This window comes from Bacillus arachidis (genome assembly GCF_030285945.1).
In the GTDB taxonomy this organism is placed as follows: Bacteria; Bacillota; Bacilli; order Bacillales; family Bacillaceae_G; genus Bacillus_A; species Bacillus_A arachidis.
Map to the genome: position 1 here is coordinate 4,785,855 of NZ_CP127376.1, position 57,671 is coordinate 4,843,525.

The following is a 57,671-nucleotide window of genomic DNA, read 5'->3' on the forward strand; positions in this document are numbered from 1 at the left end:
TATTCTTGTAAGTGTTCGTAATCGTTGTTCCGTCTACCTTTGTTTCGTAACCGTCTACTTTTACTTCACTTACTGTGTACTTGTACTCGTTTCCTTGTTCATCGTACTTCGGAAGATCCGTGAAGCTGAAATTCCAGTTACCAGCTTGATCAGCTTTCACTTCTTGTGTTTTCAACTCTGTTCCATTTTGAAGCAATTGAACTGTAATGCTTTCTGGGCGTTTACCAAACTTATTGTTGTAATCGTCCCATACTTTCTTACCACTAACTTCTGTTGTTTCTGTATTCTTGTAAGTGTTCGTAATCGTTGTTTCGTCTACCTTTGTTTCGTAGCCGTCTACTTTTACTTCACTTACTGTGTACTTGTACTCGTTTCCTTGTTCATCGTACTTCGGAAGATCTTTGAAGTTGAAATTCCAGTTACCAGCTTGATCAGCTTTCACTTCTTGTGTTTTCAACCCTGTTCCATTTTGAAGCAATTGAACCGTGATGCTTTCTGGGCGTTTACCAAACTTATTGTTGTAATCGTCCCATACTTTCTTACCACTAACTTCTGTTGTTTCTGTATTCTTGTAAGTGTTCGTAATCGTTATTCCTTCTACTTTTGTTTCATAGTCTTTAACTTTCACTTCACCTACTGTGTACTTGTACTCGTTTCCTTGTTCATCGTACTTCGGAAGATCTTTGAAATCGAAGTTCCAGTTACCAGCTTGGTCAGCTTTCACTTCTTGTGTTTTCAACTCTGTTCCATTTTGAAGCAATTGAACTGTAATGCTTTCTGGGCGTGTGTTGAACTTGTTGTTGTAGTCATCCCATACTTTTTGCCACTCAGTTCTGTTTTGTCTGTGTTTTTGTAAGTGTTCGTAATCGTTGTTCCTTCTACCTTTGTTTCGTAGCCGTCTACTTTTACTTCACCTACTGTGTACTTGTACTCGTTTCCTTGTTCATCGTACTTCGGAAGATCTTTGAAATCGAAGTTCCAGTTACCAGCTTGGTCAGCTTTCACTTCTTGTGTTTTCAACTCTGTTCCATTTTGAAGCAATTGAACTGTAATGCTTTCTGGGCGTGTGTTGAACTTGTTGTTGTAGTCATCCCATACTTTTTGCCACTCAGTTCTGTTTTGTCTGTGTTTTTGTAAGTGTTCGTAATCGTTGTTCCTTCTACCTTTGTTTCGTAGCCGTCTACTTTTACTTCACCTACTGTGTACTTGTACTCGTTTCCTTGTTCATCGTACTTCGGAAGATCTTTGAAATCGAAGTTCCAGTTACCAGCTTGGTCAGCTTTCACTTCTTGTGTTTTCAACTCTGTTCCATTTTGAAGCAATTGAACCGTGATGCTTTCTGGGCGTTTACCGAACTTATTGTTGTAATCATCCCATACTTTCTTACCACTTAGCTCTGTTGTTTCCGTATTTTTGTAAGTGTTCGTAATTGTTGTTCCTTCTACCTTTGTTTCGTAGCCGTCTACTTTTACTTCACCTACTGTGTACTTGTACTCGTTTCCTTGCTCATCGTACTTTGGTAGATCTTTGAAATCGAAGTTCCAGTTACCAGCTTGATCAGCTTTCACTTCTTGTGTTTTCAACTCTGTTCCATTTTGAAGCAATTGAACTGTGATGCTTTCTGGGCGTTTGCCAAACTTGTTGTTATAATCGTCCCATACTTTCTTACCATTTAGTTCTGTTTTGTCTGTATTTTTGTAAGTGTTCGTAATCGTTGTTCCTTCTACCTTTGTTTCGTAACCGTCTACTTTTACTTCACCTACTGTGTACTTGTACTCGTTTCCTTGTTCATCGTACTTTGGTAGATCTTTGAAATCGAAGTTCCAGTTACCAGCTTGGTCAGCTTTCACTTCTTGTGTTTTCAACTCTGTTCCATTTTGGAGCAATTGAACCGTGATGCTTTCTGGGCGTGTGTTGAACTTGTTGTTGTAGTCGTCCCATACTTTCTTACCATTTAGTTCTGTTTTGTCTGTATTTTTGTAAGTGTTCGTAATCGTTGTTCCTTCTACTTTTGTTTCGTAGTCGTTTACTTTTACTTCACTTACTGTGTACTTGTACTCGTTTCCTTGTTCATCGTACTTTGGTAGATCTTTGAAGTTGAAATTCCAGTTACCAGCTTGATCAGCTTTCACTTCTTGTGTTTTCAACTCTGTTCCATTTTGAAGCAATTGAACCGTGATGCTTTCTGGGCGTTTACCAAACTTGTTGTTGTAGTCGTCCCATACTTTCTTACCATTTAGTTCTGTTTTGTCTGTATTTTTGTAAGTGTTCGTAATCGTTGTTCCTTCTACTTTTGTTTCGTAGTCGTTTACTTTTACTTCACTTACTGTGTACTTGTACTCGTTTCCTTGTTCATCGTACTTTGGTAGATCTGTGAAGTTGAAATTCCAGTTACCAGCTTGGTCGGCTTTTACTTCTTGTGTTTTCAACTCTGTTCCATTTTGAAGCAATTGAACCGTGATGCTTTCTGGGCGTTTGTTGAACTTGTTGTTGTTGTCATTCCATATCTTCGTTCCTGAAACAGATATAGTTTTCACTTTATTTGGAATATCCAGTTCGACTCCATTTTCAGCATCTGATTTTATTTCAAACTCTACTTTTTTCTGAGGATCGAAATCAATATAGTCTGGAGCCGAAACTTCTTGCACATAATATTTGCCTGGTGATAATTTAGGAGTTTCAACTATCCCTTTTTCATTTGTTTTATATTCGCCCCCAACTTGTTCACCAGACTCTTTATACAACTTAAACGAAACATTCGGGATTACTTTTTCTTTATTTCCTTCAATATGTTTAACAATTTTTAGCTTTCCTTTTGGAACCTGGTTACCTTCAGCACCACCACCAGCTGCCATATTTTCGACCGAGTGACTACCTGAATCAGTAACTGGTTCTTTGTCTAGAACTTGGTAATCAATCGTATAATCATTCTTAAAGAATTCTTGCTTCTTTCCGGCTTCCGTTATAGTAGCTGTATAAGCAATCGAAAAGGAGGTAAGATTTGCTTTATCCTTATAAAGCAAAACTTTAAATGTGGTATCACTAGTAAACGTAATCTTTCCATAACCTTGAGATTCAAACTCTTGCAGTGATAAATTTTGACGGCCTAGATCACTATTAATATCTATCCTGAAACTATCCTTATTAAGTGTTTGACCTTCTTGCAAACGATCAGACACAACAATATCACGACTTAGCTTTTCTTTATTTAGGTTTATATTCAAGAACCAACGTACTTCATCGTCCCCTGAGAGCATATCACCAGTTTTATAAAAAAATGGTCCCTCTCCAGGCTCTGTACCACCACCACCTTTTGGGCCGGTAATTGTTACAGCTTGTTTATCTACATTTGTACCGAAATTTGTTTCAATTTCTTTCTTTTCATCAGTTCCTACTTGAGTAGCTTGCACTCTAAAATTTAAATACCCTGTAATATTTTCATATGCATCTACTTTTTCATTAAATGTACATACCACAGTACCTGACGTTACTTTACAAGTACCATAATCACCTAAATTAAACGTTGTACTCATGCCGCTTAATTCTGGAGGCAGCGTTAATGTTAATGTGTCTCCAGGTTTCAGCCTAACTCCATCTTTTTCACTGAAGTTTACAGTTACTTTGGTCAGTTCTCCGCTCTGTAAATCTGTTTTATCAATCTTAAAGCTATCCACAAGTCCTAATGTATTTAACTCTTGTGCATTTGCGATTATAGGCATTAAACTCTGACCTATAGTAAACATCAAAATCATTATAATCGAAAAAATCGAAGTTATTCTTTTTAAATACATACTTTGTGTGATTCCTCCCTATAAAATTGAATGCATATAAATCCTAATACAAACATACTATGACAAAGATTCTATTATTCAATGTCATTAAGCTATTTTCCTTAAATATGTTTGATAGCTATTATCATCTTTTTCTCTTTGTCAACTCTTCTATTACTTAGTGACTTGAAATTTGCTTTTTATATAGGCTCATCTAATTTCTCCAACATGTCCAAACTGTGTTATTTCTGGTCTATATTGTTTACCAAAAATAGATAAAGGAATTCAAATTACCAAAACACATGAACAGGTCATAGGACAACTTCAAAGTCAGGAGAAGACAATTCAACAAGCATTCACGATAAAGCTCATGACCGCCATTCATCTTATTTATTATGCTGTAGAGGTTTCAAAACTTCTCCATATCCATCGCGGAACGATCGCTCAGTACGTAAAAGTTTTCAGTGCGGACAAGTATAAGCAAGCTACTTCATAGTAAATATGCATTTGACCACCTTCCACACTTATCCTCCTGAAAAATAACAAGAAGTACAGCGTACAATCGAATTTAGCACACCGGCCGAAGAAAGTTATGGATGTGAAACGTGCTAGGATACTCGTACTCTAAAGGATGTCATTGAAGATATGTCTTCGTTTTCTGTCATCATGAGTCGAAGTAAAATTAGCCATATGTTAAAACATTTTATGTTTCGTTACACAACTGAACTACACACCGAAACAATCTGACAAGAAAAACAAGAAGCGTTCCAATATAAGCGCTATATGATTAAAAACGCTCCGAACCAAGTATTGTTTACCTATGAAGATAAAAGTCCTATTCTCCAAATCTGAATACAATGGAACGAATTTTGGGGGTAACTAAAAAAGAGTTTTACTGGAAACTAATTACATGTGAATCATGCGGAAATATGAAATTCAGCCTTTTTATTTTTGGAGTCTATAAATGAGTGTCGAGAAAAAGTAATTTGCCTAATAGATCTATGACTATGTCGAAGAATTAAAATGAACTTATACATACATTTCACTTACTCGCTAAGAAGCGTTAGCTTTTCTAAGGTGACATTACATTTTAACATCGAGAAATTTATATATATAAGTGATGATAATATCAAAATTGAGAGATTTATATCCTTTCATTATTTTTATCAAATCATGAAAACTTTAGTTGGACTATATGTACTATTTTAGACATAAAATCCCTAGTTTTTTGACTAGGTTGGAAGTTTTCATGATTAATTACTAATTTGTGTAGATACTTGGTTAGATGCAGTGTTAGTTTAGTGTTTCGCATGGTTGTAACAATGTTATTCACAACGATTACACCATTTCCTGGTAACATTCCATCAACTAATACGACATGTACGGCTTTTTGATGAATTTACCCCCCAACAACCTATTATTCTAGAATCATTCTAAAAAAGCAATAGTTAATTGGTGATTTTCTATTTTCCTTTTATCACCACAACATATTTTTGTCACATACATTAGAGTAAAAAACTGCAACAGAAAAAGAGATAGCTTTGCCATCTCTTTTTCTGTTGCAGCTTCCTGTTATTAAGCCATACGTGAGGTTCTCCCTATATGACTTTTCGGTGTGCTTCTTTCTTTGACGTCTGATCAGTCTATAGACCGATCAGACGTTTTATATCAACTTGTATATCATTTATAAACAAAAATAGGTATCTTTTTTCCTATTACATTTTCTCTGGCGCAGATACACCAACTAATGCTAATGCATTTTGAAGTGTGATGCGTACTGCACGCATTAATTCGTAACGAGCTTTACTTAATTCTAAGTTATCTTGGTTTAATACTTTTTCTGCATTGTAGAAGCTATGAAGCGTAGCTGCTAATTCAAACGCATAGTTTGTAATGCGGTGTGGCAGACGCTTTTGCGCTGCTTCAGCAACTGCCGCTGGGAATTCACCAAGTTTTTTCAGTAAGTCTACTTCTTTTTCAGAAGCAACAAGTTTGTAGTTTACATCTCCGCTTGCAGTTAATCCAAGCTCTTCACCTTGACGAAGGATGCTGCATACACGTGCATGAGCGTATTGTGCATAGTATACAGGGTTTTCGTTAGATTTTGATACCGCTAAGTCCATATCAAAGTCTAAGTGAGAGTCACCGCTGCGCATTGCAAAGAAGTAACGCATTGCGTCCACGCCTACTTCTTCCATTAGCTCACGAAGTGTAACGGCTTTACCTGTACGCTTACTCATTTTTACTTTTTCACCATTTTGGTATAGTTGTACCATTTGGATGATTTCTACTTCTAACGTCTCTTTATCGTAACCAAGCGCTTGAATTGCAGCTTTCATACGAGGAATGTAGCCGTGGTGGTCAGCACCCCAAATGTTGATTAATTTATCAAATCCGCGCTCTAATTTATCACGGTGATACGCGATATCTGGCGTTAAGTATGTGTAAGAACCATCATTTTTAATTAATACACGGTTTTTATCATCACCATAAGTCATAGAACGGAACCAAGTTGCTCCGTCTTCTTCAAATATTTCATCACGCTCTTTTAATACTGCAAGAGCTTGATCAATCTTTCCGTTTTTGTATAGTGATGTTTCAGAGAACCATACATCAAACTTAACACGGAAGCTTTCTAAGTCTTTTTGAAGTTTTGCTAATTCGTATTTCAAACCGTACTCACGGTAGAATTCATAGCTTTCTTTCTCATCAGCTTTTGCATAACGGTCGCCAAACTCTTCAGCTAAGCGTTGTCCGATTCCGATGATATCCCCACCATGGTATCCGTCTTCTGGCATTTCTTTTTCTAAACCTAATGCTTGCATGTAACGAGCTTCAACAGAAAGCGCTAAGTTATGAATTTGGTTACCGGCGTCGTTGATGTAGTATTCACGAGATACATCATATCCTGCTTTAGCTAATACGTTACATAACGTATCACCTACTGCCGCACCACGTGCATGTCCTAAGTGAAGGTCACCTGTTGGGTTTGCAGATACGAACTCAACTTGTACTTTTTCACCTTTACCAGTATCCGTCTCACCATAAGCCTCACCAGCATTAACAATCGCTGAGATTAGATCTGTTAAGTAGCTGTTATCCATGTAGAAGTTAATAAAACCAGGACCAGCAATTTCAATCTTTTCAATAGAAGCTTTTGCTTTATCGAAGTTTGCAATTAATTCTTCTGCAATCATACGAGGAGCTTTTTTTGCTACGCGCGCAAGCTGCATTGCCATGTTTGTAGAGAAATCACCATGTGTTTTATCTTTTGGGGATTCTAATACAACGTTTGGAATTTGTTCTTCTGTTGCTAATTCTGCTTTTAATACGGCAGCTTTAATTTCTTCTTTAATCAATTCTTTTACTTGTTCTAAAGAGTTCATTATTTTGCCTCCTTCAAATTAATCGTAATTGTATATCGGCCAGCTTCTTGTTCACCCAGAAGCAATGCGTACGTTAAAAAGAGTTGTCCTTTTTTCTTCTCGTCCGACCATTTAAAAAGAACGTTATCAGTTTTCGTTTGCAATGCAAACGTACCAAGCTCACTCGTATACGTACCAGTTGTCCATTCACCTTTCACATGCGTCTGACGCATCGAAACAGCACCTGAACGCATAATAAGAACTTGTTCACCTTGAATTTTAATGATTGTCTTTACTTCGCCTTGTTCGTTCGGCTCTTGAAACGTTACATATGTACCTTGACCTTTTACATAGTATTGACCATTTGCCTCAAAAGCAACGGTCTCCTTTCGTGCCCCTTCACGGATTTCTGTTACGAAATGAACGTGTACTGGCAAGCCTGCAAGTTGTTTCTCCACGTCTTGCACACCTTTCAACATGTTATAGATATTAAATAAACTTTATAATAAATCACTTTTTCTATCATATCAAAAAAAACCTCTGTCTGTCTGCTGAAAAATCAGGAAAACCCTGTTTCAAAAAAACAATTTATAAAGATCTATCTCCTATGATAAAATATCTTTCAAATCTAAATTTTCTTTCATTAAAAGGAGATGTGGCAAATGATACCGCCAAAGTTAAAAAAGGGAGATGAAATCCGAGTTATTTCACCGTCTTCTAGTTTAAGTATTGTTTCAGACTATAACCGAAAGCTTGCTATGAAACGACTAGCAGCCATGGAATTTCGCGTTACATTTTCAAAAAACGCGGAAGAAATTGACCGTTTTACTTCCTCCTCTATTTCTTCCCGTATCCATGACCTTCACGAAGCTTTCGCTGATCCAAGCGTAAAAGCAATCTTAACAACACTTGGAGGATATAATTCCAACGGGCTACTGAGCCATATAAATTACGACTTAATTGGCAGCAATCCCAAAATTTTATGTGGTTATTCTGATATTACTGCTTTAGGTAATGCAATTTATGCAAAGACTGGTCTGATTACATATTCGGGTCCCCACTTCTCTTCATTCGGAATGGAGAAAGGGCTTGATTATACAATAGATTACTTTTTAAAATGCATGACTTCTGAAGAGCCGGTAGAAATACAGCCTGCTGAAACGTGGAGCGATGACCCTTGGTATACGGATCAAGAAAAGCGAACTTTCTTCCAAAATGAAGGTTATATCTCCTTGCATGAAGGTGAAGCAGTTGGAAAAATTATTGGTGGTAATATGAGTACCTTTAATTTGTTGCAAGGCACAAAATATATGCCAAGCTTCCGAGATAAAATATTATTTTTAGAAGAAGACTCTTTAACTGGAAAAGCTACAGTTAAGACTTTCGATCGTTACTTACACTCTCTCATCCAACAACCAGATTTTGAGCATGTAAAAGGCATTGTACTTGGAAGACTACAAAAAAATTCTGAAGCTGTCATAGAAGATATTCAAGAAATGATTTATTCAAAACAAGAACTGTCCCATATTCCTGTAATTGCAAATGCTAACTTTGGGCATACAACCCCAATTTTCACTTTCCCAATTGGCGGACGCGCAGAAATTATTTCTAGTCAAACAAACACATCTATTACAGTTTTAACACATTAAAAAAGGAGCGTACAATTCGCCCCTTTTACACTTTCTGTAATTTCTTTAAAGCCCTTTCTGGGATTTCTTCTTTTGAAACTTCAGCCCAGCCTTTCCCCTGCATGCCTTTCGCGTAAATTTTTATAAAATCACCTGAGTGCAATTGATGGTTCACCATCTTTTTAATTGTTTGCTGTTTCCCGTTCTCTGAGTAACCATTTAATGTATATAAATATTCATCGTCTATTTTCTCGGCCTTATTTATAACCGCATAATAATCTTGTATTTCTTTATTTGAAAAGAAGTTATCGACAAACGCCTGAACACCTTCTGTTTTTGTTTGTAAATAATACGCCGTACCACCTAAAATAATGGCAAATACAGCCAACACTTTTATTACCAATTTCATACATGTCCTCCTATTTATATATCCTTCTGATTAATCACATATTGATATCTGTATTATACAGAATAGGACATACTATACACCATTGAAATGTATTACACTTTCCTTACACAATTGTAAGGAAAAATGTTTGTAGTATGTTCTTAATAAAAAAATTTTCCGTTTAAACAATTTTTGTATTATTATTGAATAATACAAATTTTTATAATAAATATCAAAAAGGAGACAGTTTTCAAATGGCTATCTTACAAGGTTTAGCACTACTACTCGTTGTACTTTTTCTTTTCACACTGTTTAGCTACCGCGCTCCTTATGGAATGAAAGCAATGGGTGCTTTAGCCAACGCTGCAATTGCAAGTTTTCTTATTGAAGCATTTCATCGTTATATCGGTGGAGAAATGTTTCATAACAGCTTTCTGCAATCGGTTGGACAAGCATCAGGTAGTATGAGCGGTGTCGCAGCTGCAATTTTAGTGGCACTCGCAATCGGTGTATCTCCTGTATACGCTGTTTTAATCGGTATTGCCACAAGCGGATTTGGTATTTTACCAGGATTTTTTGCTGGGTATGTTTGTGCCTTTGTCGTGAAATTCCTCGAGAAAAAATTGCCAGCTGGCGTAGAGTTCCTTGCAATTTTATTCATTGCAGCACCACTTTCACGCGGAATGGCTATGCTCATGGATCCCGTTGTAAATGCAACACTTGGAAAAATTGGTTCCATTATTTCAATCGCAACTACAGAAAGCCCGGTTATTATGGGGATTATGCTCGGCGGGCTCATCACAGTTATCTCTACATCTCCATTAAGCTCCATGGCTCTAACTGCGATGCTTGGTTTAACAGGTTTACCAATGGCTATTGGTAGTCTTGCAGTAGCAGCCTCTGCTCCAATGAACTTTATTTTCTTTAAACGTTTAAGGATTTGTTCAAAGAAAGATACAATCGCTGTCGCAATTGAACCATTAACACAAGCTGATATTGTCGCAGCGAATCCAATTCCAATTTATACAACAAACTTTGTTGGTGGTGCACTTGCTGGTATTATTACCTCCCTATTCCAACTTGTAAACAATGCACCCGGTACGGCATCACCAATTCCAGGACTCCTTGTTCTCTTTGGATTCAACGATGGAATAAAAGTAGCGATTGCAGCTATATTATGTGGAATTGTTACCACAATTATCGGTTACATCGGAACTATTATTTTCCGTAAGTACCCAATTCGTTCCGCTGATGAAATTCGCGGAATCTCTACAGAAGAAAAAGTTGCATAAAAAAGAGGAGCTAGTCCCACTAAATGGGACTAGCTCCTCTTTTAATACAGATTGTTTGCAGCTGGTTTTCGAATTTTAAAGAACGGTCGATATGTTGTGTCGAATCGTCGATATCGATGCTGCAAATCGGCTAGAATGCTCGGTGGCTTCGCTTCTTCCTACGAGGCAAAAGTCGCCTCTACGTCTGAAGCTCCATCCCCCTCCCATTCTGAACGAGCCGTTTCCGCTTTTATTTTTATCTAGCTACAACGGCTAGAATGCTCGGTGGCTTCGCTTCTTCCTGCGAGGCAAAAGTCGCCTCTGCGTCTGAAGCTCCATCCCCCTCCCATTCTGAACGAGCCGTTTCCGCTTTTATTTTACCCAACCAAGAAGCATTTCCCGCACGAATTTGCTTGCTGCGATTGGTGTTTGATCACTATGATCATAGACTGGAGCTACTTCTACTAAGTCTGCTCCAACTACTTTTATATTTGAATTTGCAATTGCTACGATGGAATCTAATAGTTCTTTCGACGTGATACCACCAGCTTCTAATGTTCCTGTTCCAGGAGCATGCGCTGGATCTAATACGTCGATGTCAATTGTGACATAAACTGGGCGTCCTGCAAGCTTTGGTAATACTTCTTTCAACGGTTCTAACACGTCAAATTTGTATAGGTTCATGCCCACTTCTTTTGCCCATTCGAATTCTTCTTTCATTCCAGAACGAATTCCGAAAGAATATACGTTTTCCGGACCAATTAAATCACACACTTTACGAATTGGTGTAGAGTGAGATAAAGGCTCTCCTTCATATGACTCGCGCAAATCAGTATGAGCATCCATATGAATGATTGCTAAATCCGGATATTTTTTTGCCATTGCCTTAAAAATTGGCCAAGACACTAGGTGCTCACCGCCAAGACCTAGTGGAAACTTACCGGCATCCAATAGTTTTGTTACATATTCTTCAATCATGTCTATACTGCGTTGTGGATTTCCGAATGGTAGCGGAATATCACCAGCATCAAAATATTTTACATCTCCTAGTTCACGATCTAAATATGGACTGTACTCTTCTAGTCCAATTGATACTTCACGAATACGTGCAGGACCAAAACGAGAGCCTGGACGGTAACTTACTGTCCAATCCATTGGCATCCCATAAATTACTGCCTCTGCATCTTCAAAACTTGGATGACTTTTAATAAATACTTTACCTGAATAAGCTTCATCAAAACGCATATTCTTTTCCTCCTTATGTGGAACTTAAGGTATCCCAACCTTTCATTATTTCTCAAATTTGGAGTGCTATACTCCTCTTTCTCGATTTACCTCAATCTTCTTTTAGCGATAGAAGATTATTTTATTATAATAGCGTCAGCAGCTAGCATGTCCGTTCTATCGCACACCTTGAATGAGCTGCTTCCGCTTTTCTATTTGTCCAGCTGCTGCGGCTAGAATACTCGGTGGCTTCGCTTCTTCCTACGAGGCAAAAATCGCCTCTACGTCTGAAGCTTCATCCGCCTCCTATTCTGAACAAGCCGCCTCCGCTTTTCTATTTAAGTAAGTCTCCAACAAATTTCGGTAATACGAATGCTGCTTTATGCAGTTCTTTTGTGTAATATTTCGTTTCAATTTCGTGGAAACGCTCTTCGCTTACTTCTAATGGATCGTGTTCTTTAGATCCAATTGTAAATGTCCACATTCCACTTGGATATGTTGGGATATTCGCTGTGTATAAACGTGTAATTGGGAAGATTTCTTTAACGTCTTTAAACACAGTTGAAATTAATTCTGGTGTAAACCAAGGGTTATCCGTTTGAGCAACGAAAATACCGTCTGCTTTTAACGCTTTAGAGATTCCAGCATAGAATCCTTTTGTAAATAAGTTTACTGCTGGTCCTACTGGCTCTGTAGAGTCAACCATAATTACGTCATATTCATTTTCACTTTCCGCGATGTGTAAGAAGCCGTCTCCTACTTTCACTTCAACACGTTCGTTATCTAGAGCACCCGCAATTGATGGTAAGTACTGTTTAGAGTACTCGATTACTTTACCGTCGATTTCAACAAGTGTTGCTTTCTTTACACTTGGGTGCTTTAATACTTCACGGATTACACCGCCATCGCCACCGCCAACAACTAATACGTTCTCAGGGTTTGGATGTGTAAATAAAGGTACGTGCGCTACCATTTCATGATACACAAACTCGTCCTTCTCTGTTGTCATAACCATACCATCTAAAATAAGCATGTTTCCAAATTCTTCAGTTTCAACCATATCAAGCTTTTGAAATTCTGTTTGCTCCGTATGTAATGTGCGGTTAATACGCGCCGTAATTCCAAAATGTTTTGTTTGTTTTTCAGTGAACCATAGTTCCATCGTACAATCACGCCTTTCATTGCAAATTTATAATAGGGACATCATTAATGTCCCCTAACAAAAATAAAACAAAACATACAAAATGTATAGTTAAAAGTACAAAAATACCGAAAATATATTTTGGTAAAATTACTTTCGTTCATAAATTGCAAAAACACTATATTTAACAATAAAGAAAACCCTTTCTTATGAAAGGGTTTCTGTCTCTGCGTTTATAGTTTCTTTAACAGGAAGTAAAATCATCACACAACCAACTAAAACAACAATTCCTCCAACTAAAAACGGACTTTGCGGTGAAATCGCATGACCGATAATTCCTGATAAAATTGGTGCAATTGCTCCGCCAAGCCAACGAACGAAATTGTATACGCCGGATGTAATAGATCTTTCATAAGGTGAAATATCCATGACATAGCTTGTATATAAAGCGTTATTTAGTCCAGATGCTAATCCTGATAATACAATAAGAACAATTTGTAACCACATAACTTTCACAAAGAATAATGCAATTAACAAAATCGCAAATACAAATAAACTAAAACGTAGCAATGCTTTCGGCTCATATTTACCTTCCAGTTTATGTGCTAATATCGCAGATCCGTATGCTAGCGCTAAACCCCATCCACAAAATACAAAACCAAGCTGAATTGCTGATAAATGCATAATAAGTGGTGAATATGCTAACACAACGAAAAATCCATAATAATATAACATGCCTGAAATAGCACCTTGCATAAACGGTTTATATTTAATCAAGTTAAGTAATTCCCCTACACCAGCTGCTTTACGCTTTACTTTTCGCTCCGGTTCTTTTACAAAAAAGAAAACAAGAATAAATGCTAGTAAAATTAAAAGACTTGTCGCGAAAAATGGATAACGCCAAGAATATCCGCCGAGTAAACCACCTAATAATGGACCACCGGCCATCCCTAAACCGATTGCCGCCTCATATAAACCAACCGCTTCATGTACTTCTTTACTAAGTGCAATTAATAATGTCATCGCTGTTGCGAAGAACATCGCATTACCTAATCCCCATCCTGCACGGAAAAGAGATAACTGTGTAATTGTTTGTGATACACCGCATATAAAAGCGAACACAGTTACAATTGCGAGACCAATCGTCATCATTCTCTTATCACCAAACCGCGCTGCGAATAAACCAGCTGGCAGCATCATAATTGCCATCGTTAAAATATAAGCTGTAAATAACATCTCCACTTGCCAATGTGTTGCCCCTATCTTCTCAGCAATAATGGGCAAAATAGGATCGACTACTCCGATGCCTGAAAAGGCAAGAAAAGTAGCCAACACTGTAATTAATCTTCCGAATTTTTGTTGGCTCTCCATATTCATTACTCTCCTTTTGTTTCATCCAAAAATCTAGTTGCACGCTCTAAACTATTCTCTAATTCTGCTTTCACGCGCTCCATTTGTTTCATTTTTGTATCTAGCGTTTGTACTTGTTTCTCGAGCATATTCTTAATTTCTCGAATCACATCGCGATCACGTGGATTGTCACTATTTCGTCTTTGCTCCATGCGCTCTTTTAACGATAAGAAATGCTGCATTTCTTGAAGTGTGATTCCTAGTACTTCTTTCGCCTCTACAATCTTTTTAATACGGACAATATCCTCATCCGTATAAAGGCGAATGTTTCCTTCACTGCGCTCCGGTGGATGAATTAAACCAATTTCCTCATAATAACGAAGTGTACGTTTTGTTAAACCAACTTGCTTTGTTACTTCATCGATCTTATACATGTATATTCCCCCTTCCATCACATTATTACATTTTACGTTAACGTTAACTTTTATGCAACTGTTATGTTTTTGTAAATGTTTGACATATAGATTGTATTTTATTCACTACAGTTTCATAATGAAAGAAATGAACTTATAAGGAGATTTTCAAATGAAACAACCACTTATTTTTGCCCATCGTGGGGTTAAAGGTACACATCCAGAGAATACAATGATCGCTTTCCAAGAAGCGGAGCGCGTTGGTGCCCACGGCATCGAACTTGATATTCACCTTTCGAAAGATGGTGAGCTTGTTGTAATTCACGATGAAACTGTTGATCGTACAACAAATGGAACTGGATTGGTCTCTGAAAAAACAGTAGCAGAATTACAAGTTCTTGATGCGGGTAGCCATAAAAACCCTTCTTTCCACGAAGCGAAAATCCCAACCTTACGTGAAGTATTCATTTGGTTATCTACGACAAATTTACAGTTAAACATTGAACTAAAAACAGATGTAATTCACTATCCAAATATCGAGGAGAAGGTTGTGGATCTTGTTCGTGAATATCATCTTTCTAATCAAATTATATTCTCATCTTTTAATCATGAATCTGTTTCTTCTCTTGCAGAACTCGCACCTGAAATTCCAAGAGCCATCTTATATGATGAACCAATTGCCGATCCACTTGCTGAAGCGAAGAAAAGAGAAGCAGCCGGATTACACCCTAACTTTCAGCTACTAACAAAAGAATTTGTGCAAACTGCACAGCAGCAAGGCTATGTATTCCGCCCCTATACAATCAATGAATATAAAGATTTACAAACTATGATTGATTACGGCGTAGATGTTATTATTACAGATTGGCCTATGCGTGCTTTTGAGCTCCTTTCTTAAGAAAGGAGCTCTTTTTTGTTTTGTGTTTAAAATACGAAAAAACCCTCAATACTAGTAAAGTGAAACTTTAATCAACGAGGGATTCCTGCCCTTGAATAGCAAGGTAAAAGTATATGATGAGGGGATGAAAAAGATGGGCCAAACTGTAAATCCAAAACTTCAAAAATATAAACGTCTTTTCTTCACCGCACTTTTTTCATGCGTACTTTTTTTCGTTTTTTCTTTTTTTATTATCATCATAGCAGCAAAGATTATGGGGCCGCCCCCCATCGTCGTTCCGCAAACAAGCACCTTTTATGCGAATGATGATACTGTAATGGGACAAAGTAATGGGATACAAAAACGCTATAGCGTATCTCTTGATCAAATTTCTCCTTATATAAGAAAAGCGACACTTTCTATCGAAGACCAACGATTCTATGATCATCATGGCTTCGATATAAAACGAATTATCGGCGCAATCATTGCCGATATAAAAGCAATGGCAAAAGTTCAAGGTGCTAGTACCATTACGCAGCAATACGCCCGTAATCTATATTTAGATCATGATAAGACTTGGAAACGAAAAGCATTAGAAGCAATATATACGATTCGTCTTGAGGTCAATTACAACAAGAATCATATTTTAGAAGGGTATTTAAATACGATTTATTACGGACACGGTGCTTATGGTATTGAAGCCGCTTCTCGTCTTTACTTTAATAAATCTGCTAGTGACTTAACATTAGCAGAGGCAAGTATGTTAGCTGGTATCCCAAAAGGTCCCAGTGTATACTCTCCCTACTTAAAGGAAGAACGGGCAAAAACACGACAATCAATCATTTTAGATGAAATGGTAGAGCAAGGTTATATTACAAAGGGGCAAGCATCCTCTGCAAAAAAAGAGAAGCTTACGTTTGCTTCATTAGAAACAAAAGAAGTAGCACAAATAGCCCCTTATTTCCAAGACACTGTGCAAAACTCGCTTCTTCACGATGTTGGACTAGATGAACAAACATTGCACCGTGGTGGACTTCGTATTTACACCACGCTTGATCAGAAGCTACAAACAATAGCGGAGCAAGCTGTAAAAGATACGATTCCGGAAACGACAAATATACAAACGGCTCTTATTTCAATGAATCCGAAAACAGGAGAAGTAGCAGCTCTTGTGGGCGGAAAAGATTATAAAGAGAGTCAATTTAACCGAGCGACTCAAGCATCTCGTCAACCAGGATCCACCTTTAAGCCGTTTCTATATTACGCTGCACTTGAAAAAGGATTTACACCAGCAACTCGCTTAAAAAGTGAATATACAGTATTTACATTAGGCGACGGTGTTTCTAAATATAAACCAAAAAATTATAAAGACTACTACGCCGATGATTTTGTAACGATGGCGCAAGCTCTTGCAGTATCAGATAACGTATATGCCGTGAAAACACATTTATTTTTAGGAGAAGACTCCCTTGCGAAAACCGCTAAACAATTTGGTATTACAAGTTCACTAAAAGATGTACCATCTCTTGCACTTGGTACTTCCCCTGTAAAACCAATTGAAATGGTAAGTGCGTATAGCATGTTTGCGAACGGCGGGAAGCAAGTTAAACCCACCCTTATTCGCCGCGTTGTCGATAACGAAGGAAACATTTTATATGATGCGCATTTAGAAAGTAAACAGGTGCTCGATAAAAACAATACGTTTGTAATGGAAGAGATGATGACGGGAATGTTCAATAAAAATTTGAGTGGCTATGCCTCCGTTACAGGACAATCCCTTCTTCAAAAACTATCGCGCACATACGCAGGGAAATCTGGATCCACAGAAACGGATAGTTGGATGATTGGCTTTACTCCGCAAATTGTAACCGGTGTTTGGGTCGGGTACGATCAGCCTAAATCCATCTCAAATCCGGCAGAGCAAGGATACGCCAAGAAGATTTGGGCCGATACAATGGAAAATGGGCTAGACGGTCAGCCTAAAAAAGATTTCAAACAACCAAGTGACGTCATTGCTGTAAATATCAATCCCGAAAATGGAAAAATCGCAACGAAAGGCTGTCCTGCTTCTGTGAAAATGTATTTTACAAAAGGAACCGAACCGACTGAATATTGTATGGCTCATGTTGATGACAAAGAAGAATTCGAGAAGGCTAGTAAAGAGAAGAAAAAAGAAAGCTGGTGGAAAAGATATTTTCCATGGTAAAACATAGCAACGTTCCGACAATATACAACATAAAATATTAAAATAAAGGCTACCAGGAATTCCTCTGGTAGCCTTTAACTTTATTCTCCTAATAATGCATGGCGCAATTCTTCACTAGATTCGTTCCAAATTGCTTCATTATGCTCTTTCAAGAATGTTCCAAGCACCTTTTTAGATGGCTCATCCATATGATCAACCATGATGTGACGTTTTAATGATTTATCCATCTTGTTTACGTGCTCTGGAAGTGATTTATAACCACGGCGAATTTCACGGTCAACTGTCATTTCACAAGCTGTTACACCTGCATAATAAGCACCTTTTACTGTTCTCTCAATCGTTACCCACACAAGCCAATATGGTTTGCCGTTTGGAACTTCATCTTTGTTTGTTAAAAACTTAATCCCTTTTTCCACAGTACTACGCGCGTGCATTGCACCAATATCAACAAATGCATTTTGTTCCATTACATCTACAAAAACAGGTGAAATATTTTCTAAGCTCAGCGCTCCAACACCGAAACCACCATGTCCATCTGTCGAATCGTTCTTCACGATATTAAAACCGATTTTTTTCTTCTTCTCTGTCATATGTAAACTCCTCCTCACTCATTTACTATATAAGGCCGAATATAGGCGCAATTATACTTTCTAAAAAACCTAGTACGTGCGGAATTACCACTTGGAAGATCGGCTGAATAGTATAGCGATCAAGCGGTGTAATAACAAGAATCAATAAAGCGATCGCTCCATATCTCTCATATTGCGTCATTTTTGCACGAATATTTGCTGGTGCTAAATCTTCAATCACACGATATCCATCAAGCGGTGGAATCGGTAATAGGTTGAAAACAAGTAGAACAATATTGAGAGTAATAAAAATTTGAAAGAATTGACGTAATGTATCTGCCACCGCAAACGGAATAGCATTTAGCACTCCAAATCTTATCAGGCTGTACCAAATAATTAAGCCTATAGCACTTAAAATAAGGTTACTAATCGGCCCTGCAATCGATACTAAAACACCAGCAAGACGTGGTTTTTTAAAGTTATATGGATTAACAGGTACTGGGCGTGCCCAACCAAATCCAATAATTAATATGGCAATCATCCCAATTGGGTCCAAATGAGACATTGGCGACAACGTTAAACGTCCCTGTCTTTTCGCCGTATCGTCTCCAAACTTGTATGCAACATATGCATGCGCAAATTCATGCACAGACAATGCAATAATAATAGCCATTGCTACCAATGGTATTTGGTGCAGTGGATATACAAAGAAATTCTCCATACTTCATCTCCTCTTCATTATGTCAAAAAAAGAAAATATTTGTTTTTCTGATTGTTCTTCTTCATAATCCGTTATAATAAGATTGTAACTTACATAAAAGGAGCGATTGTACATGCCATACGTAACAGTGAAAATGCTAGAAGGACGCACAGAAGAACAAAAGAAAGCTCTTGCCGAGAAAGTAACAGCAGCAGTAAGCGAAACAACCGGTGCTCCAGAAGAAAACATCGTTGTTTTCATCGAAGAAATGTCTAAAAATCATTATGCAGTTGGCGGAAAACGCTTAAGCGACAAATAAATTCAGGTTTCTTTCATAAGAAGCGGTCCTATGACTGCTTCTTATTTCTTTCCTTCTAATAACTCAATAATTTTTTCTTTATATTTTCCTTTTCTTCCATCTTCATAGATTAAATCATGTGGATAGAAGAGTTTTTGATCTGTTCTCTTCTTACCTGTAATCGCTTCTACAATATCAGATTCACGTGAAAGCTCCCTGAGATCTCCATTCGGCATAAGAAGTAAGATTGGAAGCCGCTCTTCTTCTTCTCCAGCACGGTAAAAGTCATACGGTAAGTCCGATGTTGAATCTACAACTAAATAGTACTCTGGATCGAGCCCAATCTTTTTAAATAAACGGCTTAATTCCATCCAATTATCTAAACCATGATTTTCTGTAAATTCTACATATTTAAAGAGATTTCGGTTCATAAATCGGCGACATAAATCACTTAAAATTTGATCTTCCTCACCTTGCCATACTTGGAAGTAGTAACACATTACATTCTCATCTAGCTTTAAATAATCCTCTACCGTTACTTCTTCTTCAAATAAAGAATAGAAATGCACAGGATGATACTTAAATGTGTAATACTGCTCATGCAATGTTTTTGCACGGTGTAAAATTTTTGTTAAAATCACTTCTGCACTGCGCGTTACTGGATGGAAATATACTTGCCAGTACATTTGATAGCGACTCATAATATAATGCTCAACAGCGTGCATACCACTATTTTTAATCACGACTTGATTTCCGTATGGGCGCATAACACGGAGTATACGTTCCATATCAAAATTCCCGTACTTCACGCCAGTAAAATAGGCATCTCTTAATAAATAATCCATACGATCCGCATCAATTTGGCTAGAGATCATACTAATCGCTAATTTATTATCAGACGTTTTTGCAATGACATCTGCTACTTTTTGCGGAAACTCCTGATCTACACGGCTTAATACATCATTGATTTCCGTATCACCAACAATAATTTTTTGCGTAAACTTCTCATGATCTAATGAAAAAACCTTTTCAAATGAATGAGAAAACGGGCCATGTCCCACATCATGTAAGAGCGCTGCACATAAACATAACAATCTATCTTCTGCATTCCAATTTGGTCTGCCATCAAACACATCATCAATCATACGACGAATAATTTCATATACACCTAATGAATGAGTAAAGCGACTATGTTCCGCACCATGAAATGTAAAAAATGTCGTTCCAAGTTGCTTAATACGGCGCAAACGTTGAAATTCCTTCGTTCCGATTAAATCCCAAATGACGCGATCGCGCACATGTACATATTTATGTACTGGGTCTTTAAACACTTTTGTTTCGCTGAGTTTGTCGTTTAAATATACCAATATCGACACCCTCCTTCCTTACTGCATTCTTACTTTATATTATAAACGAAATAGGAGACAGAAAGAAACGAAAGACTGTGTAAATCATTGAACTCCCTCCACTTCACTTTGTTTAGAGAAGATGATTTTCTCTGTTGAAATGATAAATTTGCTGTTATATAAAGAAAAATCACCTTCGCAAAAGCAAAAGTGATTTTCTTTATATATTATTTTCCTAAAACAAACTCAGCAACTTCGTCTAGGATCATTTCTTTACCAAGTGGGAAGTACCCTTTGTTTAGGTCTTCATTCTTAATTGTGAATACGTGGTTGTTCTTAACAGCATTCATGTTTTTCCAAATTGTTTCTTCTTGGAATTCTTTTAAGCGCTGAGAACCATCGCCAGTTGTGAATACGAATAAGTAGTCTGGATTGTAATCAATTAGCGCTTCTTTTTGTACTTGTACGAGCGGCTTATCAGTTGGTGTACCTTTAACTGCTGGTAATTTTAAATCTTTAAAGAGTACACTACCGTAACCGTAGTCACCGTATACGCGGAATGCATTTGGATATGCAGCCATCTTCATGAATGTCGCATCGCCAGTTTTTGCAACGATTTTGTCGTGTAATTCGCTTGCTTTATCATCATATTTCTTAAACCATGCAGTTGTTTCTTTTTCTTTACCGAAGATTTTACCTAACTCTTCAAACTTTGGACGCCATTGATCTAATGGAGTTTTTAGCATAACTGTTGGTGCAATTTTAGATAATTGATCATAAATTTTTTCTTGACGATCGTTCACAAGAATTAAATCAGGTTTTGCGGCAGCTACTGCTTCGATATTAATTTTATCTCCCCAAGCAGAACCAACTGGTTTTACACCTTTTAATTGATCTGCAATATGTGCATCAATTTTTTCCTGAGATGTATTCGCTGTAATAATAGGTTTCATACCAAAGATTAACAATTCTTCTGTTGAACCACTAAGGTCAGCAATTTTCTTTGGATTTGCAGGAATTTTAATTTCCCCTTTTGCATGTTGTACAGTGCGCTCTTCAACCTTCGCATCTGCTTTCTTTTCTTCTTTCTTATCAGAGGAACAAGCTGCAAATAGTACAGAAGTAACTACTAGTACCATTGCTAGTAATGCCACTTTGAATTTCTTCATATTTCCACTCCTTCTGGATGTATTTCTCTTATAAGTTACATATAACTATAAGAAACCACATACAACTATTAATTAATATATTATTATTAAACGTTGTTTATGACCCGCTCTAACGGGCGTTCAACTTCCCACCTTGAATGAGAAGCTCAACGTCCATTAGAATCCCTCCCCTCTATTAAAATAAGAGGGGAAGATTCCGTCTATGCTTTCTTACGTAACTGATTATTAACCATCATTAAGTCGTATGTTAAACAAATCGGCTTACAGTTTACAGGACATGGGACGATTTGCGCTTCAATTTCAAACACATTACGAAGTGTCTCACCTGTCATTACTTCATCTGGCGTTCCTTGTTTCATTAACTTACCAGCCTTGAGTGCAATCATATGATCTGAAAAACGAGATGCATGATTTAAATCATGAATAACCATAACAATCGTTCTGCCTTCTTCTTGATTTAATTTTTTCAATAGATTTAGTACTTCAAGTTGGTGAGCCATATCCAAGTATGTTGTTGGTTCGTCTAGTACGAGTAAATCCGTACCTTGCGCAAGAGCCATTGCAATCCAAACGCGTTGACGTTGACCACCTGATAAAGCTTCTGCTGGACGATTCGCAAATTCTGTCATTCCTGTCACTTCAAGCGCCCAGTGAATGTAACGGTAATCCTCTTCCTTCAATGTGCCAAATCCCTTTTGATGAGGAAAGCGGCCGTAAGAAACAAGTTCAAACACAGTAAGACCAGTTGGCACTTCTGCAGTTTGTGGCAAAATCGCCATTTTCTTTGCGATTTCTTTTGTTGGCTGTTTTTCGATTGCTTTTCCATCTAGGTAAACAGTACCTCGCTTTGCTTTCAAAATACGAGAAGCTGTTTTTAACAATGTGGATTTCCCGCACCCATTTGGTCCAATAATTGTTGTAATTTTCCCTTCTGGAATTTCCACTGATAATCCATCAATAATTAATCCTTCATTATAGCCAACAGATACCGAATCAACCGCTAAAGTTGCCATACAAAAAGCCTCCCTTTATTTTGTTCTCATAAGTAAATAAATGAAATATGGTGCACCAATTACAGAAATAACAAGACCGACTGGTATTTCTGATGTTGTTAATACGCTTCGTGAAATGAGATCTGCAAATAACAACAGGAATGTTCCAATTAATGCCGCTGTCGGCAACATAATTTGGTGCTTTCCACCAACGAGGCGCCTTGCTAAATGCGGTGCCATTAAACCGATAAAACCAATTCCACCCGCAACAGCAACAGATGCCCCGGCTAAACAAACAGCGATAAATAATAATTTACGTCTTTCTTTCTCGACATCTACACCAAGCCCAACCGCCGCTGCATCTCCTAGGTTCATTACATTTAATACGTGTGCTTTACGAATCGCAATTGGTAAAAAGATAAGCATCCATGGAAGTACGCTTAATACGAATTTCCAGTCTGTTCCCCATAAGCTTCCCGCTAACCAAATCGTTGCAAAACGGAAATCATTCGATGTCATTTTCATTGAAAAAATTAAGCTAACTGCACTAAAACCAGCTGCTACTGCGATACCAACAAGTATTAAACGGGTTGATGAAACGCCGTCCTTCCATGCTAATACATAAATAATGACTGCCGCTACTATTGCACCCACTAATGCGAAAAATGGCAGAATGAATACAGACAACAGAGTACCGGTCCCTACTTTTCCAAAAAAGAAATATACGAAAACGACAACTGTCAATCCCGCTCCGGCATTAATACCGATAATTCCAGGATCAGCAAGTGGATTTCGTGATAATCCTTGCATAATTGCACCTGACATAGCTAATGCTGAACCAACTAATATAGCAATAACCATACGCGGCATACGAAACTCGAATAAAATGACTGACTGATCTTCCGCACCAAGTCCAACCAATGATTTTAATACATCTATTGGTGGAATTTTAAACGTTCCTGTATTTAAACTAAAAAGAAATACTGAAATAATTAAACAAGATAAAATTGTTAAAACTGAAATGTTCTTTTTTGTTAAGACGGTTGCCTTCACATTTTTCCTCTCCCTTCATTACGCGCTAAGTAGAGGAAGAATGGCACCCCAATTAGTGCTGTAATCGCCCCAATTGGTGTTTCAAACGGCGGATTAATAATACGAGATAACATATCCGCACATTCAATTAACAATCCGCCTAATACAGCAGAACATGGAATAACCCATCTATAATCTGAACCGACAAGAAAACGTGTCATATGAGGGATTACAAGCCCAACAAATCCAACAGATCCCGCCATAGATACCGCTGAACCCGTTAACACAAGAACAAGCACAGTTCCGATAAATTTAATTAATGTTGTATTTTGTCCAAGCCCAATCGCAATTTCTTCACCGAAACTTAAGATTGTAATATATCTCGACATCATAATCGCGATAACGAAACAAACAAGTCCAATTGGCAGTAGCATATCGATACTCTGCCATTTCACACCAGCAACGCCGCCTGCATTCCACATGCTTACTTCTTGAGCAAGATTGAAATACAACGCAATTCCAGATGAAATAGCCCCAAGTAATGCACTAATCGCCGCACCGGCTAACGCTAACTTAACAGGTGTTAGTCCACCTGGTGAAGAAGCGCCAATTCCGTATACAATGCTTGCACCAAATGCCGCTCCAACAAAAGAAGCGATAACAAACATTAAATACGGTGAATTAGGAAAAAATGCATACATAATTGCAATTCCAAATACCGCTCCATCAGTAATCCCCATTAATGATGGAGATGCGAGTGGATTTCGTGTCATTCCTTGCATAATTGCACCTGATACAGCTAAAAAGGCACCAGCAACAACACCACCAATTGCTCTAGGCATGCGCAGCTCCCAGATTACATTATGATGCGTCAAAGAACCATCAAACTGAAAGACAGCTTGCCATACAGTTTTCAAACTAATATCCGCTGCACCAAATGAAATTGAGGTTGCCATGCTTAAAGCTAACAAAATTGTTCCTGCTATTAAAATAATAGAAGCAATAAGCGGTCTGCTCTTAATCTCTTTCACATTTGCTTCTTGTTGCTCAAAATTCCTCGCGCTTGCTTCCATCCCTCAACCATCCTAACCAACAACATATATTTAAGAAAATGAAATTCATTCTCAAGAAACAACAAAAAAAAGAAAATCGGGTTTACCTACCTATTCTGATAATGATTCTCATAATCACACTTTCTATTCTACCTACCGTTATAAAAAGCTGTCAACCATTATTTTGCAATATAAAACTAATGTAATTAATATCAAACCAATACCATACTATGAAATTTATTCATTCATACATGTTTATTTCATTTCGTTATCCCAAAATAATTTTTAATTTTAACAATAAAAAAAGAAGAGTAAAATATTCACTCTTCTTCTTACTTATTTAATTTCGCCTCAATTTTCTTAATCAATTCATCTTCATTTGGTGCTGCAACTGGACGATTATTCACAAAAGCGAATGATTTTTTACGACCTGGTCCACAATAAGATTGACATCCAACCTCAATATTGGCACATGAATCTACTTTTTTGAGCTTTGGTATCAAGGTCTTAATGTTCGTCGCCTGACAATCATCACACACACGAAATTCGTTTCCCATTTGATATAACACTTCCTCTATTTTAAACTTTTCACAAGTACATTTAACAATAAACACTAAATGGTATTTTACCGTTCTTTGGGGCTTGATGCAAGTTTTCTCCTATGATTTCCCACAATAGGAAGCCTCACTTCCCCCTTCATTTTTCCCTTTATGAACGCCCTTCATTCGTACACCCATTTCTTACTTCCATCGAAATCTACCATATTTTTAAAAGCTTTGTATAAAAGCATTTTCTTTTGTCCATTATAAAAATAGGAAGTTTATAAAAAGAAAGGGAGTTGAATCTATGAAAGTAAGACAAGATGCTTGGACAGACGAAGATGATTTATTACTTGCTGAAACCGTACTGCGTCATGTTCGAGAAGGAAGCACACAATTAAATGCCTTTGAAGAAGTTGGAGATCAGCTAAATCGCACCTCAGCTGCTTGTGGTTTTCGTTGGAATGCAGTTGTTCGTTATAGCTATGAACAAGCTCTGCAACTAGCAAAAAGACATCGAAAAGATAAAATGCGTGCTGCTAGTGGTGAACAGGCCAAAAAACGCCTTCTTTATACACCACCAGCTTCAGCAGCCATTCCTACCCATGATGAGGAACCTGTTATACAAACGGCTACTCCATATCCAGAGCAAACTGTTTCTAAAACTTCTATTACAATGCAAGATGTCATTTACTTTTTACAAACAGTTGGGTCTTCAAACATGAAAGTAACAGCGCTTGAAAACGAGAATACGAGATTAAAACAAGAAATAAAAGCACAAATACTTCGCAATGAAGAATTAGAAAAGAAACTAGAAAAACTAGAGCAACAATCTAATACAGTACAAGAAGATTACGAAACGCTTATGAACATTATGAACCGTGCTCGTAAATTAGCATTAATGGACGATGAAGAGCCCACACCAACCTCGTTTCGCATGGATCGAAACGGCAATTTAGAAAAAATTGCAGAATAAAAAGGATGCGCTAACCGCATCCTTTTTATTTTGTTATAATAAAGATTGTCATTTTATAAATAAGGGGTTAGTTATATGGGCAATTCCCGTTCGATTTTATCTCAACCAGAGTGGCGTATTGTGGATCAGTCTAGTTTAGGACCTACCTTCCATGCACTTCAATCATTCGCTATGGACGATACATTGTGCACAGCAATTGGAAATGGTACATCTGCTTCGACAATGCGCTCTTGGGTTCATCACAATACAATTGTTCTTGGTATTCAAGATTCTCGGCTTCCTCATTTACAGGAAGGAATCTCTTTTTTAAAACAGAAGGATTTCAATGTCATTGTTCGTAATTCAGGTGGTCTTGCAGTCGTACTTGATGGAGGGGTTTTAAATGTATCGCTTCTATTTCAAGAAACGGAAAAAGGAATTGATATCGACCTTGGATACGATACAATGTGGCATTTAATTAAAGAAATGTTAAAAGATTACGATGTTGATATCGAGGCAAAAGAAATTGTTGGCTCTTATTGTCCCGGCAGCTATGATTTAAGCATTCGTGATCAAAAATTCGCAGGTATTTCACAGCGCCGCATTCGTGGAGGTGTAGCTGTACAAATTTACTTATGCGCTACAGGAAGCGGTTCTGAACGTGCGGCACTTGTTCGCGATTTTTACAACTTAGCAATTCAAGGAGAAGAAACAAGATTCACGTATCCTGAAATTGTACCGAGTACAATGGCTTCTTTATCTGAACTACTTGGTGAAACAATTACAGTTCAAGATTTAATGATGCGTTTATTAAAAACATTGCAACATTTCGCACCCAAATTAACACCATCGCAATTAACAGTAGATGAAATTCCTTTATACGAAATGAATTTACAACGTATCATTGATCGTAACAATAAAGCACTTGGTCTTGAAAAGTAAGAAAAGCCCCGCTATGATAGCGGGGCTTTTCAATTATAGTGCTTGAGCTGCTGTAATTAGAGCTAGCTTGTACACTTCTTCTTCGTTACATCCGCGAGATAAATCGTTTACCGGCATGTTTAAGCCTTGTAAGATTGGTCCCACTGCTTCGAAGTTACCTAAGCGTTGTGCAATTTTGTAACCGATATTACCAGCTTCTAAGCTTGGGAATACGAATACGTTAGCATCACCTTTAATAACAGAACCCGGTGCTTTTTTCTCAGCTACAGATGGTACGAACGCAGCGTCAAATTGGAACTCACCGTCTAATGTTAATTCAGGAGCCATTTCTTTTGCAATACGAGTTGCTTCTACAACTTTTTCTGTTTCTGGAGATTTCGCAGAACCTTTTGTAGAGAAGCTTAACATTGCAACACGTGGATCGATGCCAAATAACTCAGCAGTTTTCGCACTTTCAATACCAATTTCAGCTAAATCTTGGCTGTTTGGTGCAATGTTGATTGCGCAATCAGCGAATACATACTTCTCATCTTCACGTACCATGATGAATACGCCTGAAGTTTTTGTAACGCCTGGTTTTGTTTTAATAATTTGAAGTGCTGGACGAACTGTGTCAGCTGTAGAGTGAGCTGCACCACTTACTAAACCGTGTGCTTTGCCCATGTATACAAGCATTGTACCAAAGTAGTTTTCGTCTTTTAAGATTTCACGAGCAGCTTCTTCTGTTGCTTTACCTTTACGGCGTTCCACGAAAGATGCCACCATTGCATCCATTTCTTCGTATGTAGCTGGGTCGTAAATATCAACGCCTGCTAATGTTAAGTTCATACTAGCAGCTTTTGCGCTAATTTCTTCTTTATTACCAACCAAGATTGGTTTTACTAATTCTTCTTTTGCTAAACGCTCTGCAGCGCCTAAAATTCTTTCATCAGTTCCTTCAGGAAGTACGATCGAAATGCCTTTTCCTTGAACTTTTTCTTTTACTGTTGTAAATAAATTGCTCACGAATAAACCCTCCTACAAATGTTAAAAAACTCTATCTTTAAGAATACTTCTTTTCATCTATATTTTAAACTTATAGCGCCTAAAAAATAGGGAAAATAAAAATGATTATATTTTCGTAAAATTCAGCCTCGTCAAATTTCTATTTTGACGGAAAACCTTCCTTTTTAGATGGAACAGAGCATCCGTCTATGCATAGCAGCAATCAGGACTTTTTACCCTATGCCAAGTGAAAACAAATGGATTTATATACTCCGCTAGCTAGCATTATTAATTGTGACAATTTTATGCATCAAAGCTTTACATGGGTGACTTTAAAACTATATATGCTATAGTTAACGTGTAAAATATCATTAACTGAGGTGAAAGAAATGAGTGAAGCAGCAAAAACGTTAGATGGTTGGTATTGTTTACATGATTTACGCTCTATCGACTGGGCAGCATGGAAAACATTATCTAGTGATGAACGTGGACAAGCAATGTTTGAATTTTTAAACGTCATTGAGAAATGGAACAAAGTTGCGTCTGCAAAGCAAGGCAGCCATGCAATGTATACAGTTGTTGGTCAAAAAGCTGATATTATGTTTATGATTTTACGTCCAACAATGGAAGAGTTAAATGAAATTGAAACAGAATTAAATAAAACAACATTAGCTGAATATATGATTCCTGCATACTCTTACGTATCTGTTGTTGAACTAAGTAATTACCTTCCAGCTGATGAAGATCCATACCAAAACCCGCAAATCCTAGCACGCTTATACCCTGAATTACCAAAAGCAAATCATATTTGCTTCTATCCAATGGACAAGCGTCGTCAAGGTGATGATAACTGGTACATGCTTCCGATGGAAGAACGTAAAAAACTAATGTACAGCCACGGAAAAATTGGTCGTCAATATGCAGGAAAAGTGCGCCAAGTCATTACTGGTTCTGTTGGCTTCGATGATTACGAGTGGGGTGTAACACTATTTGCTGATGACATTCTTCAATTCAAAAAGCTTGTATATGAAATGCGCTTTGATGAAGTGAGTGCTCGCTATGGTGAATTCGGAACATTCTTCGTTGGTAACATCTTACCAAGTGAAAAAGTAGCAAAATTTTTATACGTATAATAAGAAAAAGGAACGAATTCCGTTCCTTTTTCTTATTCTCCAACAAAAACTCTTCAAAAACCCCTATTTTCGCTAAATTTGCACAATATCAGACAAAAATCCTTCAAATTTCCCATTCAATCATAACATTGTTATATTAAAAATTATGCTAAAATAATACGGGCTATATGCCAATAACGATGCGAAGGTGATAATGTATATGAGGAAAATTTTATCTATTTTACTAGTGTTTCTATTGTCATTTTCTTCCTTAGGAGTAACAACCTCCCATGCCGAAGAGAAAATACACATAGAAGCTGCCGCTGCTATTCTTTTTGATGCAGATACAGGCAAAATACTGCACGAACAAAACCCCGATGAATTACTAGCTGTTGCTAGCATGTCAAAACTTATGGTTATTTACTCCGTTTTAGAAGCTATTAAAGAAGGAAAAATCACTTGGGATACAAAAGTAAACATCTCTGATTACGCTTATGAAATTTCCCGTAATAATGATTTCTCCAACGTTCCTTTCGAAAAAGGCCGACAATATACAGTTAAAGAATTGTATCATTCTATTGTTATCTTCTCTGCAAATGGATCTAGCATTGCGCTAGCTGAACTGCTTGCAGGAAGTGAAAAAAACTTCTTAAATCTTGCAAATGAACATGCAAAAAAACTAGGGTTAAAGAAATATAAATTTGTAAATGCTACTGGATTAAATAATGCTGATTTAAAAGGAAAACATCCCGAAGGAACAGATCCGAATGGAGAGAATTCCTTATCAGCTCGTGACATGGGTATTCTATCAAAAACAATTATTACAAAGTATCCAGAAATGTTAGAAGATACAAAACAAAGATTTAGAAACTTCCCGGATAACCATCCAAAACCAATTCGCATGGAAAACTGGAACTGGATGCTACCAGGTGCCGCTTTTGCTTACGAAGGAACAGATGGTTTAAAGACAGGAAGTTCAGATACAGCTGGGTATGGGTTTACAATTACTGCAAAACGCGGTGACTTACGTCTTATCTCCGTTATTATTAAAACAAAATCAATGGATGAACGTTTTACAGAATCTCGTGCGTTAATTGATTATGGTTTTAATAACTTTGAAAAACAGAAATTAAAAATAGATAAAAACAATACAATTTCTGTTATAAAAGGAAAAGAAGATAATGTAACTGTGACACCTGAAAAAGAGATAACGGTAATCACAAAAAAAGGAAGTAAACCACCTTATCAAATTTCTACTAAGGCAGATAAGTCACTTGCCGAAGATGGAAAATTAGTTGCACCAATCAAAAAAGGTGAAAAAGTAGGTTCACTCATTTTAGAATCAACTGATCAACATGGATTTTTAGACGGAAACAAGAAAATGAAAATCACTGCAAAAACAACAGAGGAAGTAGAAAAAGCAAATTGGTTCGTTTTAACAATACGATCAATCGGTGACTTCTTCTCAAATATGTGGTCAAAATTATTTTGATAATAAAAAGCTAGCATTGCTAGCTTTTTTTATTGCATTTCTCCCTCTAACACTAAAATTACTCCCCCTAAAACTTTGTTTGGTTGTCATATCTGAGCCCTTTTCCTCATACGTATGAACTAGTAATTGTTCCACACTTCATCTAGAAATAAACCTCTTTCTCAAGTGCATTTCAAAAAGAGAGGTGAAACATAATGGGCGTTATCAACTATACAGAAGAACATGTAAAATTATTAGCTAGACTCATGCGTGCCGAAGCCGAAGGAGAAGGTCAACAAGGCATGTTGATGGTTGGAAACGTTGGTGTAAACCGCGTTCGAGGGAATTGTTTAGACTTTAAAAACATACGTAATTTACAACAAATGGTTTTTCAAAGTCCTGGTGGTTTTGAAGCAACTCAGAAAGGTTATTTTTATCAACGAGCACGTGAACAGGACATTGCCCTTGCAAGGCGTACAATTCAAGGACAACGTTTTTGGCCTGCAAATTTTGCTTTATGGTTCTTTAGGCCCGAAGGTGCTTGTCCACCAACTTGGTACAATCAACAAAATTCTGGACGATTTAAAAAACATTGCTTCTTCCAACCATCCGGTGAGGACTGTCCAGGGGTATATTGAGGAATGAAAATAAGGAGGGATTTTTGAATGGCACAGCAACAAAATCCATACTATGGAACAGGTTTCTATCAACCTTCAGGGGGATATATGCAACCTCAACAACAAATGACGCCGCAACAGCAAGCGGCGCAACAACAGGCAATGCAACAACAGACCGCACAAGCACAACTTGCAGCATCCCAAGGTATGCTCCCACTAGAGCAATCGTATATTGAAAACATCCTCCGCTTAAACAAAGGAAAACCTGCAACTATTGTTATGACATATGAGCGCGGTAGTTCACTTGGCACGCAATCTTATACAGGGATTATTGAAGCAGCTGGACGTGATCACATTGTCATCAGTGACCCGAAATCTGGAAAACGATACTTACTCCTTATGATTTACTTAGATTATGTAGAATTCCCTGGAGAAATTACGTATTTACCTAGCCAACCTGCAACTTATGCTCCAAGATAAAAACAAAAGCTGGCAAATGCCAGCTTTTGTTTTGTTTTATAAACCCTTTACAACTGCAGTTCCTACTAAAATCCAACCGATAATAAAGGCTACCCCACCAAGAGGGGTAATCGGACCAAAAAACTTAATGCCTGTCGTACTTAATGCATACAAGCTTCCTGAGAACATAATAATTCCAGCCACCATAAACCAACCTGCTGTACTTAATAGGGAAGATTGGATCTTATCCATTAATAATGCAACAACGAATAAGCCCCCAGCATGAAACATTTGATATGTAACACCTGTTTTCCAAACCTCTAGCATTTTTGCGGAAATCTTATTTTCTAAAAAATGTGCCCCGAGAGCGCCTAATGCTACAGATAGTCCAGCTGCAATACAACCTAATAAGAAGAAAATTTTCATTGGAATTCCCCTTTTTATCTTTATGATAAGAAATTTTCACATATAAGCCAACAATTTAGCCTTTAAAAATCAAATAAAGAATTACCGTTTGCATCAGCTTCTTTCATATATACAGGTTCTCCCGAAGAAATAGGTGCAATCTGCTGCTGAGCCATCGTCATCGGATGCGATGTTATAACTTGTGATTGTAGTTTTGGCTCCACATATGCAGAAGTTTCAACCTGTTCATCTAATAATAAATCACATAAAGCACGAACAACTAAAAGATGTTCTTTCGATTTCTGTCCTTCACTACTTTTTGCTTTCGCAATTTCATTTGCCATTTTATTTAAAATCTTATCGCTAGATACTTGCATTCCTTGTCACCTCGTACTTTGTAGTTCTTTCTCAAATTGTCCCAGCTTCTCTACTGGACCAAATACTATTATCATATCATGTTCTTGTAGTTTTTCCTGCCCTGTTGGATTATGAATAATATTTCCACCCCGTAAAATCGCTAAAATTGTAACATCAAATTGCTTTCTTACATTGCTTTCTATCAACATTTTTCCAATTAAAAGAGACTTCTCACCAATTTCAACTTCTTCTATTGCAAAAGCCTGTTCAGTTCCATAAAGCACCGTATCAATGTAATGAACCGTTAACGGATTTGCGATTCCTTTTGCAATATGGATTCCAGCCATACTAGATGGATTAATCACTTTACTAGCACCAGCACGCCGTAATTTCCCTTCCGTTTCTGGTTTTTCAGCTCTAGCCACAATTTTAATCGTACTATTTAGCCCTCTCGCTGTTAATGTAATGAATACATTTTCAGCATCATTCGCAACAATTGCCACTAAACCAGCCGCTCTCGTAATCCCTGCCTGATGTAACACCTGTTCTTCAGTCGCATCACCATGCACATATAAAAGCTTTTCTTTCTCTAGTACAGATTCCTCTTTATCAACAACAACAAATGGGATCTTCTTTCCCTGTAATTCGCGTACAACTTGAAGTCCTACTCTACCACAACCACATACGATAATATGATCTTGTAACTCCGCTATTTGTTTGTCCATTTTCTTCCTCCGCACTGCATGAAATAAATTCCCCTCAATAATCATTGCTGCTACTACCCCAATTGCATATGTAACAATCCCTACCCCAACAGGAATAATAAGAAGCGCAAAGATCTTCCCTGCCTGTGTCAATGGAACTGCATCTCCATATCCAACCGTCAGTACTGTAATCATTGTCATCCAAAAAGCTTGGAATAAACTAATCTCTTCTATTATCATAAATCCAATTGTCCCAAGGATTACAACAAAACACATACATATAACTGCAATCCATAGTTGTCTTCTTGCATTCATATTCTTCTTCAACTCTTTTCTCTATCTACAACCTTTGCCATAGGAAACAAAATACATATATACTAGAAACGGAATCTGTGAAAGAGGTTGATAAAATGAAAACATTTTTTTCTGCCCTGCAGTGGGCTTTATTTATCTTAGCTGGGAGCCTTATTGTACCAATTAGTGTCGCTGCCAGTTATGGACTTGAAGGTGCTGAGGCTATTGCTTTTGTACAGCGAACGTTATTTGTTCTTGGATTTGCTGGCCTCCTACAATCCATATTTGGTCATAGACTACCTATTCAGGAAGGACCCGCTGGTCTTTGGTGGGGAATTTTCTCACTTTATGCGAGTTTAGGTGTCGTATTATTTGGATCAAATAATGAAACACTCCGCGTCTTGCAATATGCATTTTTGTTAAGTGGTATTATCTGTATTATCCTTAGTGTTTTTGGACTTATCGATAAGCTTGTTCGTTATTTTACACCAACAGTTATTGGGACATATTTATTCCTTCTTGTTGCTCAGCTGAGTGGCTCCTTCTTAAAAGGAATGTTCGGTCTTGATGGACAACATACTGAAGTACAAGCAAACGTATTTATTCTTTCACTCATTGTTATTTTACTATCTTTTTTCATTATGAAGCTACCTATTATTGGACAATACTCCGTTCTTTTCAGCATTATCCTTGGTTGGACCTTATTTGCATGTTTCGGTTTATCCAACCCAATTACACCCGTGACGGATATCATTCATCTGCCATCTCTATTCGTTTTTGGACCACCTCGCATTGAATGGAATATGGCAATTACCGTTGTCTTTGTAACACTTTTACTTTTAACAAACATGTTAGCAAGCATTCGTGTTGTACAAAAGGTTGTCTCTAAATATGAAGAAGGTGCAATTCAAAATCGATTTAAGCATGCCGGTATCATAACAGGAATAAATCAATTGCTAGGTGGTCTTTTCTCAGCAATTGGACCGGTCGCTATTTCAGGTTCAGCTGGGTTTATTGCAACGACGAATATTTATAAACGGCTACCTTTCATTTTAGGATCAAGTTTTATTATCATAATTAGCATATTTCCAAAGATTACTGCATTCTTTGCAGCTATTCCTGTCGTTGTTGGTTATGCTGCCATTTATCCTGTATTTGCAAGCATGATTGGTCTTGCCTTCCGGGAATATGACACTGTACAAAATAAAGAGCGATTATTCCGCGTCGCTGGGCTTTCACTCTTTACGGGCATTGGCGTTATGTTTGTCCCACCGCAAGCATTTTCGAGTCTCCCGCCATTTCTAGCATCCTTCTTAAGCAACGGTCTTGTACTTGGTTCTGTCATGGCTATTTTACTTGAAGTTTTATTTTCCCGTTCAAAGGAAGAACAACCATCGTAAATTGGAAAACTTCCATTATTGCACTCTACTTTCAGAGTTGTTACGATAGAATAGAATTATCATGGGCAATATGCCCATGATAATATATATTAACAATATGGTAATCCACTTCACCACCTTTAAAGAGGTTCGATGTCTTACTATTTTTCCTCATCATGTTACTAGAACTGATTTCTAGTAATACTTCAATAAAGAAAGGAATTTTCTATATGTCTTATAAAATGATTGTTTTAGATTTAGATGATACTTTATTACGTGATGACCATACGATTTCAGAACGTACAAAACAGGCCTTAATGACCGCTCAAGAACAAGGGGTAAAAGTTGTACTTGCTTCTGGCCGTCCGACATTTGGTATGCGCCATATTGCCAAGGAACTTCGTTTAGAAGAATACGGTAGCTTCATCCTATCATTTAATGGCGCAAAAATTATTAATTGCGAAACGGATGAAGAATTGTTCAGCAGTACACTATCTCCTGAAATCGTTCACAACTTATATGAGATTAGTAAAGAAGAAGATGTTTGGATTCATACGTACATGGGTGATGATATTGTAACGGAAGAAAATAATCCATATACAGAAATTGAAGGAAACCTTACAGGCATGCCAATTATTGAAGTAGACAGTTTTATCACTGCTGTACAAGAACCTGTTGTAAAAGTATTAATGAACAAAGAGGCTGAACGTCTTGTAGAAGTAGAGAAGAAACTTCAAAAACAATTAGAAGGAAAACTAAGCGTAATGCGATCAAAACCATACTTCTTAGAATTCACAGAAGCTGGTGTAACAAAAGGCACAAGCCTAAATCAATTAATTCAAAAGCTTGGTATTAAGCGTGAAGAGGTAATCGCAATGGGTGATAGCTACAACGATCAAGCAATGATTGAGTTCGCTGGCCTTGGTGTTGCGATGGGAAATGCTCCAGATGATATTAAAGAAATTGCAAACTACGTAACAGACACAAACATGAATGACGGCGTTGCTAAAGTTGTAGAGAAATTTGTACTAAAAACAGAAGTTCTTGTTTAATATACATCCATTCACAAAACCCATTTGAAGTCAAATACTTCAAATGGGTTTTTATTAAAATATAAGTAGCTTTGTGAAGATATTTCGAACTTTGCAACATTACCGTAGTGTAAACTTTGTTTTCAGATATAATGGAACAAAATAGGTGATTTTATTTTGAAAAAGAATATAAATTTACTATATACAAGCACATATTTTTAAGGAGGCGATTTCATGTTATCTACACCAATCGGAAGATTAAGAGCAATTGGATTAGTCGAGGGGATTTCCTTTCTACTACTATTATTCGTAGCAATGCCGTTAAAATATTTCGCGGGGTTTGCAGCGGCCGTTAAAATCACAGGTATGGCTCACGGCGTTCTATTTATATTATTCATCTTTGCAGTGATTCAAGTAACAATTATACATCGTAAGTCTATCTCATGGGCTCTAGGTGCTTTGGTTGCATCTGTTATCCCATTTGGTACATTCGTACTAGATGCAAAATTAAAAAACGAACAACAATAAAAAAAGTAGCTAACAGCTGAGATGTTAGCTACTTTTCTTTTTACAGATCCGGAATTTGCCAATCAATCCCCTTTTCGCCCATGCTAGATAAAAAGTTATTTACTTTTGAGAACGGCTTACTACCAAAGAAACCTCTTCTTGCTGATAAAGGACTTGGATGTACAGATTCAATAATATGATGATTTGAGCTTGTAATCAGTTTTTTCTTCGCTTGTGCATGTCGTCCCCATAATATAAAAATCACCGGTTTTTCACGTTCATTTAAAAGTTCAATAACACGATCTGTGAAATGCTCCCATCCTTTTCCTTTATGTGAGTTCGCTTCTCCTTGTCTGACAGTTAACACTGCGTTAAGTAACAACACACCTTGCTCTGCCCATTTCACTAAATAACCGTTATTCGGAATATCGCAACCAAGGTCTGCATGCAATTCTTTGTACATATTTTGCAATGATGGCGGTGTTCTTACACCTGGTTGTACAGAAAAGCTTAACCCATGCGCCTGATTTGGTCCATGATATGGATCTTGTCCTAAAATGACAACCTTCGTATCCGCATAACTTGTATAGTGCAATGCATTAAAAATATCATTAGTATTCGGATATATTACATGGGTACTATACTCTTCTTTTAGAAACTGTCTTAGTTTTTGATAATATGGTTTCTCAAATTCTGGTGCAAGTAACGACTCCCAATCATTCTTTAAAATATGTTCCATCTCTTCACTTCCTATTCACTTAATTGATCATATCTTGCTTCGTAAATACAACAAATGAAATAATCAGAGAAGCTACAGCCCAAACCGTTAAATTCATTAATGAAAAGCTCATCGATAGACCTTGCAATGCTGGTAACTTCCCTGATAAGTAATCTGTCAGTGATAAATTCACGCTAAAAATGTACTTTGCGCCTTCCCAAGACGTTGCAAATGAATTTAAGATACCACCTGCAATTAATGCTGCCAGCATGACCCCCATACCAGCTGGTGTATTACGAATTAATACAGAAACCATAAAAGATATTGTTCCCACAACAATTGCAACGAACCACGCTAATCCATATGCCATTAAAATATACTGCCACTGCGGAATAAGATGGACAAAATTTGTATTCAATGTTTCTTTATCAATACCAAATCCTGTCAAGATCGGTAAACTCCACCCGGCATATCCGAAAACAATACCTGATAATGCATAAGAAAAAATCCCCACCAAGAGCAATATAAGCGAGATAAATAATAACATCGTCACATATTTACTGAGAAGGATTTTAAAGCGTCGGATCGGACGCGTTAGAAGCATTTTCATTGTTCCTTCACTTCGTTCTCCCGATACAATGTCAATTGCAACAATCATTACAAGCAGCGGAATAAACAATGTAATTCCTTGTTCAATGAATGCCCGTACAAACGTTGGTGCTCCTGGTGCGGTCGGATTAATATCATGATCTAGATAATATTGTTGCTGCTCTACCCTTACCTTCAGCCAATCCCGCCATTCTTCTGGTAATCTAGAATTATTTAAACGATTTTGCGAATCAACAATTTGCTGCTGAAGTGCTACTTTCCAATCACTCGTACCAAGGCGCTTTTGCGTTGTCTGCACTTCACGGTACTGTGCATAAACAAACAAAGGAATTAAGATCGCCAATATAAGCACGACAACAAAAATACGTTTCTTTCGATAAATTTTTTCTGATTCATTTAAAACAAGGTTCGCAAATTCACGCATGTTGCTCACTCCTTGTGAGTTCAATAAATAAATCTTCTAGTGTAAATACAAGCTCCTTCACGCTATGTACATCTATTCCGCTTTCTACAAAGCGTTTATTCCAAACACTAATTGTTGCAATATCCATTCGGCATAATAAACGATCGTTATCTACACTAATTTCACTTACTTCCTTTGCTCCCTCTAATATGCTCTTCGCCTTTGAAATCGGAGTGACAATCCATTCCACACGATCGCTCGCAGTTTTAATCAACTCTTCAATAGGTGCAACTGTAATCACTTTTCCTTTATGAATAATAGCAACACGATCACATATCATTTGTACCTCACTTAGTAAGTGGCTCGAAATGAAAACACTCATATTTTCTTCTTTCACAAGCGTATGTATAAACTCTCTCAGTTCTCTTATACCAGCTGGATCTAGGCCATTCGTCGGTTCATCTAATATGAGGAGTCTCGGATTTCCAAGAAGGGCCTGAGCGATTCCAAGGCGTTGCTTCATACCAAGAGAATACGTTTTCACTTTATCGTGAATACGTTCGTCTAAATGAACCATCTTCGCAATTTCTAAAATACGTTTATCCGATATACCACCCAGCATACGTGCAAATTGCTTTAAATTTTCCCATCCAGTTAAGTATGTATAAAGTTCTGGATTTTCAACGATACTCCCAATTTGTCGCATTGCTTCTCGAAAATTCTCTTTAATATTATACCCACCAATAGTAATCGTACCTTCAGTCGCTTTAATAAGACCAACTAACATCCGAATTGTTGTTGTTTTCCCTGCCCCATTTGGACCTAAAAATCCAAACACTTCTCCTTGGTTCACATCAAACGATATGTTCTCTACAAGAGTCTTTTTCCCAATTACCTTTTTTACATCCCGCACGGAAAGTATTATCGTCATTTCGCCTCTCCTCCATCTAACTGCAGCTTATTTACAACATTTTGTAGTAAACGAGTTGCCATGTATGAGTATCCTGTTTCGTTTGGATGGAAATGATCTGAGTATAATAATTCTTTCCCTCGGTTTTGAAACAGATCAAACGTTGGCGTTATATATACATTTTTATTATCTATTGCTAATTTCTCTAAAGATGCATTCCAATCTACAACAATGGATGAAGAACCTTTTAAATCCTCTACATCCTCAAAAGGATTGTATAAACCGAGCCAGAAAATCGGGCTATCTGAATTTAGTTTTCGAATTTCGGCTAAAATTTGCTTCGCCTGATTTTGAAACGTTTGCGTATCAGGACGGTATGTCTCTATGTCTATCTTCTCAAGTGATTCCCAGCCTGGAAATAAATCATTTCCTCCAATAGTTAAAACAATTAAATCTGCCTGTTTAATGGAATACTGAGCACCGCTGCTTTCTATTTGTTTCAACAAATCCGGCATTTTTGCGCCACTAACAGCTAAATTCGTTAACGCAACTTTTTGTTTGTAATCCTTCTGCAAACTTTCTTTCACTCGGCCCACATAGCCAATTCCTTCTTTATCTCCAACGCCGCGTGTTAAAGAATCGCCTAAACTGACAACTTGTAATGTTCCAGGATGTTTTTTCCCCTCTACTTGTTTTTGCTCTGTCTTCATAGTTAAATTTGAAGCTTTCGGATTTAATACATCATTAACCCCCGAAATAAAGCCATATGCAAATAAACAAAAAGATGCAATTGTAATGAGTAAAATTCCTTTTACTAATTTGGATCTCATGTCAAAACCCCTTTTAGCCTCGTAGATTGTCCATATTATACCAAACGCCCATTTGAAAAGCGATTTTCATCTCTTCTACATATATCCCTATTGATTTTCCGACATATAATTTGTGGCCATGAAAACAAAAGGAGATCTGCACTCATTTTCTCTTTTTGTTTTCACTTGGCATGGGCTAAAAAAAAGCACTGACCACTTCTATGCATGATCGTATACTCTCTTCTTCCTAAAAAATTTCATGTCGTTTTTATTCTGTATCCATGTATATTATGTGGTTTCACGAAGAGTTAATTGCGGCAAAAGTTCAATGTTCTTCACATCTATTTTTTCATCCTCTATCTTCTCATATAACATTTCAAAAGCTTTCGTACCAACTGCTTTACTTGAGTGCGCAATTGTTGTAATTCCTAATATATCAGCCACCTCTTGATCATCGCATCCAATAATCGAAAGATCTTCAGGAATATGAATTCCATATTTTTTCGCTTCCGTTACCATCCCTGCTGCGATTGGATTACAAGAAACGAGAAATGCAGTTGGTTTCACAGACATGTCGATCCACGCTCTTATCACTTCACGGCCATCCTCTACTGTAAAACGCTCTGAAAACTCCCATTCCTCTCGAGGTTTCATAGAAATCTTCTGTAATGCTTCACAATATGCTTGCTTTCGCTTTTGACTGTTTACACTATTACTTCTGCCAATACAATATCCAATACGAGTATGTCCATTTCCTATTACGTATTTCATTCCTTGTGAAAACACCTTATATTGATCGATGTGTACACTAGAAATAGACTGTGATTCTATTTCTTCGCAAGTCACAATCGGCCCAAACTTTGTATATTCTTCTATCGTTTTACAATCATTCATTCTCGAACATATAATTACACCATCAAGTTTCTTCATTTTTAACATATGTAAAGTTTCCAGTTCTTTTTTGGCACTATAGTTCGTCTGGCAGAGCATCATATTATAATTTTTTTTAGCCGTTTCTTTAGAAATCCCCTCAATAATTGCACTGTAATATTGATCATTTACATGCGGCAAAATAACCCCTATCACATTCGTCTTTCCTTTTACTAAATGAATCGCATTTACATTTTGAGTGTAATTTAGCTCTTCAATGATTGCTAAAATTTCCTGCCTCTTTTTATCACTTACATACGGATGATTATTTAATACGCGTGAAACCGTTGATACTGACACACCAGCAATTTCAGCAATCTTTTTTATATTTGTCATCTTATTTTCTTCCCCTTCTCTCATTATCAATAAATCTTATTTAAAAATTTTCTATTGACCTGGTAAGCTTTCCACAATATATCCTTTCTTAGCAAACACGTTTAGAAAGGATTTGGAACATATGATACGCTTTAAACTAGACTATATATTTTTTATTGGTGGCTTACTCATTCTTTCTCTCGGAATCAATATGATGACAACCATCACTTCTTTTGGCCTTAGTCCTTATGATTCATTCTTTATTGCACTATATCAAAACTTCGGAATAAGTATTGGCTTTTGGATTTTTATGATTAACTTTGCTTTTACACTTATTGTGCTCTTTCTAAATAAAAAACATATTACAATTGGAACAATTGTTACTATGGTTCTTATTTCTGTTTTTGTTGATTGGATTGGTTCTATTACTTTCATTATGGATTCAATTCGCTCTCTTCCAAAATATATAACACTTATATGCGGAAATCTATTTGTTGGCGCTGGAATTGGGATTTATGTATCGACACAGCTTTGTGCTGCACCACAGGAAGCATTCGTCTTAACCATGTCTGAAAAGAAAAAGTGGACATTTCGCAGAACAGAAATTTCATTAGCCTTAGTATTTTTGACACTCAGTTTCTTGTTAGATGGACCTATTTACTTTGGAACAATTATTCTTTCCTTTACAACAGGCTGGATTATTCAAGCGTTTATTCAAATTGGAACAAAAATTCTCCATATACAAAAAGCCTATTGAGCGAATAACGCTACAATAGGCTTTTTTCATCTATTTCACTGAAAGACCGCTCCTTGAATATAATCAAAGACAACTCTCTCATCATTTGGTAACACAACGGGCTGAATTTTCTCCGTATCAAGAGCAATATTAGGATCTTTCAAACCGTTACCTGTTAATATGGCTACAATTTGACTTTCCTTTGCAATTTCCCCGCTTTTTACTTGTTTATAAATACCGGCAAGAGAAGCGCATGAAGCAGGCTCAGCAAAGATTCCTTCATATTTCGCTAAACATTTATATGCTTCAAGAATTTCTGCATCTGTTACTTCATCAATTTTACCTTGAGAATGTTCCGCAGCGAGTGCGGCTTGCTTCCAACTTGCTGGATTTCCAATTCGAATCGCTGTTGCGATTGTTTCTGGCTCTTCAATCTTATGCCCACGCACAATCGCTGCTGCTCCTTCCGCTTCAAAACCGTGCATCTTTGGCAAACCCGTACCTAGTCTTTCATGATACTCTTTGAAACCTTTCCAATACGCTGTAATATTGCCTGCATTACCGACTGGAATTGCTAGAATATCCGGCGCTTTTCCAAGAACATCACAAATCTCAAACGCGGCTGTTTTTTGCCCTTCAATTCGATATGGGTTAACAGAATTCACAAGTGTAATTGGCGATGAACCACTAAGCTTACGTACAATTTGCAAAGCATGATCGAAATTCCCATCAATGCTTATAATTTCTGCTCCGTACATGACGGCTTGCGCTAACTTTCCGTATGCAATCTTACCATTTGGAATGATAACAATGCAGGATAGCCCAGCCCTAGCTGCATATGCTGCTGCAGATGCAGACGTATTACCTGTAGAAGCACAAATGATCGCTCCGCTTCCCGCCTCTTTTGCCTTTGCTACCGCCATTACCATGCCGCGATCTTTAAAAGATCCGGTCGGATTTGCTCCTTCTATTTTCCCGTAAATTGTTACACCCCACCGCTTGGAAAGGTTTTCTAGTAAAACAAGTGGTGTATTGCCTTCATGCAACGTTAAGGATGGTGTCTTTTCCGTAATAGGTAAAAACTCCTTATACTCAGCAAGCAGACCTTTCCACATTACTTAGCATCTCCTTCGATTCGATAGTTTGCTTTCACACAATCTACTTCTTCGTATGACCTAAGTGTATGTAAGATATATTCATAGTCTGCAAGTGATGCACGGTGCGTTACAATAACAATCTCAGCTTTCCCCTTCTCTCCAAGTGGCATTTGAATAATTTTTTCAAAGCTAACACCTCGTTCAGAGAATAGGGATGTAATTTTTGCAAACACACCAATTTCATCTTTTACATGTAGACGTAAAAACTTTTTCACAAAAATTTCATCAAACGCCTTTAATACCTTCTCGTACTGCGGAGAAACTGCGCTATTTCCAGTTACACCAAGGCGTACATTTTGCATTACTGCAACTAGGTCGGAAACAACCGCTGTCGCTGTCGGTAAACTTCCTGCGCCAGGTCCATAAAACATTGTTTCTCCTACCGCTTCACCATACACATATACTGCGTTATATTCATTTTGAACAGCTGCAAGAGGGTGTGTATTAGGAAGTAATGTTGGCTCAACCGTTACCTCTAACTTTTCACCATCACGCTTCGCGAGTCCGATTAATTTAATTGTATATCCTAGGCTTTTACTATATGCAATATCTTCCGCCGTAATAGAAGTAATCCCTTTCACCTTTACATCTCCAAGCTCTACATTTGTAGAAAAACCAAGAGTAGCTAAAATCGTCATTTTCCTTGCTGCATCTAAACCTTCTACGTCTGATGTTGGATCTGCCTCTGCAAATCCAAGCTGTTGCGCTTCTTTTAACACGTCGTCATATGCTCTCCCTTCGTCAGACATTTTTGTCAGAATAAAGTTTGTTGTTCCGTTCACGATTCCCATCACTTTCGTAATAAGATCCGAGGAAAGCCCTTCTACAATGCTACGCAGAATTGGAATCCCTCCAGCTACGCTTGCCTCGTAAAATAAATCTGCTTGATTTGCCTTTGCTACTGTCAAAAGTTCAGCCCCATGCAATGCCATTAAATCTTTATTAGCAGTAACAACATGTTTACCATTTTTTAGGGCTTGTAAAATATATGCTTTCGCTTCCTCGATGCCGCCCATCACTTCAATGACAACATCAATATCAGGATTATCTATAATTTCATTTGCATTTTTCGTTAATAGGGTAGAGGGTACTTGGACCTCTCTCTCTTTTTCAATATTTTGTACTAATACTTTTGTTATTTTCACTGGGCAACCTACTTGGTGTATAAGACGATCTTGATGATCCGTAATAATACGAACCACACCGCTGCCAACTGTTCCAAGGCCTAATAAACCCACTTGAATTTCATTCATAATACTGTCCACCCCTCTAAAAAATTGTATTTAGATGCCATTATATAAGTTAAAATTCTGAAAAACAATGTATTTTGAACATTTAGAAAAATATAAAATGATTCCTACTAGGAAAGCGTTGCCACGTGTTATATAATGATCATCTCATAAAATATAAGGGGTTTCCTGATACACATAATAATTTAACCAATTTGAAAATAATAAGTTTCCATGACTCCGCCATCTTATGAGTGGCTTTTCAGATGGATTATTATGTTTAAAATAGTTTTTCGGAATCTTAATATCTAACCCCCTTTGTTTATCGCGTTCATATTCTTTTTTTAAGGTATCGCAGCTATATTCGCTATGACCAAGAACAAAAATATGCTTTCCATCTTGCCCCATAACAAGGTGGACACCTGCTTCTTCTGATGTTGCTAGTAACGTCAACTCTCGTACTTTTTCAATATCAGATGCGCGTACTTCCGTATGACGTGAATGTGGTGCAAAGAAGATCTCATCGAATCCTTGTAACAATTTCACGTGCTGCTTTTGCACTTCATGTTCAAATACACCAAACATCTTTTCTTCAAGCGGATATTTCGGAATTCCATAGTGATAATACAGGCCTGCTTGTGCGCCCCAACAAATATGCAATGTAGATGTTACATTTGTTTTTGAATATTCCATAATACGCCCAAGTTCTTCCCAATAATCTACATCTTCAAAAGAAAGTGTTTCAACTGGAGCTCCTGTAATAATGAGACCATCAAACTTTTCTCCCTCAATATCACGAAATGTTTTATAAAAACTTGTTAAATGATCTTGCGCTACATTACGAGATATATGAGACTCCATATGGAGCAAATGCAGATCTAATTGAAGTGGTGTATTACCAAGTAACCTGAGCAATTGCGCTTCTGTTTCCTGCTTTGTTGGCATTAGGTTTAAAATTGCAATTTTTAAAGCACGTATATCTTGCGTTTCAGCTCGTTCTTTTGTCATCACAAAAATATTTTCTTTTTGCAATACTTTACGAGCCGGTAAATCCTTATCAACAATGATCGGCATGTGCTTTGCCTCCAACTAACGCTTCCTCTAAATCCGCAATAATATCAGAAACATCTTCTATACCGACTGATAAGCGAATTAAATCAGATGTAACACCTGCTAAACGCTGTTCTTCTTCAGTTAACTGTCTGTGCGTTGTACTAGCAGGATGAATCACACATGTTCTTGCATCTGCTATGTGCGTCACAAGCGTTGCCAGTTTCACATTTGCAATGAACTCTTTCGCAGATTCTAATCCTCCTTTAATGCCGAATGTTAAAACGCCACTCGCTCCTTTTGCTAAGTACTTTTGTACTAGCTGATAATTCTCATTACTTTCTAAACCCGGATAATTTACCCATTCAATACGTTCATGGCTAGCAAGCCACTTCGCAACTGCAAGAGCACTTTCACTATGACGCTCCATTCGTAAATGCAAAGTTTCTAAACCGATGTTGCTAATATACGCATTGAATGGGCTCATACAGTTTCCATAGTCTCTTAATAATTGAACACGAGCTTTCACAATATATGCTGCCTTCCCAAATTTCTGCACATAACTTACACCATGATAACTTGGATCCGGTTCGACAAACTCAGGGTATTTTCCATTTGCCCAATCAAAGTTTCCTCCGTCAATGACAATCCCGCCTAATGAGCTTGCGTGACCATCAATATATTTTGTTGTAGAATGCACTACAATATTTGCTCCATGTTCAAACGCTTGGCATAAATACGGTGTTGCTAATGTGTTATCAACAATAAATGGTACTTCTAACTGTTTCGCAGCAGCTGAAAACTCTTTAAAATCCAGAACATTCATCGCTGGATTCCCCAGTGACTCTGCATAAATAAGCTTTGTTTTATGATTGGCAAGTGCCACAATTTCATCAGAAGATAAGCTTGGATTAAAGAATGTAACCTCAATCCCTAATTTACGTAGACTTACCCCAAATAAGTTAAATGTTCCCCCATAAACGGTTGAAGAACAAAGTAAATGGTCACCACTGCTACAAATATTTAGAACAGCAAGCATAATAGCTGCTTGACCAGAAGCTGTTGCAACAGCTCCAACACCACCTTCTAACTCTGTTAATTTTTGTTCAAATGCTGCTAGTGTCGGATTCCCAATACGCGTATAAATATAGCCTTCTGCTTCTAAATTAAAGAGTGCCGCTAAATCATCGGACGTATCGTATTTGTACGTCGTACTTTGATAGAGCGGTAAAACACGCGGTTCACCGTTCTCCGGTGTATAGCCACCTTGCACACAAATGGTTCCTTTTCCCCATGATTCTCCCATCTCTCATTCTCCTTTCTTTTATAGAAAATAAAAAAACTGCTTCTTTCCCTAACAAGAAAGAAGCAGTTTAAAAACACGCTCTAAAGTCTCTTTCTTATCTCTCAGGGCTTATTACCTGCAGGATTTGGCACAATTCCGCTATGCGGCTGTTGCCAAGGTTTCATAGGGCCTGTCCCTCCACCTTTTCTTGATAAGACTATGTAATTACCGTTGATTTTATAGCAATAATTTCCTGATGTCAATTATTTTTCTGAATATTTCTAAAAGATTGTATTGCTACTTTAATTGTTCATTCTCAAAATTTAAATTTAAGAAATTGAAGAAAATACTTCTATTTAAAGAAAAATAATACCTTTTAAAAACTCTACTCACTATGTAAAATTATAGAGCTATATTTAATCGTAACAAGCAACATAATATTTTTAACCATGTTACACTTTATATACAGGTCATCAAGATATTTACAAAAATATGATTACATTTACGAATGTTTCAGAACCCCATAAAATAATACTGCTGATTTTTGTAATATATTTTGAATAAGTAATTCTCTTAAAAAGATAATATGCATATTCAATTCATTACTTAATTATCTTCGTATCAGAATCTCTAACTTTTCATAATAACGTATAAATAGAGGAGGCATAACAATTGACTATTAGGAGAAATCTGCACTATTTACTCATCGTGTACGGTATGTTTCTAGGTGCTATCGTTGGTGCTACAGTCTGGTTATTTTTAGTTGTCACAAATGCTGGAATTCAGTTTATTTGGGGATATTTACCTAAGGAATTGGGATTACCACCTTATTACACACTTTGTGTAACAATAATCGGCGGTGTTCTTGTTGGACTGTCACAGAAGTACTTCGGCACATACCCACGTTTAATGCCAGAAGTAATGGGTGAATATAAGAAGACAGGTAGAATTGAGTACCAATTTGTACATAAAGCTACGTTAACAGCCATTATTGTTTTAGTATTTGGCGCAAGCTTAGGACCAGAAGCAGCACTTGTTGGGATTATAGGTGGACTTTGTACATGGGTTGGTGATCGCTTTAAATTTACTTTAAAAGGAATGCACGAACTAACGGAAATTGGGATTGGCGCTGCCTTAAGTGTTATTTTTAATGCACCGCTATTCGGTTATTTAGCTCCAAGCGAGCATGAGGATACACAACTTGCTGAAACTTTTAAAGAGAAAAAGACTATTGTATATCTCGCTACTACTTTTGCTGGTTTTTCTGTATATTTATTGCTTAGTCAGTTTGATAATCGAGGATCTTTTATTGTTAATTTTGGAGAAGGATCTTTTACACTCCGCGAATGGGTGGCCTTTCTTCCCCTTATTTGTATAGGTGCCGGTGCAGGCTATTTTTATTTCAAAATAGAACATATATTAGAAAAAATAGTACATCCTTTTCAAAAGTATAAACTAACATTAGCGATTATAGGCGGTATTCTTCTAGGAATTGCAGGCACTTTACTTCCGTATACACTGTTTTCAGGAGAACACCAATTAAAAGAATTAGTAACTGAATGGGCAGAGTTATCATTTTGGATCCTGTTTCTTTCAGGAATTTTAAAATTATGTATAACGGCAGTTTGTTTAAATACAGGTTGGCGTGGTGGACATATTTTTCCGATTATATTTGCTGGTGCAAGTATTGGATATGCTGTAGCTACTGTCATACCGTTAGATCCAGTTGCTTCTGTAGCTATTATAACGACAGCCATTTCAAGCTATGCAATACGAAAGCCAATCGCTATTACATTATTATTACTTATGTTCTTCCCAATTAATTTATTGTTACCAATGATTGGAGCTGCAATGATTGGTAATGTTTTTCCACTTCCTAACCATAGTGAGAAGAAACAGGAAGCTGGTGCAAATATCGAATAGTAAAATGAACAAATAAAAGGCAGTACCATCACAATAAAAGTGTTGGTACTGCCTTTTGAGTAAAGAATGTTTACTTTTACAAATAAAATTGCCACTACAAATGGACTATTACAAAATAATATTTAAGACCTCAAAAAAACTAACATTTTAAAATCCCATACAGCTCATCAAAAGTTTGAATTTCATAAGTTGGAACTATCCCGCTATCGTTTAACTTCTTTTCAGGATTAAACCAACATGTGTCTAATCCAGCTAGCTGCCCACCCTTAATATCTGCACTTAAAGAATCCCCGATAATTAATCCTTTCTCTACAGAAAAATTAGAAATTCGTGCAAAAACATAATCGAAGTATTCCTTCATTGGTTTTTGGTAACCAGTATCTTCTGAAACAAAAATACCCTTAAAGAATGAATGTAATCCTGAATTGCGTAGGCGCTTGTCTTGCGTTTTGGAAACACCGTTTGTAACAATATATAAATCGTATTCGCTTTGGAAACCTTGTATTAATTCAAAAGCCCCATGAATGAGCTGATTCCCTTCTTCTAAATAACTACGATAATTCTTTTCAAACAATGATCCATCGACTTCTTGGCCATATTCCCTGAATAAAATTGAAAATCGCGTATTCACTACCTCATCTCTGGCTATTTTCCCTTCTTCAAAGGATTCCCACAGATCTTGGTTTATTTTTTTATAATGTGCCTCAATTTCATTAGTTAAAGGGATTTTTTGTTCCTCAAAAAGCAAATGTAATGCTTTTCTTTCAGCTGCTTTAAAATCTAATAATGTATCGTCGACATCAAATAGTAATGTTTGATATTTCTTCATGTTGCTTCTCTTCCTTTCTTCTATAAAAACACGCTGTTTCTTTTGTCATTAAATAAATCGTATCACTTCCGCTTGTAAAAAGAATAGGAGATATCTCATACTAAATGAGAGGTGAAAAAATGAAAATCAAAAAAGATTCAGATGAGATTCATAATTATGTAAAGCAATTCAATTTTCAAACATTCTTTTCGTTTGACATTTTGCCGTATATAGAAATTCATTCGTTTCAAAAGAAAGAAACCATTTGTAATGAAGGAGAGGAGTTTCCCTATCTCTATTACTTAATTTCCGGAAAAGTAAAAATATATATGAGCCATCAGAATGGAAGGATTTCCTTAATTAATTTTGTAAAAGCGCCATCAATCATGGGAGAATTAGGATTAATTGGAGTAGAGACGTTAACAAAAGGGATCGAAGCCATGGAACCATGTATCTGTTTAGCTCTTCCCTTGAAAAATTGTCGCCATCTCTTATTACAAGACGCCCATTTTTTACAGCAGTTGTGCAAATTCATTGGAGAAAAAACAATTACTCGAACTGAACAATATGCAAAAAGTCATAACTACGCTTTAGAAAACCGATTAGCGGCGTTCATTCTGTTAACCGAGCAAAATAATTGTTACCTTGAAAAGCATACAGAAGCCTCTGAATACTTAAACGTTAGTTATCGCCATCTTTTATTTGTATTAAAGCAGTTTTGTCAGCAAAATTGGTTAAAAAAAGAAGGGAGAATGTATTTCATACAGGACAAAGAGCAATTACAAAAGTTAGCAGATGAACTCATTCGGCAATAACAGAACAAAGCCCCGTAAGTTCTTCTGCTAGACTATTTATTAAAAAACAAAAAAGCAGCACCAACACCATAAAGGTACTGATACTGCATATTGAGCGACGATTATTGTATTAATTAGAATGTGCTTGCTACTTTAACAGCTTTCTCAAGGCCTTCTGCAATAATCTCTTCCGCTTTATCTGGGAATTGGTTATGACCTTCAACAATAACTGTCTCCATATCTTTTGCACCGAAGAATCCCATCATGCTTGCTACATATTTAACAGCCATTTCTACTTCTGCTGCTGGTCCTTCAGAATATACACCACCGCGTGCGTTTAATAGCGCAATTTTCTTATCTCCAATAAGGCCTACTGGTCCTTCTGGTGTATATTTAAATGTTTTACCAGCACGGTTTAAGTAATCGATATATGTGTGCAGTACAGCTGGAATTGTTAAGTTCCATAACGGGAAACCAAATACTACTTTATCAGCTGCAAGGAATTGATCTAAATATTTATCAGCAACAGCCACTGCTTTTGCTTCTTCTGCTGTTAAATCAAATCCTCTACTTGTTTTAAATGTACCGTTAATCATATCTACTCCTACATATGGTAATTCTTCATTGTATAAATCAAGTTCTACCACTGTATCATTTGGATGTGCTTCTTTATAACTTGCTAAAAACGCTTCATATAATTTTACGCTAACTGCTTGGTCTGCTGGACGGTTGTTAGCTTTTACAAACAAAACTGTTGTCATGCCTTTTTTTCCTCCTATTGCTTACTCTTACGTTGTTTATTATCTACTCGCTAAAAAGGGATAATCCCTTGTAATTATTGTTGTTTACAAATACATTTTATCCTCTCATCCTAACAATTTCTTCCTCACATAGACGTATCTTTTCATAAAAAAAGTCCGCCTCCTAAAGGCGAACTAAGTCCTACGACTTTTGTCTTATACGATCCCACTTTTCACTGCATATAAAGCTGCTTGTGTACGATCAGATAAATTTAATTTGCCTAAAATACTACTTACATGAGCTTTTACTGTTTTTTCTGTAATCACTAACACGGATGCAATTTCCTTATTACTCATCCCTTTTGCCAAGAGCTGCAACACTTCATTCTCCCTTGCTGTTAGTACATCTACATGAATATTTGATGACTCCTGTTTCTCTTCTTGCGGCAAAGTTTGAGACAGAAGCGCGCTTGCTATATCAGGGTGAAGCTGAATATTTCCTTTATATGCGCTACGAATCGCTTCGACAAGTTGATCAGGCTCAACATCTTTTAGAATATATCCGCTTGCCCCAGCTTTTAAAGCCGGCAAAACATGCGCTTGATCAGAAAAACTAGTTAATACGAGCACTTTCACATTTGGATATTCCTTTTTGATGCATGCTGTCGCTTCAATCCCATCCATCTCTGGCATATACAGGTCCATCAAAACTATATCTGGCCGCACTTCTTGAACCTTCACCAAAGCTTCTTTCCCATTATTCGCCTCTCCAACCAATTCAAGATCTTCTTGTGTGCTTAAAAAAAAGGCTAATCCTTTTAAAACAACTGTATGATCGTCAACTAATAATACTCTTATCTTCACAAGTTTCCCTCATTTTCACATCGCATTATAATGGTACGATAACTTTTATACTTGTTCGCTTTTTCTCACTTACAATCGTAATCCATCCGCCAATTAACTCTGCGCGTTCACGCATTGTTGTCATACCGAGCGATTTCTTCTCTTTTATATCTTTTTCTATAAAACCGAGGCCATAATCAACTACCTCTAAGGACACTTCTTTCTCTGTTACTTTCAAATAAATTGTCGCCTCTGTTACCCCCGCATGTTTACTCACATTATTTAAAGCCTCTTGTCCAATTCGCCATAATGTTTCTTCCACTACACGTGGTAACTCACGCACACCTTTAACTTGCTCACGAATGTTCAGCTCTAAGTTCTCTCCATATTGCTTTAAAGCGGGTAGCAACCCTTTTTCTAATCCTGCTGGACGAAGTTGCCAAATAAGTGCTCGCATTTCTTTTAAAGCACCTTGTGCTAATTCCCTTATCTCATGAAGGGATTGATCTACCGTTTCATTTTGTCCCTTTAAAACAGCTTCTGTCCCCTTCGTCATAAACGTTAATGAAAATAACTTTTGTGAAACTGAATCATGCAGATCCCGTGCCAAACGGTTTCGTTCTTCCATCCGAGCAAGTTCACGTCGCTGTTCATTTAACCGTAAATTTTCAATCATTAATGAAATATGATTCGTTAACGCTTGCACGATATCTACGGTATTCTCATCAAATCCTCCATGCTTCGAACTCACGCATAAAACACCAAACACTTGATTTCGAATTTGTATTAGAGCAACAATGATAGAGCCATTAGACCGTCTTTTCAACAAAACAGGCTGATTTTTTTCTATCGCTTCTTTTGCAGTACTCTCTAACTCCCTATCTCTTTCCGTTACATATTTCTTATAACAAGCCCGCATAGATAAGTTCTTTTCTTCCTTTATAAAAAACGCAACTTTCTCCCACTGAAATACATCCTCCACTTGTTTTACAACTTCTTCTGGTAATGTATTTAACTTATGGATTTTTCTTAGCTCTTGAATGAAACGTTCTAATTTCACATAATAATGAGCACGTCTTTTTTCACTTTCATATAATTTTGTCCGTTTTAAAGCTGTTCCAATTTGCAAAGCAACCGATTGCAGCAGCATAAGTTCTTCTTCAGAAAAATGTGTTTTTCCTGGGCTTGCTACATTTAGCACACCGAATTCTTCACCGCCAGCTTTTAGGGGAACTGTTGCATGATGAAGAATTCCTTCTGTATCGCCCCAATTATGTTCAATTGCATTATTAATTCTCTTACATTCAATAATATTAACTGCTCGCTCTAATTTCCCTTCTACAAAGCGACGCAGACACCAGCATTCTCCTTCACACATCGGTCGTTTATTTTGAAACGCGAGCGCTGCTGGTAAATGGTAATCAATTAATTTCGTATATCTACCATTTTCATCGGCCAGAAAAATCCATCCTGTTGTTAATCCTGTTACATGCAATAATTTTTCTAATACCGCTTGCAACATGTGATATGTATCATTAGATGTATTTAACGTTTCTGCAATTTCTTTTAATATAGCTAATTCGCTTATACGATTCCCTTGAAACATAAATTGTCTCCTACATACGATATTTTCATTTCTTATTGTAACAAATTCATTATCTTTTCAACCAAGCTAACCACTTTTTCACTTTGTACTTATTCATAACATTGATATAATGGATAAAAATGTAGTTTTCATTATATCACCTAAGGGGGCTTTCTCAATGACATTAAACAAAGCACTTACAATCGCTGGTTCTGACACAAGCGGTGGCGCTGGCATACAAGCAGATTTAAAAACGTTCCAAGAACTTGGTGTATACGGAATGACATCTCTTACAACAATTGTAACGATGGACCCACATAACGGTTGGGCACATAACGTGTTCCCTATCCCTGCTTCTACACTAAAACCACAATTAGAAACAACAATTGAAGGCGTTGGTGTTGATGCTTTAAAAACTGGTATGCTTGGGTCTGTTGAAATCATTGAAATGGTTGCTGAAACAATTGAAAAGCATAATCTACAAAATGTAGTAGTAGATCCAGTGATGGTTTGCAAAGGGGCAGATGAAGCATTGCATCCTGAAACAAATGACTGCTTACGCGATGTACTTGTTCCAAAAGCATTAGTTGTGACACCAAATTTATTTGAAGCATATCAACTAAGTGGTGTGAAAATTAATTCCCTTGAGGACATGAAAGAAGCCGCAAAAAAAATCCATGCTTTAGGTGCAAAATATGTACTAATTAAAGGTGGTAGCAAACTAGGTACGGAAACTGCAATCGATGTATTATATGATGGGGAAACATTCGATCTTTTAGAATCAGAGAAAGTTAATACAACAAATACACACGGTGCAGGTTGTACATACTCTGCAGCAATTACGGCAGAACTTGCAAAAGGTAAATCTGTAAAAGATGCTGTAATAATCGCAAAAGAATTCATCACAGCAGCGATTCGTCACTCTTTCAAATTAAACGAATACATCGGGCCAACACATCATGGTGCATATCGTAAATTTACAACTGGAAAAGAACTTGTATAAGAAATAAAAAAACAGGCTATCTATAGATAGCCCGTTTTTTTATGATGCTAAACTTAGCTTATTTCTAACATTTCCATACTATTAAAAACTACAAACTTAAAATCTTGTTGTTCCACGTGAAACAACAACAAAGTAAAAAAAGAGCGACGAATCGCTCTTTTTTTTCAGCAACACCTTGATATTTTTCCACCTTTCGCATTGAATCTAGCTTCTTGCGCCTCTGCAAAAAACTGTTTTCGACATAGAATCGTTTCTTCTGGATGGTGCTGTTTCATATGAGTAACGTACGTTTCATAACTTGGTACTCCAACAAGCAAACTAATAAATTGCTTTCTTGTTCTCCACACCTTCCCCAATTTTTTAAGCATAATTTCTCGACTCACTTTCATCTCTTGGAATATAGGGTGCTTCTTTTAATGGTGTTGCTTTATTTTGCAGCACCTTAATCCATATACGAATAGCTGAAATAAGGACCGCTATTACAACTAACATGAAAATTCCACAAAGTGCAGCATCGATATAATCATTGAAAATAATTTGCTTCATTTGTCCCACATTTTTGGCCGCTGCTAGTATTTTCCCTTCATCTAGGGCATTTTGAAATACTTTTGCATGGGATAAAAATCCAATTTTCGGGTTATCATGGAATAATTTTTGGTAGCCGGCTGTCATCGTCACAATCAGCAGGCCGACAGTTGGAATAAGTGTAACCCAAACATACGCCTTTTTCCCCATTTTGAACAATATCGTTGTTCCGAGTAATAACGCAATACCCGCTAACATTTGATTCGCAATTCCAAAGAGTGGCCATAGTGTATTAATCCCACCGAGTGGATCAACTACACCTTGGTATAAGAAATACCCCCACCCTAACACGCATAGCGTTGTTGCAATAACATTAGCTAGTGTAGAATCCGTTTTCGCAAATGGTTTATATATGTGTCCTAAAATATCTTGAATCATAAATCGTCCTACACGTGTACCAGCATCAATTGTAGTTAGAATAAATAGTGCTTCAAATAAAATAGCAAAATGATACCAAAACGCCATCATCGCAGTTCCACCGATTACTTGTGAGAAGATGTAGGCCATTCCAATTGCTAATGTTGGTGCTCCTCCTGTGCGAGATAAAATTGTTTGTTCACCAACATTTACAGCCAGGTCCTTTAACTCGTTTGGTGTAATCGCAAATCCCCAAGAAGAAATAACTTGAGCTGCTTGCGATACATCTGTCCCGATAAGAGCTGCTGGACTGTTAATTGCAAAGTATGTTCCTGGTGTTAATACACAAGCTGCAATCATTGCCATCGCTGCAACGAACGATTCCATTAACATCGCTCCGTAGCCAATTGGCTGAGCATGACCTTCTCTTTCAATCATTTTCGGAGTAGTACCAGAGGAAACTAAAGCATGGAATCCTGATACTGCCCCGCAAGCAATTGTAATAAATAAAAACGGAAATAGGTTCCCAGAAAACACAGGACCTGTTCCATCAATAAACTTAGACACAGCCGGCATTTGTAGGTTTGGCGCTACGATTAAAATACCAATTGCTAGCCCAACAATCGTACCGATCTTTAAAAATGTACTTAAATAATCACGTGGAGCAAGAAGCATCCACACTGGTAATGCCGACGCAATAAAACCGTATACAATAAGCATAATTGCAATTGTTTCACCACTAAAAGTAAACATGCTTGCAAGGGTAGGATTCTCAGCTACATACTGTCCTCCCACAAGAGCTAAAAGGAGTAAAATAATACCGATAACCGATCCTTCTCCAATGCGTCCTGGGCGAATGTAACGCATATAAACACCCATTAAAATAGCGATTGGAATTGTCGCTGCGATCGTAAACATTCCCCAAGGACTACCAACAAGCGCTTTCACAACTACTAGAGCTAAGACTGCTAATAAAATGATCATGATACCTAAAATACCAATCATCGCAATCAATCCTGTTACAGGACCGATCTCATCTTTAATCATTTCACCTAATGATTTTCCATTACGTCTCATTGAAGCAAATAAAATAACAAAATCTTGTACTGCCCCAGCAATTACAACCCCAACAATAATCCAAATTGTTCCTGGCAGATATCCCATCTGAGCTGCTAAAATAGGTCCTACTAGTGGACCCGCTCCAGCAATTGCCGCAAAGTGATGTCCAAATAATACCCATTTATTTGTTGGAACATAATCCTTTCCATCATTTAGCGTCTCAGCAGGTGTTCGCCGATTATTATCTAATTCAAATACTTTCCTAGCAATAAATCTACTATAGAAACGATAAGCAACAGCATATACAGAAACAGCTGCCACTAATAGCCATACAGCATTAATCGTTTCACCTTGTGATAAGGCAATTATACCAAATCCGGTTGCTCCTAAAGCTGCGATTACACCCCAAAGTAAAATTGACTTAAGCGCCTTCACATACAATCCCCCCTATACTACTTCTTAGTGGAAATTGTACTAAATTTTCTGAATATTTAATTTAAATCCTCCTTATTATGAAGGATTCTTATGTTAACATGTTGAAATTCACTTACAACTTGTCATAGTTCAATTTTATTTCGCAATCGTTTTACATAGTTTCGACTAACGGGAATTGCCTGCTCATCATACCTTTCCAAATAAAGATTATAGGTTCCATTATAATAAGGCTTTAGTTCTTGAACATACATAACATTTATTAAATAACTTTTATGAACACGCAAAAAATCATATGCTGTTAATTTATTTTCTAGTTCTTGAAGTGTATACGTTGAAATATACTGATTATTTGTTGTATAAATCGAAACTGTTTTATTCTCCTTATTCTTACTTACATATATAATATCCTCTGGAAAAATATATGTAATTCCCTCATGACTTTCAATCGGAAGTTTGCGCAAATGGCTTTTTATTTTCTTTCCCTTTTCTTGCTCTATTCTATGCAAAAGAAACTGTAAATCTTCCTCACGAAAAGGTCTTATTAAGTAATAAAATGCTTGGAATCGAAAAGCTGTTATCGCCTCTTCTATATCCCTACCTACAAAAATAAATTTTGCACTACAACTTAGCTGTTGTAATAAGCTAGAGAATTCAAATCCTGTGCCATCTTTTAACTTTGTATCTAAAAAAACGAAATCAGGAGTATGTTTTTTTGCTATCTGTAAAGATTCCATTCCTGTTCCTGCTTCAAAGCATTCTACATTTCTCATATTTTCTGTAAATGTCTCAATTAATTGATTTCTACACTCCGAATCTTCCATAATAAGTAAAATCCTCATCT

At 37.0% G+C, this 57,671-nt stretch carries 56 protein-coding genes and 1 riboswitch (1 of these 57 only partly in view); of the genes, 18 read left to right on the forward strand and 38 right to left on the reverse strand.

What is annotated here, in order from left to right; translation table 11 throughout:
* From QRY57_RS26315 to QRY57_RS26335, 5 genes are all read right to left on the reverse strand, one after another.
* Positions 1-772, reverse strand: partial view of a Cna B-type domain-containing protein gene (locus QRY57_RS26315; protein ID WP_286017939.1) — the 5' portion only. Its footprint begins 833 nt before the window's first position; the window shows 772 of its 1,605 coding nt (coding positions 1-772); it begins with the start codon at positions 770-772; its stop codon lies off the left edge, out of view.
* Entirely contained in the window at positions 736-1,053 is a 318-nt protein-coding gene (locus QRY57_RS26320; protein ID WP_286017940.1) for a Cna B-type domain-containing protein, read from the reverse strand. Before QRY57_RS26320 ends, QRY57_RS26315 begins: the two co-directional genes overlap by 37 nt.
* The gene (locus QRY57_RS26325; protein WP_286016510.1) at positions 1,017-3,719 is read right to left on the reverse strand and encodes a Cna B-type domain-containing protein; all 2,703 of its coding nucleotides are present in this window, start codon (positions 3,717-3,719) and stop codon (positions 1,017-1,019) included. The genes QRY57_RS26320 and QRY57_RS26325 overlap by 37 nt, the downstream gene beginning before the upstream one ends.
* Before the next feature lie 1,766 nt (positions 3,720-5,485).
* The gene (gene argS, locus QRY57_RS26330; RefSeq protein ID WP_286016511.1) at positions 5,486-7,156 is read right to left on the reverse strand and encodes an arginine--tRNA ligase; all 1,671 of its coding nucleotides are present in this window, start codon (positions 7,154-7,156) and stop codon (positions 5,486-5,488) included.
* Entirely contained in the window at positions 7,156-7,593 is a 438-nt protein-coding gene (locus tag QRY57_RS26335; protein ID WP_090692665.1) for a YwiB family protein, read from the reverse strand. Before QRY57_RS26335 ends, argS begins: the two co-directional genes overlap by 1 nt.
* A 204-nt stretch (positions 7,594-7,797) precedes the next feature.
* On the opposite strand from QRY57_RS26335, the gene QRY57_RS26340 reads away from it, so the two are divergent.
* Entirely contained in the window at positions 7,798-8,784 is a 987-nt protein-coding gene (locus QRY57_RS26340; RefSeq protein WP_286016512.1) for a S66 family peptidase, read from the forward strand.
* A 25-nt stretch (positions 8,785-8,809) separates the two neighbouring features.
* Here the strand turns inward: QRY57_RS26340 and QRY57_RS26345 are convergent, their stop codons facing one another.
* Entirely contained in the window at positions 8,810-9,172 is a 363-nt protein-coding gene (locus QRY57_RS26345) for a YxeA family protein (RefSeq protein WP_286016513.1), read from the reverse strand.
* Between the two features lie 233 nt (positions 9,173-9,405).
* Between QRY57_RS26345 and QRY57_RS26350 the strand changes: the two genes are divergently transcribed.
* Positions 9,406-10,443, forward strand: coding sequence for a PTS sugar transporter subunit IIC (locus QRY57_RS26350; RefSeq protein ID WP_286016514.1), 1,038 nt, complete (start codon positions 9,406-9,408; stop codon positions 10,441-10,443).
* A gap of 351 nt (positions 10,444-10,794) precedes the next feature.
* Here QRY57_RS26350 and speB read toward each other — a convergent pair whose 3' ends face one another.
* The 4 genes from speB to QRY57_RS26370 all read right to left on the reverse strand — a co-directional run bounded on the left by speB (position 10,795) and on the right by QRY57_RS26370 (position 14,571).
* A complete protein-coding gene (gene speB, locus QRY57_RS26355; RefSeq protein WP_286016515.1) occupies positions 10,795-11,667 on the reverse strand; it encodes an agmatinase in 873 nt (290 codons plus the stop codon).
* A gap of 313 nt (positions 11,668-11,980) precedes the next feature.
* On the reverse strand, positions 11,981-12,808 hold the full coding sequence (gene speE / locus QRY57_RS26360) for a polyamine aminopropyltransferase (protein WP_026592065.1): 828 nt from the start codon (positions 12,806-12,808) through the stop codon (positions 11,981-11,983).
* Between the two features lie 186 nt (positions 12,809-12,994).
* The gene (locus QRY57_RS26365) at positions 12,995-14,158 is read right to left on the reverse strand and encodes an MFS transporter (RefSeq protein ID WP_026592066.1); all 1,164 of its coding nucleotides are present in this window, start codon (positions 14,156-14,158) and stop codon (positions 12,995-12,997) included.
* Positions 14,159-14,163: 5 nt separating this feature from the next.
* On the reverse strand, positions 14,164-14,571 hold the full coding sequence (locus tag QRY57_RS26370) for a MerR family transcriptional regulator (RefSeq protein WP_026592067.1): 408 nt from the start codon (positions 14,569-14,571) through the stop codon (positions 14,164-14,166).
* 151 nt (positions 14,572-14,722) lie between these two features.
* Between QRY57_RS26370 and QRY57_RS26375 the strand changes: the two genes are divergently transcribed.
* Together QRY57_RS26375 and QRY57_RS26380 are read left to right on the forward strand one after the other, a co-directional pair.
* Positions 14,723-15,448 carry a glycerophosphodiester phosphodiesterase gene (locus tag QRY57_RS26375; protein ID WP_026592068.1) on the forward strand — a complete coding sequence of 242 codons (726 nt, stop codon included), beginning with the start codon at positions 14,723-14,725 and terminating at the stop codon, positions 15,446-15,448.
* 133 nt (positions 15,449-15,581) lie between these two features.
* Entirely contained in the window at positions 15,582-17,633 is a 2,052-nt protein-coding gene (locus tag QRY57_RS26380; protein ID WP_286016516.1) for a transglycosylase domain-containing protein, read from the forward strand.
* A gap of 80 nt (positions 17,634-17,713) precedes the next feature.
* On the opposite strand, the gene QRY57_RS26385 is transcribed toward QRY57_RS26380, so the two are convergent.
* Both QRY57_RS26385 and QRY57_RS26390 read right to left on the reverse strand, forming a co-directional pair.
* Complete coding sequence (locus QRY57_RS26385) at positions 17,714-18,223, reverse strand: YwhD family protein (protein WP_026592070.1); 510 nt, start codon at positions 18,221-18,223, stop codon at positions 17,714-17,716.
* A 25-nt stretch (positions 18,224-18,248) separates the two neighbouring features.
* Positions 18,249-18,923, reverse strand: coding sequence for a site-2 protease family protein (locus tag QRY57_RS26390; protein ID WP_286016517.1), 675 nt, complete (start codon positions 18,921-18,923; stop codon positions 18,249-18,251).
* 112 nt (positions 18,924-19,035) lie between these two features.
* Here QRY57_RS26390 and thmT point away from each other — a divergent pair, with 112 nt between their 5' ends.
* Positions 19,036-19,221: a 2-hydroxymuconate tautomerase gene (gene thmT, locus QRY57_RS26395; RefSeq protein ID WP_001147171.1), complete on the forward strand. Its 186-nt coding sequence runs from the start codon at positions 19,036-19,038 to the stop codon at positions 19,219-19,221.
* Between the two features lie 41 nt (positions 19,222-19,262).
* On the opposite strand, the gene QRY57_RS26400 is transcribed toward thmT, so the two are convergent.
* The 6 genes from QRY57_RS26400 to QRY57_RS26425 all read right to left on the reverse strand — a co-directional run bounded on the left by QRY57_RS26400 (position 19,263) and on the right by QRY57_RS26425 (position 25,348).
* The gene (locus QRY57_RS26400; protein WP_286016518.1) at positions 19,263-20,567 is read right to left on the reverse strand and encodes an HD domain-containing protein; all 1,305 of its coding nucleotides are present in this window, start codon (positions 20,565-20,567) and stop codon (positions 19,263-19,265) included.
* A gap of 206 nt (positions 20,568-20,773) precedes the next feature.
* Complete coding sequence (locus QRY57_RS26405) at positions 20,774-21,715, reverse strand: ABC transporter substrate-binding protein (protein WP_208016639.1); 942 nt, start codon at positions 21,713-21,715, stop codon at positions 20,774-20,776.
* A gap of 200 nt (positions 21,716-21,915) precedes the next feature.
* Positions 21,916-22,728: an ABC transporter ATP-binding protein gene (locus QRY57_RS26410; RefSeq protein WP_286016519.1), complete on the reverse strand. Its 813-nt coding sequence runs from the start codon at positions 22,726-22,728 to the stop codon at positions 21,916-21,918.
* A gap of 15 nt (positions 22,729-22,743) precedes the next feature.
* Positions 22,744-23,760 carry a FecCD family ABC transporter permease gene (locus QRY57_RS26415; RefSeq protein ID WP_286016520.1) on the reverse strand — a complete coding sequence of 339 codons (1,017 nt, stop codon included), beginning with the start codon at positions 23,758-23,760 and terminating at the stop codon, positions 22,744-22,746.
* On the reverse strand, positions 23,757-24,812 hold the full coding sequence (locus tag QRY57_RS26420) for a FecCD family ABC transporter permease (protein WP_286016521.1): 1,056 nt from the start codon (positions 24,810-24,812) through the stop codon (positions 23,757-23,759). Before QRY57_RS26420 ends, QRY57_RS26415 begins: the two co-directional genes overlap by 4 nt.
* 311 nt (positions 24,813-25,123) lie before the next feature.
* Positions 25,124-25,348 (reverse strand): YuzB family protein, encoded by a 225-nt coding sequence (locus tag QRY57_RS26425; RefSeq protein WP_017153617.1) that lies wholly within the window; start codon positions 25,346-25,348, stop codon positions 25,124-25,126.
* Positions 25,349-25,637: 289 nt separating this feature from the next.
* On the opposite strand from QRY57_RS26425, the gene QRY57_RS26430 reads away from it, so the two are divergent.
* Complete coding sequence (locus QRY57_RS26430; protein WP_208016642.1) at positions 25,638-26,306, forward strand: RsfA family transcriptional regulator; 669 nt, start codon at positions 25,638-25,640, stop codon at positions 26,304-26,306.
* A 75-nt stretch (positions 26,307-26,381) separates the two neighbouring features.
* Positions 26,382-27,227, forward strand: coding sequence for an octanoyl-[GcvH]:protein N-octanoyltransferase (gene lipL / locus QRY57_RS26435; protein ID WP_286016522.1), 846 nt, complete (start codon positions 26,382-26,384; stop codon positions 27,225-27,227).
* A gap of 33 nt (positions 27,228-27,260) precedes the next feature.
* Here lipL and pta read toward each other — a convergent pair whose 3' ends face one another.
* Positions 27,261-28,232, reverse strand: a complete 972-nt coding sequence (pta, locus tag QRY57_RS26440; protein ID WP_026592079.1) for a phosphate acetyltransferase — start codon at positions 28,230-28,232, stop codon at positions 27,261-27,263.
* A gap of 368 nt (positions 28,233-28,600) precedes the next feature.
* Between pta and hemQ the strand changes: the two genes are divergently transcribed.
* The 4 genes from hemQ (at position 28,601) to gerQ (ending at position 31,891) form a co-directional block, all read left to right on the forward strand.
* Positions 28,601-29,344 carry a hydrogen peroxide-dependent heme synthase gene (gene hemQ / locus QRY57_RS26445; RefSeq protein ID WP_026592080.1) on the forward strand — a complete coding sequence of 248 codons (744 nt, stop codon included), beginning with the start codon at positions 28,601-28,603 and terminating at the stop codon, positions 29,342-29,344.
* Between the two features lie 193 nt (positions 29,345-29,537).
* Complete coding sequence (locus QRY57_RS26450; RefSeq protein ID WP_286016523.1) at positions 29,538-30,815, forward strand: serine hydrolase; 1,278 nt, start codon at positions 29,538-29,540, stop codon at positions 30,813-30,815.
* Positions 30,816-31,009: 194 nt separating this feature from the next.
* A complete protein-coding gene (locus tag QRY57_RS26455) occupies positions 31,010-31,432 on the forward strand; it encodes a cell wall hydrolase (protein WP_208016645.1) in 423 nt (140 codons plus the stop codon).
* A gap of 27 nt (positions 31,433-31,459) precedes the next feature.
* Positions 31,460-31,891, forward strand: a complete 432-nt coding sequence (gene gerQ / locus QRY57_RS26460; RefSeq protein ID WP_286016524.1) for a spore coat protein GerQ — start codon at positions 31,460-31,462, stop codon at positions 31,889-31,891.
* A 36-nt stretch (positions 31,892-31,927) separates the two neighbouring features.
* Here the strand turns inward: gerQ and QRY57_RS26465 are convergent, their stop codons facing one another.
* The 3 genes from QRY57_RS26465 to QRY57_RS26475 all read right to left on the reverse strand — a co-directional run bounded on the left by QRY57_RS26465 (position 31,928) and on the right by QRY57_RS26475 (position 33,651).
* A complete protein-coding gene (locus QRY57_RS26465; protein WP_208016647.1) occupies positions 31,928-32,296 on the reverse strand; it encodes a DUF423 domain-containing protein in 369 nt (122 codons plus the stop codon).
* Positions 32,297-32,358: 62 nt separating this feature from the next.
* Complete coding sequence (locus tag QRY57_RS26470) at positions 32,359-32,652, reverse strand: YwdI family protein (protein ID WP_286016525.1); 294 nt, start codon at positions 32,650-32,652, stop codon at positions 32,359-32,361.
* A 6-nt stretch (positions 32,653-32,658) separates the two neighbouring features.
* The gene (locus tag QRY57_RS26475; RefSeq protein WP_286017941.1) at positions 32,659-33,651 is read right to left on the reverse strand and encodes a potassium channel family protein; all 993 of its coding nucleotides are present in this window, start codon (positions 33,649-33,651) and stop codon (positions 32,659-32,661) included.
* Between the two features lie 95 nt (positions 33,652-33,746).
* Here QRY57_RS26475 and QRY57_RS26480 point away from each other — a divergent pair, with 95 nt between their 5' ends.
* The 3 genes from QRY57_RS26480 (at position 33,747) to QRY57_RS26490 (ending at position 36,568) form a co-directional block, all read left to right on the forward strand.
* Positions 33,747-35,030, forward strand: a complete 1,284-nt coding sequence (locus QRY57_RS26480; protein WP_286016526.1) for a purine/pyrimidine permease — start codon at positions 33,747-33,749, stop codon at positions 35,028-35,030.
* Positions 35,031-35,239: 209 nt separating this feature from the next.
* Positions 35,240-36,061 (forward strand): Cof-type HAD-IIB family hydrolase, encoded by an 822-nt coding sequence (locus QRY57_RS26485; protein WP_090692839.1) that lies wholly within the window; start codon positions 35,240-35,242, stop codon positions 36,059-36,061.
* 213 nt (positions 36,062-36,274) lie between these two features.
* The gene (locus tag QRY57_RS26490; RefSeq protein WP_026592089.1) at positions 36,275-36,568 is read left to right on the forward strand and encodes a DUF3817 domain-containing protein; all 294 of its coding nucleotides are present in this window, start codon (positions 36,275-36,277) and stop codon (positions 36,566-36,568) included.
* 40 nt (positions 36,569-36,608) lie between these two features.
* Here QRY57_RS26490 and QRY57_RS26495 read toward each other — a convergent pair whose 3' ends face one another.
* From QRY57_RS26495 to QRY57_RS26515, 5 genes are all read right to left on the reverse strand, one after another.
* Positions 36,609-37,286, reverse strand: a complete 678-nt coding sequence (locus QRY57_RS26495; protein WP_286016527.1) for a uracil-DNA glycosylase — start codon at positions 37,284-37,286, stop codon at positions 36,609-36,611.
* Positions 37,287-37,305: 19 nt separating this feature from the next.
* Positions 37,306-38,298 (reverse strand): DUF2705 family protein, encoded by a 993-nt coding sequence (locus QRY57_RS26500; RefSeq protein ID WP_090692705.1) that lies wholly within the window; start codon positions 38,296-38,298, stop codon positions 37,306-37,308.
* The gene (locus QRY57_RS26505) at positions 38,291-39,208 is read right to left on the reverse strand and encodes an ABC transporter ATP-binding protein (RefSeq protein WP_026592092.1); all 918 of its coding nucleotides are present in this window, start codon (positions 39,206-39,208) and stop codon (positions 38,291-38,293) included. The genes QRY57_RS26500 and QRY57_RS26505 overlap by 8 nt, the downstream gene beginning before the upstream one ends.
* Positions 39,205-40,017 carry an SGNH/GDSL hydrolase family protein gene (locus tag QRY57_RS26510; protein ID WP_208016653.1) on the reverse strand — a complete coding sequence of 271 codons (813 nt, stop codon included), beginning with the start codon at positions 40,015-40,017 and terminating at the stop codon, positions 39,205-39,207. Before QRY57_RS26510 ends, QRY57_RS26505 begins: the two co-directional genes overlap by 4 nt.
* A gap of 267 nt (positions 40,018-40,284) precedes the next feature.
* Complete coding sequence (locus tag QRY57_RS26515; RefSeq protein WP_286016528.1) at positions 40,285-41,262, reverse strand: LacI family DNA-binding transcriptional regulator; 978 nt, start codon at positions 41,260-41,262, stop codon at positions 40,285-40,287.
* Between the two features lie 121 nt (positions 41,263-41,383).
* Between QRY57_RS26515 and QRY57_RS26520 the strand changes: the two genes are divergently transcribed.
* Complete coding sequence (locus tag QRY57_RS26520; RefSeq protein WP_090692718.1) at positions 41,384-41,998, forward strand: YczE/YyaS/YitT family protein; 615 nt, start codon at positions 41,384-41,386, stop codon at positions 41,996-41,998.
* Between the two features lie 35 nt (positions 41,999-42,033).
* Here the strand turns inward: QRY57_RS26520 and thrC are convergent, their stop codons facing one another.
* The 4 genes from thrC to QRY57_RS26540 form a co-directional block, all read right to left on the reverse strand.
* A complete protein-coding gene (thrC, locus tag QRY57_RS26525) occupies positions 42,034-43,092 on the reverse strand; it encodes a threonine synthase (RefSeq protein ID WP_286016529.1) in 1,059 nt (352 codons plus the stop codon).
* Entirely contained in the window at positions 43,092-44,387 is a 1,296-nt protein-coding gene (locus QRY57_RS26530; protein ID WP_286016530.1) for a homoserine dehydrogenase, read from the reverse strand. The genes thrC and QRY57_RS26530 overlap by 1 nt, the downstream gene beginning before the upstream one ends.
* A 144-nt stretch (positions 44,388-44,531) precedes the next feature.
* Positions 44,532-45,437: a homoserine O-acetyltransferase MetA gene (metA, locus tag QRY57_RS26535; protein WP_286016531.1), complete on the reverse strand. Its 906-nt coding sequence runs from the start codon at positions 45,435-45,437 to the stop codon at positions 44,532-44,534.
* Entirely contained in the window at positions 45,421-46,719 is a 1,299-nt protein-coding gene (locus QRY57_RS26540) for a bifunctional O-acetylhomoserine aminocarboxypropyltransferase/cysteine synthase (RefSeq protein ID WP_286016532.1), read from the reverse strand. Before QRY57_RS26540 ends, metA begins: the two co-directional genes overlap by 17 nt.
* Positions 46,720-46,810: 91 nt before the next feature.
* A riboswitch (SAM riboswitch) is annotated at positions 46,811-46,916 on the reverse strand.
* 499 nt (positions 46,917-47,415) lie between these two features.
* Between QRY57_RS26540 and QRY57_RS26545 the strand changes: the two genes are divergently transcribed.
* Positions 47,416-48,621: a chloride channel protein gene (locus QRY57_RS26545; RefSeq protein ID WP_432804099.1), complete on the forward strand. Its 1,206-nt coding sequence runs from the start codon at positions 47,416-47,418 to the stop codon at positions 48,619-48,621.
* Between the two features lie 139 nt (positions 48,622-48,760).
* On the opposite strand, the gene QRY57_RS26550 is transcribed toward QRY57_RS26545, so the two are convergent.
* Entirely contained in the window at positions 48,761-49,450 is a 690-nt protein-coding gene (locus QRY57_RS26550; protein WP_286016534.1) for a YjjG family noncanonical pyrimidine nucleotidase, read from the reverse strand.
* Between the two features lie 119 nt (positions 49,451-49,569).
* Here QRY57_RS26550 and yeiL point away from each other — a divergent pair, with 119 nt between their 5' ends.
* Positions 49,570-50,244 (forward strand): transcriptional regulator YeiL, encoded by a 675-nt coding sequence (yeiL, locus tag QRY57_RS26555; RefSeq protein WP_286016535.1) that lies wholly within the window; start codon positions 49,570-49,572, stop codon positions 50,242-50,244.
* Positions 50,245-50,357: 113 nt separating this feature from the next.
* Here the strand turns inward: yeiL and QRY57_RS26560 are convergent, their stop codons facing one another.
* The 3 genes from QRY57_RS26560 to QRY57_RS26570 form a co-directional block, all read right to left on the reverse strand.
* The gene (locus QRY57_RS26560; protein ID WP_026592103.1) at positions 50,358-50,984 is read right to left on the reverse strand and encodes an FMN-dependent NADH-azoreductase; all 627 of its coding nucleotides are present in this window, start codon (positions 50,982-50,984) and stop codon (positions 50,358-50,360) included.
* A 195-nt stretch (positions 50,985-51,179) separates the two neighbouring features.
* Positions 51,180-51,827: a response regulator gene (locus QRY57_RS26565; protein WP_026592104.1), complete on the reverse strand. Its 648-nt coding sequence runs from the start codon at positions 51,825-51,827 to the stop codon at positions 51,180-51,182.
* Between the two features lie 25 nt (positions 51,828-51,852).
* The gene (locus tag QRY57_RS26570; protein WP_286016536.1) at positions 51,853-53,412 is read right to left on the reverse strand and encodes a GAF domain-containing protein; all 1,560 of its coding nucleotides are present in this window, start codon (positions 53,410-53,412) and stop codon (positions 51,853-51,855) included.
* 157 nt (positions 53,413-53,569) lie between these two features.
* On the opposite strand from QRY57_RS26570, the gene pdxK reads away from it, so the two are divergent.
* Complete coding sequence (gene pdxK / locus QRY57_RS26575; protein ID WP_090692739.1) at positions 53,570-54,394, forward strand: pyridoxine/pyridoxal/pyridoxamine kinase; 825 nt, start codon at positions 53,570-53,572, stop codon at positions 54,392-54,394.
* Between the two features lie 164 nt (positions 54,395-54,558).
* Here pdxK and QRY57_RS26580 read toward each other — a convergent pair whose 3' ends face one another.
* The 3 genes from QRY57_RS26580 to QRY57_RS26590 all read right to left on the reverse strand — a co-directional run bounded on the left by QRY57_RS26580 (position 54,559) and on the right by QRY57_RS26590 (position 57,669).
* Positions 54,559-54,762 carry a YbdD/YjiX family protein gene (locus QRY57_RS26580; protein WP_026592107.1) on the reverse strand — a complete coding sequence of 68 codons (204 nt, stop codon included), beginning with the start codon at positions 54,760-54,762 and terminating at the stop codon, positions 54,559-54,561.
* On the reverse strand, positions 54,755-56,830 hold the full coding sequence (gene cstA / locus QRY57_RS26585) for a carbon starvation protein CstA (protein ID WP_286016537.1): 2,076 nt from the start codon (positions 56,828-56,830) through the stop codon (positions 54,755-54,757). The genes QRY57_RS26580 and cstA overlap by 8 nt, the downstream gene beginning before the upstream one ends.
* Before the next feature lie 122 nt (positions 56,831-56,952).
* The gene (locus QRY57_RS26590) at positions 56,953-57,669 is read right to left on the reverse strand and encodes a LytR/AlgR family response regulator transcription factor (RefSeq protein ID WP_098302947.1); all 717 of its coding nucleotides are present in this window, start codon (positions 57,667-57,669) and stop codon (positions 56,953-56,955) included.
* Positions 57,670-57,671: the final 2 nt, after the last annotated feature.

Excerpts from the sequence above, each read along its gene's own strand:
- QRY57_RS26325 (WP_286016510.1), bottom strand. The coding sequence starts at position 3,719 with ATGCCTATAATCGCAAATGCACAAGAGTTAAATACATTAGGACTTGTG.
- argS (WP_286016511.1), bottom strand. The coding sequence starts at position 7,156 with ATGAACTCTTTAGAACAAGTAAAAGAATTGATTAAAGAAGAAATTAAA.
- QRY57_RS26340 (WP_286016512.1), top strand. The coding sequence starts at position 7,798 with ATGATACCGCCAAAGTTAAAAAAGGGAGATGAAATCCGAGTTATTTCA.
- QRY57_RS26345 (WP_286016513.1), bottom strand. The coding sequence starts at position 9,172 with ATGAAATTGGTAATAAAAGTGTTGGCTGTATTTGCCATTATTTTAGGT.
- QRY57_RS26350 (WP_286016514.1), top strand. The coding sequence starts at position 9,406 with ATGGCTATCTTACAAGGTTTAGCACTACTACTCGTTGTACTTTTTCTT.
- speB (WP_286016515.1), bottom strand. The coding sequence starts at position 11,667 with ATGCGTTTTGATGAAGCTTATTCAGGTAAAGTATTTATTAAAAGTCAT.
- speE (WP_026592065.1), bottom strand. The coding sequence starts at position 12,808 with ATGGAACTATGGTTCACTGAAAAACAAACAAAACATTTTGGAATTACG.
- QRY57_RS26365 (WP_026592066.1), bottom strand. The coding sequence starts at position 14,158 with ATGGAGAGCCAACAAAAATTCGGAAGATTAATTACAGTGTTGGCTACT.
- QRY57_RS26370 (WP_026592067.1), bottom strand. The coding sequence starts at position 14,571 with ATGTATAAGATCGATGAAGTAACAAAGCAAGTTGGTTTAACAAAACGT.
- QRY57_RS26375 (WP_026592068.1), top strand. The coding sequence starts at position 14,723 with ATGAAACAACCACTTATTTTTGCCCATCGTGGGGTTAAAGGTACACAT.
- QRY57_RS26380 (WP_286016516.1), top strand. The coding sequence starts at position 15,582 with ATGGGCCAAACTGTAAATCCAAAACTTCAAAAATATAAACGTCTTTTC.
- QRY57_RS26385 (WP_026592070.1), bottom strand. The coding sequence starts at position 18,223 with ATGACAGAGAAGAAGAAAAAAATCGGTTTTAATATCGTGAAGAACGAT.
- QRY57_RS26390 (WP_286016517.1), bottom strand. The coding sequence starts at position 18,923 with ATGGAGAATTTCTTTGTATATCCACTGCACCAAATACCATTGGTAGCA.
- thmT (WP_001147171.1), top strand. The coding sequence starts at position 19,036 with ATGCCATACGTAACAGTGAAAATGCTAGAAGGACGCACAGAAGAACAA.
- QRY57_RS26405 (WP_208016639.1), bottom strand. The coding sequence starts at position 21,715 with ATGAAGAAATTCAAAGTGGCATTACTAGCAATGGTACTAGTAGTTACT.
- QRY57_RS26410 (WP_286016519.1), bottom strand. The coding sequence starts at position 22,728 with ATGGCAACTTTAGCGGTTGATTCGGTATCTGTTGGCTATAATGAAGGA.
- QRY57_RS26420 (WP_286016521.1), bottom strand. The coding sequence starts at position 24,812 with ATGGAAGCAAGCGCGAGGAATTTTGAGCAACAAGAAGCAAATGTGAAA.
- QRY57_RS26425 (WP_017153617.1), bottom strand. The coding sequence starts at position 25,348 with ATGGGAAACGAATTTCGTGTGTGTGATGATTGTCAGGCGACGAACATT.
- QRY57_RS26430 (WP_208016642.1), top strand. The coding sequence starts at position 25,638 with ATGAAAGTAAGACAAGATGCTTGGACAGACGAAGATGATTTATTACTT.
- lipL (WP_286016522.1), top strand. The coding sequence starts at position 26,382 with ATGGGCAATTCCCGTTCGATTTTATCTCAACCAGAGTGGCGTATTGTG.
- hemQ (WP_026592080.1), top strand. The coding sequence starts at position 28,601 with ATGAGTGAAGCAGCAAAAACGTTAGATGGTTGGTATTGTTTACATGAT.
- QRY57_RS26450 (WP_286016523.1), top strand. The coding sequence starts at position 29,538 with ATGTATATGAGGAAAATTTTATCTATTTTACTAGTGTTTCTATTGTCA.
- QRY57_RS26455 (WP_208016645.1), top strand. The coding sequence starts at position 31,010 with ATGGGCGTTATCAACTATACAGAAGAACATGTAAAATTATTAGCTAGA.
- gerQ (WP_286016524.1), top strand. The coding sequence starts at position 31,460 with ATGGCACAGCAACAAAATCCATACTATGGAACAGGTTTCTATCAACCT.
- QRY57_RS26465 (WP_208016647.1), bottom strand. The coding sequence starts at position 32,296 with ATGAAAATTTTCTTCTTATTAGGTTGTATTGCAGCTGGACTATCTGTA.
- QRY57_RS26470 (WP_286016525.1), bottom strand. The coding sequence starts at position 32,652 with ATGCAAGTATCTAGCGATAAGATTTTAAATAAAATGGCAAATGAAATT.
- QRY57_RS26475 (WP_286017941.1), bottom strand. The coding sequence starts at position 33,651 with ATGAATGCAAGAAGACAACTATGGATTGCAGTTATATGTATGTGTTTT.
- QRY57_RS26480 (WP_286016526.1), top strand. The coding sequence starts at position 33,747 with ATGAAAACATTTTTTTCTGCCCTGCAGTGGGCTTTATTTATCTTAGCT.
- QRY57_RS26485 (WP_090692839.1), top strand. The coding sequence starts at position 35,240 with ATGTCTTATAAAATGATTGTTTTAGATTTAGATGATACTTTATTACGT.
- QRY57_RS26490 (WP_026592089.1), top strand. The coding sequence starts at position 36,275 with ATGTTATCTACACCAATCGGAAGATTAAGAGCAATTGGATTAGTCGAG.
- QRY57_RS26495 (WP_286016527.1), bottom strand. The coding sequence starts at position 37,286 with ATGGAACATATTTTAAAGAATGATTGGGAGTCGTTACTTGCACCAGAA.
- QRY57_RS26500 (WP_090692705.1), bottom strand. The coding sequence starts at position 38,298 with ATGCGTGAATTTGCGAACCTTGTTTTAAATGAATCAGAAAAAATTTAT.
- QRY57_RS26505 (WP_026592092.1), bottom strand. The coding sequence starts at position 39,208 with ATGACGATAATACTTTCCGTGCGGGATGTAAAAAAGGTAATTGGGAAA.
- QRY57_RS26510 (WP_208016653.1), bottom strand. The coding sequence starts at position 40,017 with ATGAGATCCAAATTAGTAAAAGGAATTTTACTCATTACAATTGCATCT.
- QRY57_RS26515 (WP_286016528.1), bottom strand. The coding sequence starts at position 41,262 with ATGACAAATATAAAAAAGATTGCTGAAATTGCTGGTGTGTCAGTATCA.
- QRY57_RS26520 (WP_090692718.1), top strand. The coding sequence starts at position 41,384 with ATGATACGCTTTAAACTAGACTATATATTTTTTATTGGTGGCTTACTC.
- thrC (WP_286016529.1), bottom strand. The coding sequence starts at position 43,092 with ATGTGGAAAGGTCTGCTTGCTGAGTATAAGGAGTTTTTACCTATTACG.
- QRY57_RS26530 (WP_286016530.1), bottom strand. The coding sequence starts at position 44,387 with ATGAATGAAATTCAAGTGGGTTTATTAGGCCTTGGAACAGTTGGCAGC.
- metA (WP_286016531.1), bottom strand. The coding sequence starts at position 45,437 with ATGCCGATCATTGTTGATAAGGATTTACCGGCTCGTAAAGTATTGCAA.
- QRY57_RS26540 (WP_286016532.1), bottom strand. The coding sequence starts at position 46,719 with ATGGGAGAATCATGGGGAAAAGGAACCATTTGTGTGCAAGGTGGCTAT.
- QRY57_RS26545 (WP_432804099.1), top strand. The coding sequence starts at position 47,416 with ATGTTTCTAGGTGCTATCGTTGGTGCTACAGTCTGGTTATTTTTAGTT.
- QRY57_RS26550 (WP_286016534.1), bottom strand. The coding sequence starts at position 49,450 with ATGAAGAAATATCAAACATTACTATTTGATGTCGACGATACATTATTA.
- yeiL (WP_286016535.1), top strand. The coding sequence starts at position 49,570 with ATGAAAATCAAAAAAGATTCAGATGAGATTCATAATTATGTAAAGCAA.
- QRY57_RS26560 (WP_026592103.1), bottom strand. The coding sequence starts at position 50,984 with ATGACAACAGTTTTGTTTGTAAAAGCTAACAACCGTCCAGCAGACCAA.
- QRY57_RS26570 (WP_286016536.1), bottom strand. The coding sequence starts at position 53,412 with ATGTTTCAAGGGAATCGTATAAGCGAATTAGCTATATTAAAAGAAATT.
- pdxK (WP_090692739.1), top strand. The coding sequence starts at position 53,570 with ATGACATTAAACAAAGCACTTACAATCGCTGGTTCTGACACAAGCGGT.
- QRY57_RS26580 (WP_026592107.1), bottom strand. The coding sequence starts at position 54,762 with ATGCTTAAAAAATTGGGGAAGGTGTGGAGAACAAGAAAGCAATTTATT.
- QRY57_RS26590 (WP_098302947.1), bottom strand. The coding sequence starts at position 57,669 with ATGAGGATTTTACTTATTATGGAAGATTCGGAGTGTAGAAATCAATTA.